The organism is Synechococcus sp. 60AY4M2, assembly GCF_002760375.1.
Taxonomy (GTDB): Bacteria; Cyanobacteriota; Cyanobacteriia; order Thermostichales; family Thermostichaceae; genus Thermostichus.
Genome location: NZ_AUMZ01000001.1, coordinates 906,592 through 950,544, shown reverse-complemented (window position 1 = coordinate 950,544; position 43,953 = coordinate 906,592). Strand labels below are relative to the sequence as shown.

Sequence of the window (43,953 nt, the reverse complement as noted above, 5' to 3'; positions counted from 1 at the left end):
TTTTAAGTTTTGGAGTCTCTGATACATTCACGCTGAACTCTCCTGAACATGGTTCAGGAAAGAAGCGATCCCATCCTGCCTATCTCTGAGCAGGAAGGCGGTATCCCGCAAAGCCCTGAGGAATACCCCCCGAGCGCTTTCCCCCTTCACTTCCCGGCAACCGTTGCGGTGGACTCAAGGATCAGGGGGAAACTTGGTCTACTATATCCCTCTCAATGACTTTTGCCAAACCGCCTAAAGCTCAGTAAATTCAGCAAAGTTCAGGGTTTTGGGGGTTAGAGGCATGCTCTCCAGTTGGCGAAAGGCTCCACCCGGCACGAATGCCACCCCTTTAGACGCCACGAAGTTCTCGATATTTTCTGGCCCGTTCCTCGGCTGGATCGGGGGCTTGAGCTTTGGCAACTGCCTCCTCCAGTTGGGCCATCACCGTCTCTGCCGGTTCAGCGGAGCGGACGACGTAAAACATCAGGTTAATGGCTTCGTTGGCCGTCAGTTTGAGGGTTTCTTTTCCCTTGGGCACCAGCGCGATCTTGCCATCTGTGGTTGTGATGGCTGTGTGGGATCCCTTAGCCAGAATCTCCCCAGCTTTTTCCAGAGTGACAAGCATATCCGTAGCTCACGGCAGCAGGACATCTACTATCCTATCGAATGTCTTGGGGTAAACGTTCCAGAAGGGTCTAAGCCATTTGGCGGATTGGGTGGGTTCATCATGGGTTGCCATGCTCTGCCAGCCAAGCATACAAGTGGGGAAACAACTTTTGATTGGCTGCCGGAAAGGGAAATTGCGACAGCTCCGCCGGCTCGACCCAGCGCACTTCGCTGCATTGCAGGGCTTGAGCTTCTCCGCGCAAATAGCGGCAGATAAAAGCAATAAGGGTGATGGTGAAATGGGTGTAGGCATGTTCGATGGTGGCCAGCGGAGCCACCACCTCAATGTCGATGCCGATTTCTTCTTTCACCTCCCGCACCACACACTCCGCAGGGGTTTCTCCCGGCTCGATTTTGCCGCCGGGGAACTCCCACAGGCCGCTGAGCATGGAGCTTTCCAGCCGCCGATCGATGAGGATCTCTTTCCCTCGCAAAACGATGGCCACCGCGATCTGTTTGTGAGGGCGCGAGGGACGGGGCTCAGACATAGGCAGGTGTTGCTGTTGACCTCGATTGTAGGCAGCGCAATCGGCCTGCCAAGGACATTGGCCACAGCGAGGCTGCCGGGGCCGGCAGATGGTCGCGCCCAAGTCCATCAGGGCCTGGTTAAAGGTGCGCGGCTGCTCGGGATCCAGCAACTGCTGCGAAAGCCGCCACAACAGGGGCAGACAACGGGCCGGCGGCTGGGGCAAAGCCACCAGGCGGGCCAACACCCGCTTGACGTTGCCCTCCAAAATCGGCAGGGGCAGGTCAAAGGCGGCGCTGAGAATGCCGCCAGCGGTGGTGCGCCCGATCCCCGGCAGCGCCAGCACCTGCTCCAGATTCCTGGGAAACTGGCCCCCGTGTTCCTGCATCAGGATTTGAGCAGCTCTGTGCAGATTCAGCGCCCGCCGGTAGTAGCCCAGCCCTTCCCACAGTTTCAGCACTTGTTGCTGCGGAGCCGTCGCCAACTCTGGGATCCCGGGCAGAGCCTCCATCCAGCGCTGAAAGTAGGGGATCACGGTTGCCACCTGGGTCTGTTGCAGCATCACCTCCGCCACCCAAATGGCATAGGGATCCCGCGTGCGTCGCCAGGGCAGATCTCGACCCTGCTGGCAGTACCAACGCTGCAAGGACTGCCGCAGGCGCTGCAAAACTGCGCTGCTCCAACCTAGCGACTGCTCGCCAGCAACCGCAACCTCGGACTCTCTTCCAGTCCGTCGAGAAGGAACCTGGGATCTCAAGCCGCGTAAGCGAAGTGCAACGCCCACCAGATCAGGGCCGAGACCACCCCCGCCACAATGCTGGCCGAGATCAGAACCACAATTGGGCTATCCGCCCCCTTGAACCTCATAATGCCGCGGTTGTAGTCAGCCATTGTTGCCTCCCACCAGCTTCGGCTTTGGGGTGTCGAGGATCTCACTTGGGATACGTGTCGCGATGGGGAAACTCCGTTATCGACCAACCCCCTCATCTCTAGGATAGCCAATTTGGCCCGGATCCGAGCCGCCCCCCAAAGAGGGATCCCCGTCGGGCAAGCCCTACCGCCTCCGCTGGTCGCAAAAGTTAGAGCACAGGAGCCGCCCAGGCAGAGGCTTGGGCAGCCAACTTCCCTGCTATTTAGACAACCTGCCGACGGCGGGACCCTGCAAGAGACAGTCCACCCGGCCCAGCAGGTATAAAAGGTGCCCTCGCAGGGCTCCGCGCCGCCTAGGCGGCTGAGAAGTCGCCTCTCAGGTTTAGCGAGGGAAAACCACCTGGGCCCGCAACTCGCCGGCAGGATTGGCTTGCGTATGGATGTTGAGGTAGTAGGCCCCGGCCAAGAAGCTGGAGACCTGCTCAACAGATAGGGTACGGGCGGTTTGGTTTAAAGTGACCACAGCACTGCCGCTGGCGGAGCTGGGCACCGCTACCGGCGGTACTTCGGCAGCAGGAGATAGGGTCAAGGTAGCCGTAGAGACTACAGCTCCCGGCGCAGGGGTCGCCGAGTTGCTGCTCCCGCAGCCGCTGAGAAACAAGTCAGCAGCTAGGCAGACGCCCCAAAAAGTTTTGAAGACAAAACGAGGCCGCAAGGCCGAATCCAGCAAAAGCGTCAACAATATGGAAAAAGCTCCTCGGTCGGAGAACAAGCCACCTCAAGTACGGAGCAGGCCGAGCTTCGGATTCACCCTCGGAGAACAAGGTCGCGATTGCCTGAGGAGTTGCCCCTGTTTCTCCGCGATCTTCTTCTCGAGGGGCTTCCCAAGAGGTCGAAGCAGCCCGACTGCCGACTCAGGAGGGGTGGAGGGCCGGAGATGGCCAAGCTCCAAAGCTCTCCCTCGCCAAACTTTCCCAAGCCAGGTTCGCCGATCTGTGGGTTTAATTGAACCGGGCTCGCCGGCGCAAGTTCAGTAAAATTGTCGCGATATCGGTCATCAAGACCTTCGTTGGGGCAGTCGTTCTTATGGCGAGGACAGGGGAGGGGAAAGGCAGCAGCTTAGCTCGAGAAAGGTCTCGGGATCCGGTGCGTCGTCAGCGCCGCTTCACTCAGGCTGCCTCCCCTTCTCGCCACTTGCTGCCTGCTCCGGCTGCCGAGGGATCCCTCTTGGCTTCCCGCCCCCAACCGCTGCGCCTCTCTCGCCAAAGAGCCATTGCCCGGATGCGCCAACGAGCTGCCCAGCCTCGCCGCCTGAGGCGGTCTCCGGCCCTGTTGGAGGTGTTGTTGCGAGGCCTGGGCCTCAGCCTGATGTTGGGCCTGACGATGGCTGGCCTATCGCAACTGCTGCAATCGACCACTCCTGCCCGGCCAGAACAGGATGCGATGCAGGAGCTCCCCTCCACCTTGCCCACAGACCTGTTAAGAGGACAGGAAATCCCCGCTTTGCAGGAGCGCTTGGCTGCTCTGGCCGATCAGCCGGGCCTGACAGCAGGAGCCCTGTTCTGGGAGGTGGAAAGCGGCGCCTTTGCCGGGGTGAGGCCGGATCAGGTTTTTCCTGCCGCCAGCGTCATCAAGATCCCGATTCTCCTGGCTTTTTTGCAGGCAGTGGAAACGGGTCAGGTGCGGCTGGACGAGAGGCTGACTTTGAGAGAAGACCTCAGGGGCGGGGGAGCTGGCGTATTGCAGACCCGTCCCCTCGGATCCCGGGTCTCTGCTCTGGAGGCAGCTACCCTCATGAGCACCATCAGCGACAACTTCGCCGCCAACCTCATCATCGATCGCCTCGGCGGTCAGGAAGCCCTCAACCAAAAGTTTCGCCAGTGGGGGCTGCAGCACACGCAAATTTCCTGGTGGCTGCCGGATTTGGAGGGCACCAACACCAGCAGCCCGCGCGACATGGTCTGGCTGCTCAGCCAGGTGGAGCAGGGGCGAATGCTCAGCCGCCGCAGCCGCGACCGCTTTTTGGACATCCTCTGGCGCACGCAGCGGCCCTCCTATTTTCGCCCCAACTTGGGCCAAGAGGTGCGCATTGCCCACAAGACGGGAACTCTCAGGTCGGTGGTGGGAGATGCCGGCATACTCGATTTGCCCAACGGGCGACGCTACGTGGCAGCAGTGTGGGTAAAGCGGGAAACTCCCAACGATCCCAAAGCCGAAGAGCTAATCGCCAAACTCTCCCAGGCTGCCTATGAGTTTTGGTCTGCCGAAGGCGAGCCCACCGCTTCGGCTGCTGCCGATAGCCCGTAGCCCTAGGGGATCGCCCATCCCGGCAGAGCAGCAGCGTCAAAATTAAAAAGTTGGATCTTAAAAAGTTGGATCAGCCAACATCCAAGCCAGAACGGTGAGGTTATGGCCGAGACTCTTCCCCCTTCCCAAGCTCCTCCAGCAGGGGATCCCCTTATCAAACTGGATCAATTTCTCAAGCTGACGGGAGTTGTGCCCACCGGCGGGCAGGCCAAGCAGCTCATCCAGGCGGGGCAGGTGCGGGTCAACGGCGAGGTGGAAACCCGGCGAGGGCGCAAGTTACGCCTGGGGGATGAGGTGGCAGTAGCGGGCCAAGTTTGGCAGGTGGGCTGGGATGGGAAGAGGATCCAGAGCTCTGCCACAGGGGGAGGTCGGGTCTGCCTCTAGTCAGTCAGGGTTTTGCTGAGAAAAACTGTTCGCGTCAGCGGGACGGCGTCCTTACGTTTCAGGGATGCTCAAGAACCACAAGTTGGTAGGCAGCATTGCTGACTGTGGGTTCTATGAGTTTCGGCGACAGCTAGAGTACAAGTGCAAGCTCTAGAGCTGTCAGTTGGTTGTGGTGAACAGGTTCTTCCCTTCCAGCCAACTGTGTTCAAGGCCTACGGCCCGCTGCCGCGAACGACGGGAAGTTACGCCTGTGAAGACTCCTCTGCCCCCCTACATCCCCCCGTATACGGGGGGACTAAGGGGGGGTTGGGCAACCAACGAGGTATGGGTCGTGGAAGTAGAAAGGAAGCAACGACGCTGGACAAAAGTTCGTTTTTGTTTAGCGTTGTGTAAGTCTTGCGGAGCGGCAAGGTCAAGTAGCCGAGCCCTTGCTCCCCAACTGCAACCAACTCCACAACCGCTGACCTAAGCTGGGAACAGTTTTCTTTTCTTTTTCTCGCTGTGCCTGCGTCCCCTCAGCCTCCTGTGCAGCAGGATTTTCCTCCCTTGCCCCCGCCACCTCCCCGCTCTCCGGCTCTAAGGGTGGTGGAGACAGCTTTCTTAGCCAGCACTGCTGCTTTGATCTGGATCTTGAGCTACACGCCGCTGGCCCCGTTTATGCGTCTGTTTTTCCCCATTCCGGTGGCGCTGGCGGTGATGCGCTGGGATCCCCGCACCGGGGCGATGGCGCTGGCGGTCTCTGCTCTGTTGCTGACGGTGCTGATGGGGCCCACGCGCAGCATTCTCTACGTCATTCCCTACGGCCTGCTGGGCTACTGGTGTGCCCGCCTATGGCGGCGGCGCCTTTCCTGGTATGTCTCGGTGGCCAGCGGCGCTGCCCTCAGCGCTTTCGGCCTCGTTTTCCAGTTGCTGCTCTCCTCGCTGTTGGTGGGGGAAAACCTCTGGACTTACGTCACCATCCAACTCACCGGCTTGACCAACTGGCTGCTGGATGTGTCTCTGGCCAGGCTGGGCGTGTACTGGGTGGCAGAACCCTGGATGGTTCAGGTGGTGGTGGCAGGGTTTATCGCCTTTAACTCCCTGGTCTACGTCTTCACGGTGCATTTGGTGGCAGCTCTGGTGATGGAGCATTTCCGCTGTCCGCTGCCGCCGCCGCCGAAGTGGGTGCAATTTTTGCTGGATTAGCAGCCGCCTATACCTCTAAGGTGACTACCGCCATGGGATAAACTTGTAGACCCTACCCCCATAGCTTCTACCCCTGTTCCTGATGAACCCACTGCCCCCTCCTGCCTACCCCTACCAGTTCCGCGCCCTGGGCTTGATCAAGGGATCCCTAAAATCGATCCCGCAGACTTATGCTCAGGCGACGCTGGTTGCCGCCGATGGCGTAGAGTATCCGGCCACCCCTGGCCGCGCGGAGCTGCTGCGCCCTTTCACCTATTGCATCGAGAGCGGCCACACCTACTGGTACTACGTGCAGCCGCAGCCGCGGTCGGGCGGCACTTTGGGCCTGAGCGTTATCCGCATCCTGGCCTTGCCGGAGGAGGAGCAAGATCCAGATCTGGACGAGCCCTTTCTGCCTGCCCCCGAGGATGTAGAGGAGGGCTTTAACATTCGCGGCATCGTCGAGCCCCACGACGGCTTCATCTGGGTGACGGTGCGGCGCAAGCCCCAGGGGAACAAGCAATTCCCCCCCCTGCAGCTGCGTCTGGAAGGGTTCTTGCCGGGGGCCGTCGCCGGCGAGTTTTGGGATCTGTTGGCGGAGCGGGAGGGTCATAAGCTGCTGCTGGTGGATGGCAGCCGCCTCTTGACAGCGGTGGCCTAACTGCCTAAAACTAACCCAACCTGCTACCCCAGATCCCCAACTGATGGTGTCTGCTGCCGGCTTGTCCCAACGGGTTGCTCGTCTCTCTCCTTCCGCAACGCTGTCGATTTCGGCTCTGGCCAAGGCCATGCGGGCAGAGGGTCTGGATGTCTGTATCCTGAGCGCTGGCGAGCCGGACTTCGACACCCCTGAGCACATTCGGGCTGCCGCCATCCGCGCCCTGGAAGAGGGCAAAACCCGCTACGGCCCCACTGCCGGGATCCCCACCCTGCGCCAGGCGGTGGCAGACAAATTGCGCCGAGAAAACGGCTTGGACTACAGCCCCGACCAGATCCTGATTAGCAACGGCGGCAAGCAAACCCTGTTTAACCTGGCCATGGTGCTCCTGGATCCCGGCGACGAGGTGATCCTGCCCGTCCCCTACTGGGTTAGCTATCCCGAGATGGTGGCTCTGGCCGGGGCCAAGGTGGTGCGGGTGGAGACGCAAGAGGGCCAGGGGTTCAAGCTCACCGCCGACCAACTGCGCCAGGCCCTCACCCCCCGCAGCAAGTTGCTCATCCTCAACTCGCCGGCCAACCCCACCGGCGCTGTCTATCACCGGCAGGAGCTGGCAGCTTTGGCAGAGGTGATCCTCTCGGTTCCCCATCTCTATGTGGTCTGCGATGAGATCTACGAAAAGCTGGTTTACGGCCAAGCCCGCCACATCAGCCTGGGATCCCTTTGCCCTGACTTGATGCCGCGACTGATCCTCAGCAGCGGCTTCGCCAAAGCCTATGCCATGACCGGCTGGCGGATTGGCTACTTGGCGGGCCCTAAGCCCATCATCGAGGCGGCCATCAGCCTGCAAAGCCACAGCACCTCCAACGTCTGCACCTTTGCCCAGTACGGCGCCCTGGAGGCTCTCACCAGCCCCCTCTCGGCGGCAGCGGTGGAGAAGATGCGCCAAGAATTCTGGCAGCGACGGGATCTGATGGTGCAAGGGATCCGCACCTTGCCGGGGGTGACTTTCCCGGAGCCGGAGGGCGCATTTTATGTGTTTGTCAACATCGGCCAAACCGGCTTGGGTTCGGTAGAGTTTTGCCAACGGCTGCTCAAAGAACATCACGTGGCCGCCGTGCCGGGGGTGGCCTTCGGGGCAGAGTCCTACATCCGCCTCTCCTATGCCGCCGACCGCGCCACGCTTGAAAAAGGACTGGAACGGCTGCACCGCTTCCTGTCTTCCCTCTGAGGGGGCAGGAGGAGGGCTGAAGACAAGGGCTGGCCGAGACTTCTCTACAAAACGGTGGCGCAGCAAACCAACAGCAGGGGCTGGTGCCTGGCAGAGGCAGGAGAAGACTCTTGGCTCAGGCCTACCGTGAAGTCCTCGAGGCGATGCTGAGGGAGCGCTAAGATGGCTCCCACCCAAAAGTCTCCCAAAAAATTGCCCGCTGGCTTTACCCTCAAATGGTCTGCCGAGAGTGTGGAAAAGCTGGGATCCCTCTTGCCGGGCGAGATCTTGCTGGCAGTCCTGCTGGACCATTGGGAGCAACTGCCCAAAGCATTGCAACAAGAGTGCCTGCTGCAGGCCCACCGCATTCGCGTGGAACGGCTGGTGGTCAGCCAAAACTTCACCATCGCCACCATTGAGCAACTGCTAAGCAACTGTTGAACGAGACCCGTTGATCCCGATCCGCTCGGTGGGAATTCCGCTCCAAAGGATCTCTGTCCTAGAGTGCCAGGCAACGGCAGAACCACGTCCTGTGCTACGGTCAGAGTAGGTTAGTGCTCTTCCCCGGCTTTTCAACCTGTGCTCCCTCCCCCGCTAGCGGACGGCCATCCCAGCCTCTCTCTTTTCTACTCCTCGCTAAAGCTCTCCATCGTCTGCGAAGCAGCAGCAGGGCAGCAAGGGGAGTGCCATCGCTATTTTTTAAGGGTCGCATAGCGTCAGCGCGCTGTGAGACGAGCGGGTTTTGATTGGAGCACTTACTTCTTATGAAAGCAGTGGACTTGGCCAAAGCTATCCAGCAACGGCGCACCTTCGCCATTATTTCCCACCCCGATGCCGGGAAGACCACCCTTACGGAAAAGCTGCTGTTGTACGGGGGGGCGATTCAAGAAGCAGGGGCGGTGAAGGCCCGTCGCGCCCAAAAGCGGGTTACCTCCGACTGGATGGAGCTGGAAAGACAACGGGGCATTTCCATTACCTCGACTGTGTTGCAGTTTGACTACCGCAACATTCGCCTCAACTTGCTCGATACTCCCGGCCACCAAGACTTCAGCGAAGACACCTACCGCACCCTGGCGGCGGCTGATAACGCTGTGATGCTAGAAGACGCCGGCAAAGGGCTAGAACCCCAGACCCGCAAGCTGTTTGAAGTCTGTCAACTGCGGAAGTTGCCGATCTTTACCTTCATCAACAAGATGGATCGCCCCAGCCGGGATCCCCTCGAGCTGATGGACGAAATCGAGACGGAGCTGGGCCTCAAGCCCTATCCTGTAACCTGGCCGATTGGCTCAGGGGAGCGCTTCACAGCTTTGTTTGACCGGCGGACTCAGGAGTTTCACTTCTTTGAGCGAGTCTCGGGGGGGCGGCTGCGGGTCAAAGATACCGTCGTTAAACTCGGGGATCCGCAAATTGAAGAACTGATTGAAAAGGATCTCTATTACCAATTTAAAGAAGAGCTGGAGTTATTGGATGGCCTCATGCCCAGCTTGGATCTCAAACAGGTTCATGCTGGCCAGCAAACCCCCGTCTTTTTCGGCAGCGCCATGACCAACTTTGGGGTGGAGCTGTTTCTCAATGCGTTTATCGAGTACTCCCTGCCGCCAATGCCCCACGAGAGCACGGCAGGGCTGATCCCACCCGAACATCCTGAGTTCACCGGCTTTGTCTTTAAGCTGCAGGCCAATATGGATCCCCGCCACCGGGATCGCATTGCTTTTGTACGCATCTGCTCCGGTAAGTTCGAGAAGGACATGGTGGTCAACCATGCCCGCCTCAATCGCCCCATCCGTCTCTCCTATCCCCAAAAATTGTTCGCCCAAGAGCGCATCTCCATCGATGAAGCCTATCCTGGCGATGTCATCGGCCTCAACAACCCCGGCATCTTCAGGATTGGGGATACCATCTACACCGGCCCGAGGTTGCGCTACGCCGGGATCCCCAGCTTTTCGCCGGAGCTATTTGCCTATCTGAAAAATCCCAACCCCTCCAAGTTTAAACAGTTCCAGAAGGGGGTGGCGGAGCTGCGGGAAGAAGGGGCGGTGCAGATTATGTATTCCCTCGACGAGTCGAAACGGGATCCGATCGTGGCGGCAGTGGGCCAGTTGCAGTTTGAGGTGCTGCAGTACCGCCTGGAACACGAATACAATGTTGAAACCCGACTGGAGATGCTGCCCTACACCCTGGCCCGCTGGGTAGAAAACGGCTGGGAAGTCCTCCAGAATTTCCCCAGCCTGTTTAACACCCTCATTGTCAAAGACATTCAAGATAGGCCGGTTCTCCTCTTTAAAAACGAGTGGACCTTGCAGCAATTTATCAGCAGCAACCCCAAAATTAAGCTGAGCAAAATTGCTCCCATCGCGGATCTTGGCCCCGAATCCAAGGACGGCTCCTAAGGCCACTCAGAGCAACCTTCTCCGGGAACCTGCAAGTTCCGCTACCTGACCAAAGCTTTGCTGCTGTCTGGGATCGGGGTTGACATCTTCTCGCTGCCTGGCAATCTCGTTTTTGTAGATCCCAGCAATTTCTTTTTCTTCTTTTTTGGGTCATGCTTGCCAGGTCTTATTTCCAAGGCAAACCCATGGCAGTCGATAAACCGCTTTGCGACCGCTCGTTGTGGGGGCTGGATCCGCAGGCTATTTTTTTGAATCACGGCTCCTACGGCGCGACCCCGAAAACGGTGCTGCAGGCCCAGCGAGCCTGGCAAGAGCGCCTAGAGGCCCAGCCGGTACAGTTTATGGGGGAAGAGCTGCCGCGGGCTTTGCGGGCGGCGGCGGCAGAGCTGGCCCAGTTTGTTGGGGCTGAGCCTGAAAACCTTGTGTTTGTGGAAAATGCCACCGGCGGCGTCAATGCCGTGCTGCGCTCGCTGTCGTTTCGGCCAGGGGATCAGATCGCCTACACCAGCCACAGCTATGGGGCCGTCCGCCAGGCGTTGCGCTATGTCTGTGAACGCTGGGGGGCGGTGCTGGCGGAAGCCCAGGTTCCCTTTCCGATTGCGGGGCCGGAGCAGGTTTTGGCGGCGTTTGCGGCCATTCTCACCCCCCAGACTCGGCTGGCGGTGCTGGATCACCTCACCTCGCCCACGGCTCTGGTCTACCCCTTGGCGGAGCTGATTGGCCTCTGTCGAGAGCGCGGGATCCCAGTCTTGGTGGACGGGGCCCATGCGCCGGGGGTTCTCCCGTTGGAGTTGGAAAGCTTAGGAGCCGATTGGTACACCGGCAACGCCCACAAGTGGCTGTTTGCCCCCAAAGGCTGTGCCTTCCTGTGGGTGGCCCCCCACCGCCAGGCCCAAACCCATCCCCTGGCCATCTCCCACGGCTACGGGCAAGGGTTCACAGCCGAGTTCGACTGGGTGGGCACCCGCGATCCCAGCGCCTGGCTGGCCATCTCGGCAGCCCTGGCCTTTATCCAGGAGCTGGGGGTGGAGAGGCTGCGCCAGCACAACCACACGCTGCTGCTGCAGGCGCGGCAGGTGCTCTTGGAACAATTGGAAGGGATCCCACCTGCCCCGGAGCGGATGCTGGGCTTTATGGCCACCCTGCCCCTGCCACCCTTCTGGCAACAGTGGATCCCGGAGCTGCCTTTGGCGGAGCGGGCCCGCCGCCTGCACGACTACCTCTGGCAGGTGCACCGCATCGAGGTTCCCATCCTTCCCTTTGCCGGGCAGCTTTGGGTGCGCATCTCGGCCCAGGTCTACAACCACCTGGCTGAGTACGAACAGTTGGCGCTAGCCTTGCAGCGGCTGCCGGAGTGATGTGCGCCCTCACCCCCAACCCCTCTCCCTCCGGGAGAGGGGAGATGGAACGGTCTCGCCACCCCCGTCTTGGGTTTGGGTTGCCGGGAAAGTTCGGCTAGAGTCAGATCAGTAGCTGCGTTCACTTCTTGCTCGGATCCTCATGCTCTCTCTGGCTGCCACGCAAGCCCATCTAGGCCCGATCGATCTGGATCGCCTGCTCACGCCTGAGATCCAGCGGCCAGCCCGCTACCTGGGGAAAGAGTTCGGCGCCGCCCACCGCCCCTGGGAGTCGGGGCGGGTGCGGTGGGTGCTGAGCTACCCGGAGCTGTACGAGGTGGGGGCCTCCAACCTGGGCCACCTCATCCTCTACAACATCCTCAACGCCCAGCCAGACCAGTTGTGCGACCGCACCTACCTGCCGGGACCGGATCTGGCGGCCCGGATGCGGCAGTTGCAGATCCCGCTGTTTGCCGTAGAATCGCGCCGCCCCTTGCGCGCTTTCCACATCATCGGCTTCAGCCTGGCCTACGAGCTGGGGGGCACCAACATCTTAGAGATGCTGGATCTGGCCGGGATCCCCCTCAAATGGTGGGAGCGCCAGCCCTTTACCCCGCAAGAGTGTCCCCTGATCTTTGCCGGCGGGCCCACCGCCACCTCCAACCCAGAGCCCTTTGCCGACTTTTTCGATTTCTTTGTCTTCGGGGATGGGGAAGAGGTGCTGCCGGAGATCGGCCAGGTGCTGGCTCAATCTCTAGCCAAGCCCCGCCGCGAGGTGCTCTTGGAGCTGGCCCAGGTGCCGGGGGTGTATGTGCCCCAGTTTTACGAGGGGATCCCGCCCCGCCCCATCGTGCCCGGCGTGCCGGAGCGCATCCGCCGCCGCGTGGCCCTGCCCCAACCGCAGTACTCCATTGGCCTAGTACCGCTGGTGGCAACCGTCCACGACCGCCTGGTCATGGAAGTGCGGCGCGGCTGTACCCGCGGCTGTCGCTTTTGCCAACCCGGCATGCTCACCCGCCCGGCTCGCGATGTGGATCCGCAAGCGGTGGTGGAGGCGGTGGTGCAGGGCCTGCGCAAAACCGGCTACAGCGAATTTTCCCTTTCTTCCCTCAGTTGCTCCGACTACCTCTCCCTGCCGGCGGTGGGGGCCGAGCTGCACAACCGCCTGCTGGGGGAGCACGTCGCCCTCTCGCTGCCCAGCCAGCGGGTGGATCGCTTCGATGAGCAAATTGCCGCCATCATGAAGGGATCCCGCCGCTCGGGGCTGACCTTTGCCCCAGAAGCCGGCACGCAACGGCTGCGGGACATCATCAACAAGGGTCTTAGCGATGTTGACCTCATTCGCGGCATTCGCACCGCCGTCCAGGAGGGCTGGGACAAGATCAAGCTCTATTTCATGATCGGCCTGCCGGGAGAGACTGACGCCGATGTCATTGGGATTGCCCGCACGGTTGAGATGCTGCAGCGAGAATGTGCGGCCTTGGGTCACAAGAAGGTGGAGTTTACCCTCACGGTCTCCAACTTTGTCCCCAAGCCCCACACCCCCTTCCAGTGGCACCGGGTGGACTACGCCGACGTGCAGCGCAAGCAGGCCTTGCTGCAAAGGGAACTGCGGCGGCTGCGGGGAGTCAAGGCCCACTTTACCGATATTCGCTTTAGCATCCTGGAGGACTTGATTGGCAAGGGGGATCGCTCCCTGGGCCGCATGATCGAGCAGGCCTGGCGGGCCGGCGCCGGCCTGGACGCCTGGTGGGAAAACATCGACGCCGCCTATGCCGCCTGGGTCAAGGCCTACTGCGGCGAAGCGGTGGATCCCAGCGCCGATCCGGTTGCCCTCTGCGCCCATCTCCCCATGCGCGAATTGGGCCTGGAGGATCCCTTGCCCTGGGATCACATCGATACCGGCATCGACAAAAAATGGCTGCAGAAAGACTACCGCCGCGCCCTGGAAGCCATCACGGTGGAAGACTGCTCCTTTGAGAAGTGCTCCGCCTGCGGCATCTGCGGCCCCGGCTTTGGCCACAACATCGTCATCCCGCCCCCGCCCGTCCCACCCCTGCAAAGCCGGCCCACCCCCACCCCAGATCCCCTGGAGCCGCAGCCGCCCGCCCAGCGCTTCCGCATCACCTACGGCAAAACTGGGGATCTGCGCTGGCTGGGCCACCTGGATCTGATGCGGCTGTGGGAACGGGCCTGTCGGCGAGCGGGGCTGCCTCTGGCCTTTAGCGGCGGTTACCACCCCATGCCCCGCCTGGCTAACGCCAACGCCCTGCCCATCGGCCAGGAAGGCTATGGGGAGATCCTCGATCTGGAACTCCTGGCCCGCCCCGGGGCTCCCTTTACCCCGGAGGAGCTGCGCGCCCTGCTGGCCGAGCAACTGCCCCCCGAAATTCCCATCCAGGCCATTCAAGAGATCGGCCTGCGGGATCCCTCGGCTACCGAAGCGGTTTACGCCGCCGAATATCAACTCAGCGTGAGCTGCGAGTTGCCCGAAGCCGACTGGCCGACCTGGGTTACCCAGATCCTGGATGCGCGGGAAATTTGGATTGAAAAATCCACCAAATCCGGCAAACCCTGTCGCTTCAACGCTCGCCCCCTGCTCTACTACCTGGAGTTTCAGGGCCTGGCCCCCGACGGCAGCGCCCGCCTCCTCTACCGCGGCAGTTGCCGCAACGACGGCGCTTACCTGCGGCCCAATCAACTCGTGCAAATGGCCGAGTCCTTGGGCTTGCCCCGCTGGACGCTACAGATGGCCAGGCGGCTGCGTCTGCTGTGGCAAGACGGCACCTCCGATCCCGACTGAGGAGCGGCCTCAGGATCGACCGGACAAAAAGGAGACCAAGGCTGGGCTCTGCCCCTGTCTGGAGGGGGGGATCCGACAGGCGCTATGTTGTCTATTGCTGGCTTCTGCCGCTGCGGAGCTTGCCGGGATCAACTTGGCCAAAGGCAGGGCAGGCAGCAGGCAACAGTTTGATCGGATTCTGAAATGGAGACCCAGAAGGATAGCTTGGCGGCCCTGTACTTTAGTTAGTACGGTGCGGAAAAGCCCGCAAGCAACTTCGGTTGCTCGCCAATGGTGCTCAGGGAGTTAGTATACTTGTTGATGAGGCGTACCGTTTCCAGGCGAGCACCTAATCACGGTGAAAAACCCGACCGGTGGCAAGCGCCGAGGAGATGTCAACGTCTCAACCAACCTGATCAGAAAAGGTAAGCAGAACCTTGGAACTTTGCCCCAAGGAACTGTCCAGAGGCGGCTTGACAACGCCTTTACGAGTTCGTCTGTGGACTGCGTAAGAATCCCCCGCTTTCAGGCGGAGGGAGTGTCAACCCTAACTCAGTACCCAGGGCAGGTAACGGGCGCAACAGGGCCCAGTCGATAGGCGGTACAGAGAGGTGTGCCCCTGTGGCCTGGCTCTAGCACTATATTTTTTCTCCTGAGAAGGTGTTTCTTTCCGCGTGCAAACCCTGTCTTTCTGTGGATCTAGGCTGGCACGATTGGGGTTCTGCCACGAACCATCGTCTAATCTCTTCTGGGATATCTGAGGCGGAGGGGTGTCATCTTGCCTCCTGAGCCTATCCATCAATCCCCATGCAAATCCCACCCAATCCTAAGGATCCGATGAGCTTGGACTCACCTCATCAATGGTGGAGTGGAAGCCCAGCAAATCGGTCATCCTCCGTCAAAGCAGAGCTTAGGGTAATGGACAGCCTCATGATGAATCGATTCTGGCTAAAAAAACTTGAGCGGATCCCGCCAAAAGGACAGCGCCTCGCCGCAAGGAGGGTTCAATCCACAACCGCAGGCCCTGGGGGCGGGGAGGAACGTTAATGCCCAGGCAGATTGTAATTGATGAGCAACACCGCGTCGCTGCTGTTTTTGCCGAAGACCAAGTCCAAGAGCTGATCGTTGCCAGTGGCACCTACCAGGTGGGAGACGTCTACGTCGGGATCGTCGAGAACGTCCTGCCCAGCATCGACGCTGCCTTTGTCAACATTGGCTCCGGCGAACGCAACGGGTTTATTCACGTCAGCGACCTAGGCCCGCTACGCCTCAAGCGCAACCATGCCTCCATCTCGGAGCTGGTTCTGCCACAGCAAAAGGTGCTGGTGCAGGTTATGAAGGAGCCCACCGGCAACAAAGGGCCACGCCTCACCGGCGATCTGGCCTTTCCAGGGCGGTACTTGGTGCTGCGACCCTACGGCAAAGGGGTTCATCTGTCCCGCCGCATCGAGGATCGGGAAGAACGCAATCGCCTCAAGTCGCTGGCTATTTTGATCAAACCCCCCCAGATGGGCCTGTTGGTGCGCACCGAGGCCGAGGGGGTGTCTGAAGAGGCGATGATCGAAGACCTGGAGCAATTGAAAAAGCTCTGGGAGGATATTCAACAGCAGTATCAGGCGGCACGGGGTCCGGGGCTGCTCAGCCGAGATGACGATTTTATCCAGCGAGTGCTGCGGGATGTCTACTCGGAGGACGTCAACCGCATCGTTACCGACTCGCCGGCAGGGGCGAAGCGGGTGCGTAGCTATTTGCAAGGTTGGAACAAGGGCCAGATGCCGCCCGGTATTGTGGTCGATGCCCACCGCGAACCCACCCCCATCCTGGAGTATTTCCGGGTCAATGCAGTCATCCGGCAGGCGCTGCGACCCCGGGTGGATCTCCCCTCCGGCGGCTACATCGTCATTGAGCCCACCGAAGCCCTGACGGTGATCGATGTCAACTCTGGCTCTTTCACCCAATCGGCCACCTCTCGCGAGACAGTGCTGTGGACCAACTGTGAGGCGGCTACCGAGATTGCCCGTCAACTGAGGCTGCGCAACATTGCCGGCGTGATCGTGGTGGATTTCATCGACATGGATTCCCGCCGCGACCAGTTGCTGGTTTTGGAGCACTTCAACAAGGCCCTCTCCAGCGACAAAGCTCGCCCCCAGGTGGTTCAGTTGTCGGAATTGGGGCTGGTGGAGCTCACCCGCAAGCGGCAGGGGCAAAGCCTTTACGAGATCTTCGGCCACTCTTGTCCTACTTGTGAGGGGCTAGGGATCCTGGCCCGCCTGCCAGGAGCTGAGCCAGGACGGCTGTTGACGGTCGAAAGTGGCCTGCCGGTAACGTTGCCCACTGAGGGGGAGGACGGTTCCAGCCCAAGCCTGCTCCAGGAGGGCGACTCGCAGCGGGCGGGCCTGCGGCTGGGGAGCAATGGGGTGTCGCGAACCGAAGGCCGTGTCTCCCTGAGCCGCTCCCGTACTGCCCCAGAACAGCGACCGGATCTGGAGGAATCGCGAATTGAGGTGGGGCGCAAACGCTCCCGCGACGAGTGGGTGGATCCCCGCGTAGGCCAGCGCCCGGTTTCCCGGAGCGGAGAGGCAGAAGGGGGCAGTCTGGAGGTGCCTGGGGAAGATCTCTTGCAGCCGGCAGGGGGCGGGGCGGAGCAGAAGCGCAAAGAATCCCGGCGTCCCAGCCGGGGAGAAGATGGGGAAGAGCAGGGCTCCCACAGAGACCAGCCTACCGCGGGGCGATCCGCTCGCGCCGGTGGGGTGGAGTCCTCAGAAAGCCGTCCAGCCCGGCAAGCCATTACTGTGGAGATGACCCCCTTGCAACAGCGGGTCTACTCAGAGTTAGGGCTGTCGCCGCTGTTGCTTCTGGATCAGCCACCGCCCTCGGGCCGCGACACGGTGGTTATGGTGGCCCTGCCGGGCACTGTAAAGATGGCCAGCCCGGAAGAGGCGGAGGCCGGTGCAACTTCTGCCAACGGCACGGCGGAGACGGTTGCCCCTGAAGCCGCAGCTTTGCCGGAGCAGGAGCCGGTAAATACTCTTCCCCCGCCAGCACCCTCCGAGCCGCAAACTCCTCCGCCTGTATCATCGACGGCGGAGCCGCCGGCAACGGTGACGCCCCAGGAGGTAGTCATCGACCCGTCTCAGCAATCTCCGGCGGCCTCCAGACGACGGCGCTCCCGCAGCAGCTAGCCGGCCCGCTGAGCCCGGGAGCAAACCTCGCCGTTGGTCGGTTGGCTCGGTCAAGAGGATGGTTGGCTCCGGAGTTGGGGGTGTGGACAAGGTGGTGCAGCCCAGCCTGAAGTGGGAGGGATCCCTGTGGCAACAGGGGATGCGGCGGGTGGCAGGCGTGGATGAGGTGGGGCGGGGGGCCCTGGCGGGGCCGGTGGTGGCGGCGGCGGTGATTTTGCCGGCCCATCTGGATCCGGAGGCGCTGTCAGGGGTGAGAGACTGCAAACAACTGCGCCCGCCGCAGCGCGCCCACTGGGCGGAGCGGATTGCCCAAGTAGCCCTGGCCGTAGGCATTGGCAGCGCCTCTGCCGCCGAGATCGACCAGCTCAACATTCGCCAGGCCACGCTGCTGGCCATGCAACGAGCTCTGGCGCAGGTGGGGGAAGTGGAGCACATCCTGCTGGATGGGTTGCCGTTGGCAGAGCTGGGATCCCGGCAGACGGCCCTGGTCAAAGGGGATCAGCTTAGCCTCTCCATCGCCGCCGCTTCCATCGTGGCCAAAGTCTGGCGGGATACCCTGATGCAGAGCTGGGATCACCAGTACCCCGGCTACGGCTGGCGCACCAACGTCGGCTATGGCACGCAGGAGCACCGACTGGCGCTGCAGCGCTTGGGGCCAAGCCCCCAGCACCGCCGTAGCTTTGCCCCCCTGCGAGACTTGCAGGCAGGCGAAATTGGAGGGTAGGATAGAGTCCACGTACTGCCCACGTAGCTCAGCGGACTAGAGCACTGGGTTCCGGTCCCAGGGGTCGGAGGTTCGAATCCTTTCGTGGGCGTTTCTTCCAGAAGCAGACAGCGAAGGAGCACTTCTCTCAGCAGGATCTGGATCTAAGCCTTAGCTAGGGGCTCGCAGTGGGTTCTGGTAGCACATAAACGGACTCCACCTGGCCTCCTGCTGCTGGCACGGCCTGGATGGTGCCTTTTTCGATGTGATAGATGACTTTTTCTGCTTGCAACTGATTTTCCCCTTGGCGGATGGTGACCTGGCCCTCCAGCTCGATCCGCTGCTCCCGGCTGTAGTACACCGCTCTCTGGGCGCGGGCCGTGAGGCGCTCGGCGGGAAAGCTGAGGGTGACATTGCCGGTGGCTACAAACACCCCCGTGTTGGCATTGGCCTCCTGGACATCGGCGCTGATGCTGAGGGCACGCGGGTTTTGCCCCCAAGCCAGGCTGGGGATCGCCAGCAGCAGCGCCACCCCCACCGCCCAGGCTACCCCCCTTAGCTGGCACCTGTTTTTCTGCTCAAGGTCGATCCCGACCGCCATGCGCATCACCCCAATCAAACCACCCCACCTGCCAGTCTAGCCCGGGATCCCTGGCCCCGCTGGCGGGGCAGCGCGTTAGTCCTTACCATTTCCTCCCTTGGGCAGGCCTTGGGCCAGTTGCTTTTCCAGCTCGCTGACCCGCTGCAGTAACTGGCGGTTGGTTTCCAGCAGCTCGCGGGCTTGGCTGCTGAGATAGGGATCCGATTCCCACCAGTTGATCCCAATCTCCTTGGCCTTGTCCACCGAAGCGATCAGCAGCCGAATGCGCACATTGAGCAGCTCCACATTGCCCACCGAAACGGTGATATCCCCGGCGATGACAATCCCCTTGTCCAAAACCCGCTCCAAGACATCGGCCAGAGAGGAGCCATGCGTTGCCGTGGCCAGGGGTTGAGAGGTAATAGGCACAGAGAATTTCCCTCCAAAGTGTGCGAAAGCATACAAATATCAGCCGGGCAGTTGATCCAGCAAATAGTTGAGCACCTGGGCTCCTTCCTCGTAGCGCTTGCCGGCCCTGGGCAACAGCACGTCGGCGCACAGAGCGCGAAAATCGGCATTGTCCTTGCTCACCGCCAGCTCGTGCTCCTTGACAATGCGTCCGATCATCAGACAACTGCGCAGGCTGGGGTGGCGGGTCAGATCCAATTTGCGGCGAAAAGCGCGGACGATGTGGACGATCTTGAGCGCATCAGGGGCAGAGAGACCGATGCGCGCGGTGAGGATCTCCTTTTCGGTCTCGATATCCGGCTCGCCGATATCGATGGTGATCATCCGATCCAGCAGCGCATCCTGGGCCTTGTGAACTCCGGTGTATTCCTCTGGGTTGGAGGTGAAGATGGCCCGGAACTGGGGATGCACCCGCAGATACTCCGAGCGGTTGCTGTCCGGCGGCAACACCAGCAGCCTCTCTTCCAAAGCGCTCAGGAGGGCGTTGTTGGCCTCCGGGCGGGAGCGGTTGAACTCGTCGTAGATGAGGGTGAACCCCTCGCGGCAGGCCAAGGTGAGGCGGGCATCCACCCAGCGCTGCTGCACATCCTCCTCCGTCTTCACCACCGAGTGGATAAAGTTGTCCACCACCCGCCGATGGGTAAAGCCGGTGCGCCCCCCGATCAGGTCGGAAGAATCGAAGCGATCGTCGCCGTAGATCAGCATGATGGGACGGCCCAGCAGGCTAGCCAGATGCATCGCCAGGGTAGTCTTGCCCGTGCCCGAAGGGCCCCGCAGATGCACCGCAAAACCCGATTGCAGATAGCGCAAAGCGCGGCGGGTAATCCGCTCGATGTAAGGAGTGTTTACGAACTGGCGGGGACGCGCCTGCAGAACCGTGGCCATAGCAATACCCAACTCTCAATTGCCTTGACGCTCTTGCCTCGACTATAGCGGCAACGGTCTTCTTGCGCTCACAGGTGTTAGGCCGGGATCAGATGGCAACCGTCGCTGACACCATACGCCGCAAGGTGGCCAGGATCTCGGAGGGATCCACCCCCAGATCCACCGCACCGCGGGCCAGCAGATCCCGCACCCGCTCCCGATCCCCGATCACCTGCAGCAAAGTTAGATCGGGAGCCTGCGCTTGCAGGTTGGTTACATAGTTGTTGACGTAGGCCATGATGCGATCCGAACTTGCCTCCTGCGGGGGCGCGGGCCGAACTGGAGCAGGTTCAGGTGGTGGCGGAGTCACCACAGGCTGAGGGGGAGGAGGAGCCGCCTCTTCTGAGACCGCAACCACAGGCTTTGGCAGGGAAACCTCAGCCGAAACCGTTTTCGAGGCATTGGCCGAGCTCTCAGACTTTTCACCTTCCAAGCCCTCAGAAGGGATGATGGGTTGGGCCTCTGGGATCCCATTCCCCCAGACCTGCTCGTGCAACGCCCTGCGGAAAGCCGCCAAAGCTTGCCGCAGAGCCTGGGCCTCTGCCCGCTGATCCTGAGCGACCTGAGCCAGCTCCTGCCGCGCGAGCTGCTGCAAAGCCTGTACCCGCTGCCGCAACTCAGCATAAAAAGACTGGCGAGCTTGTCGAGTTTGGCCGGCCATGGTCTGCCGGGCCTGTGCACAGGTGCTCAGCAATCTCCCCACCGTCGCTGTCAAGTTGGCTTGAAAAGTCTGCAGCTCCTGCTGCTGGGCCTGCGATTGGGCGGCTCGCTCTTGAGCCATGCGGGAGAGAAGCTCCGCCACCGCTTTGACCCGCTGGGCCACAGCCTCCATGCGAGAATGCTCGTCCAAGGCCCGCTGCGCCGCCCGGCTCTGGTTGAAGCTCTTCAGTTGCCTACGGGTTTGCTCCCTCTGTTGCCGGATTGCCTCTTGTCGTTCCCGGCGGCGTTGCTCCAGCTCGGCTATCAGAGCTCGGTGCTGCTCCAGACGCTGCTGCCGGGATTGACTGAACAAACTTTGATTCTGGGCCACCCGTTGGTTGTGGGCCATGGCCCACTGTTCCCGCAAACTCATGGCGCTCCCTCTCTCCTGTTGGTTTTTACTTTGACACTCCCACCGCCTAAAGGCGGGGGATTCTTACGCAGTCCACAAAAGAACCCGTAATGGCGTTGTCAAAGCGCCTCTAGACAGTTCCTTCACGCAAAGCCCCAAGGTTCTGCTGACTTTCTTAAGCAGGTTGGCGGCAGCATTTGCCTCAGCGTTGACCAACCACCCCTTTGCCGTTTGGTACAGGCCCCGCTTGACACGCTTTCCAGAGGGTCTCCACCCGTCGGGTTTTTCACCATAACTAGGTAGCCCATCTCCATCTAGGAAGCTTGCCTGCGAGCTGTACGCCTCCTCTACCTCAATAAATTCAATGCCATAATGCTGACTACCCTTTTGTGTGGGTCAGGGGCACTACGGCCTTTTTCCCTTCTCCCAGATAGCTGGCTTCGGCACTTGCGTGGCAATGCAAACCGGCAGGCCGCACAAGTCCTCCACCTGGGAGCGGGAATAGCCGGGCTGTTGGTCGGTCAAAGTTGGCCAGAACTGAGCAAAGCGAGGCAGAGACTCTACCCTGGTCCCTGCCTCACTAGCCACCTGCTTCGACAGGACTGCCAAGCCATAGCGGCTGCGGGAGGCAGCTGCCGCCTCTTTACAAGTGGCTGAAGACGGCCAGACTTAGACGGCAGGGGCAGCAGCAGTAGCCGTCAGGCCCACCGCCTCGGCGTATTTCAGGTAGGTTTCCACCGAAGCCACGACAACGCGAGCTTCAATGGCCAACAGCTCGATCCCCACCAGAGAAACCCGCACCCAGGCATCGACCACGATCCCTTTGTCCAAAATGCGGTCGATCACTTCGGCCAGGCTGGAAGAAGAGTTCACTTTCTCAACTGCCATGACGATCTCTCCTGCACTGATGATGGTTGGATGGTTGAAGACGAATCGGCGGCAAAATTGCAGGTTGGAAGGGATCCTAACCTTGGATCGGCCCCCTGGGGTAACACCCGCCCCTTGTATCACCCCAGCCCCATTGTGCTGGCTTTTTTCGGGGAGAACACCCGTAGATTCGCTTAAAAAACGTGACGGGCTGACAAGAGTCGCCGTCTCCTCCGAGCGCCACCCCCCCTTCATAGTACCCGCTGGTAGAGAAAATGGGTCAAAGGGTGAGAGCGTCCCGGGGAGAGGCCCTCAAGTCAGGGTGCGGGCCGGCAGGGATCCCCTATACTGAGAGCAGTGCGCTTGCCGACATGCCGTCCTTCCGCTGGCCAAGAGGGCTGCTGTGACCGAGTTCAACACCGGGATCCCAAGCGTGCGTCGCCTGCAGCGGGTGATCCGGGATCGGGAAATCGTTGAGGTTAAGCTCAATACCGGCGATGTCTTCGTCGGCCAGTTGCGCTGGCAGGATCCCGACTGCCTTTGTTTGGCCGACGCTGAGGGACAAGAATCGCTGCTGTGGCGCTCCGCCATCGCCTTCGTCAAAGTCAGACCTCCCTCCTAAACCCAAACCCCTGCAGCCCTTGGCCGTCGCTGGCTTCCCGGCGGCAAGGGTTTCTTTGGCGCACCTATCGACAGCTCTGGCCAAAGCCCCCGGCGAAAAGGCTATGATTCAGCAAGAAGTGTGAAAAAATTTACCCTCCTCCCCTCTAGCCATGTCAACCGGCCCCATCGAGCTTGCCCTGCAACCTGTCGCCCAGCGGCATAACCACTACAGCCGCGAGGATTTTTTTCGCTTCGACCGCTCCCAGGGATCCCTAGTAGACTGGACGGGCGCGCGCAACGTCTTGGTAAGCGAGGATTTTATCCTAGGTTTGCAACAGGGCCTGGAAGAAGAAGTGGGGGATGCCTCGGCCTCCTTGATGTACACCATTGGCCGCGAGTGGGGCCGCAACGATGCAATCCACTTCTCCCACTGGTTTGAGGAAGAGTATCGGCGCAAACCCAAGCAGAGCCACCTGATGTTCCTCTTGGAAACCTGGTGGTGGCCCTTGACCTCGCAAGGCTGGGGGCGCTGGGAGGTGGAGACCGAGAGCCGGCGGCAGGGGTTTATTTTTATCAACCTCTTTGACTCCGCCGTGGCCCGCACCCTGGGGGATGTGGGCAAGCCGGTTTGCCATCTCTACGCTGGCTTATTTGCCGGGTTTTTCAGCGCCATGGTGGAACGGCAGCTCAACTGCATCGAGATCCAGTGCTACTCCATGGGAGAAAGCTACTGTAAGTTTTTGCTCGGCAGCAAAGATCGCATCGATGCGGCTGCCTTTTGGCTCAACGAAGGGGCCAGCGCCAGCGAAATTGCCCAAAAGTTGCGCTCCGGTCAAGGAGTGACCAAGCCATGACAGCAGAGGTTTTTCTGGAAGAATCGGTGCAGAGCTTTTTTGCTCGCCTGAATTGGGATAACCGCCCTCTGCAAGACCCCTCGCTGCCCATGCCTTTTGTACGGGTGCGAGAGCATTTTGCCTCCATCCCCTGGACGGGGGATCCCCTGGCTTTGGCGGCCCGTTCCTTGGGATCCCTCTCGGCAGCGCTGCCGCCCCAGCCTGAAGAGGAACCGATTACTTTGGCCGATTTATTCAGCCTGTTTTGAACGCCGACACCCGCTGAGCACCCACCAACACTTTGGAGAAGTGAGATGGTGAGCCCACTGGAGCAGATGCTAATTGAGGCCGAGGCCCGCTACCTCACGCCGGAGCAACTGGAGCAGCTCAAAGCCTATGTGCTCGGCTGGCCAAAGCGGCTGCACGTGTACCGGGTCGTACGGGAAGGGGAGAGCCAGATGGTGAGCCGCACCCTAGACACCCTTCAAAAGGAGATGCCCAATCTTTCTCCGCAAACGGTAAACCTGTGCCGGCGGCACCTGCTCCTGTTGCTGCGTCAGAGCGCCCTGGCCATGTTGCTGCAGGACGAAAACCTCTTGAAGGAGCGGCTGATCGAGTGGATGGAAGAGGAGGTGCGCCTGTACGAGCTGCAGAGCGTTTATGAGGTAGTCCATCGGACTTTTCAGCAAGAGCTTAGGGATCACCTAACTCCCGGCGAACTGGAGTTCATCCGCCCCTGGATCACCCAGGTGCAGGCAGCTTTGCTCTCTTTAAACGGCCTCAAATCCGCCTAGAACCTTCCCCACCGCCTTTTGGTAACTTACCGATACTGATAACCCAGGGATCCCCTATGGCCAGCACCCCCCCCATCCCCAGCAGCCTCGCCGACTTTGACCCCTACACGCCTGTTTTGGCCAACTATTACGCGCCCAGCGCCTATCTGCAAGGCGATCTGGAGTCCGGTTTGCTGGAAAGTCGCCACGGCGACCGGCTCTTGGCCCTTCCAGAAGCATTGCTACGAGGCATCTACACCGGCTTGGAATACGAGACAGGGCAGGCCGCCCGCCTGGTATTGCGCAACTGTGGCCGTATGTGGGGCAAAGAGTTTTTCCGCCGCTTTGCCCAGGAGCTCTCCGACTACTACCAGAAGCCTTTGTCCGAGCTGGAGATGGGGCTCTTTTTACAAAATCTCAAACAAGCCTGGAAGACCCACGGCTGGGGGCTGATCGACATCGACTGGACCTACAAAAATCAGGGGGTGCTGGTGGTGTCGATCCGCAACTCTCCCTTTGCCGCTGCCACACCCCCCCACTTCAAGCGCCCGATGGGCTTTTTGGAGGCAGGGCTGTTGGCCACCTGGTTTAGCCAGCTGACCGGCCAGGATCTGGGCTGTGTGCAAACCACCAGCGAGGCTTTGGGAGCGAAGAGCAACTTGTTTATCTTGACCGCTGCCGCCCGCCTCAAGGAAGGAGAGGCCTGGGTGGACTCCGGCCTCAGCCACGACCAGATCCTGGAGAAGTTGTTACAGCCCGCCCCGTAACCAGATCCAGCAGCGGGATGGGATCCCGTCGGGACGAGTCTGTATAATTCTCTGGAAGCAGGACGAGCTCAAGCGCTTGAGGGTGTAGCCATTGGGGTGGCGGGTCAGAGCAATCCGAGGGGCCATCACCGTTCCGGCAAACACTGCCGAGGCCATTGGCGCTGCGGTGAACGAGCTACTGGACGCCCTGGAACATCGCAACGCCATCAATCCGGCGGAGTTGGTGAGCGTCATTTTCTCCGTTACCCCCGATCTCAACGCGGCCTTTCCTGCCCAATTTGCCCGCCGCCGCCCCGGCTGGGAGTTGGTGCCTCTGTTGGACGTGCAACAAATGGACGTCAACGGCGCTCTGCCCCGTTGTATCCGCGTTTTGATCCAACTGAACACCCCGCTGGCCCAGGCTGAGATGCACCACGTCTATCTGCGAGGTGCCCGCGAGCTACGGCCTGATCTCAGCCCAGTTTAGGAGGATAGCTTCTCGCGCAGCCGAGCCTCCCACTGTTGCAGTTGCTCCTGGAGAGCGGCCATCTCCGCTTCGCGACGGCTCAGCTCTTGACTTTGCCGGGTCAAAGATTGACGCCAGCTTTCGATCTCCGCCAGGTCGGCCAGGCTGCGGGCCTGCGAGAGGCTGTGCAACATCTCCACCAACTTCATCGCCGCCTCTTCCACCCGCTGCACCTGCCGATTTTCCGCAAGCTCAACCAGCAGCAATACCCCCACGTTGTAGGAGGCTGCCTCCTTAGAGGTAACCCGTTCTGGCTGGCGAAGCGGCGCCCAAACCCCACCCTCGGCTTGCTGGGCCAAGAGCTGCAGCTCCGCCTGGCCAAAAAGACTTTTCTTGTCTACCCGCGCCAGATACAGCATGAAGCCTACTGGAATGTACAGGCCATCCTAGCACCGATCCCCTTCCTTTGAGGGATCCTGCCCTAAAACCGGGATGGTTGTCCCTGGGAGGATCGATGTTAAGATCGGCTGCGAAATGGGTAAGGCCTGACGCCTTCCTGTTTTCAGCAGTTTAGGGATCCCTGGCATGTTTCTCACCCAAAGCCCCTATTTTTTGATGGCAGCGCTGGTGGCAATTGCCAGTGGGGCTATCTTTGCGGTTCGGTTCATCAAGCGAGAGGCTTCCGCAGAGTCGGATGTGATTTTCGCCACGATGGGCCTGATCTATTCCATCAGTTTGCTTCTGGAGGGTCAGCGGCTCATCCCGTTGCTGTTTTTTGCCCAGGTGCTGCTGGCGGTGATAGCTGGCTGGTTTGCCTTCGAAACCTTCCGATTGCGGATCCTCTTGAACGAAAAGGTACGGCAGGGGGGTGGAGTGCGTCCGGTCGTGGGGCCCCGGGGCTTTAGCCGCACCTATCCACCCGATGGCTATGCCCAGACGCGCAGCGTTTCCACGCGGCCTAGCGGATCCCGCATTCGCGACACCTCCTCCGCCAGCCGCTCCATTCCTGAACGCAGCGAGGAGCCAGCTCGTCGCCCGCGGCCCCAACTGACCAGCGATACCCGTGTGCGCCCCCGCCCTCGCCCGGCAGCGGAGGAGTATTACGAGGAGCAAGAGACCCGCTTCCGTCGGGACACCGAGGACGATGAGCCGGATCCCTCTCGCCGCTCGGCTGCCGAGGACTATCCCGAGGATGTGCAGGAAGAACGAGGCACAGTCACCCGCCGTCGTCCCCCCCGTCTGCCTCAAGACCAGGGTGAGAGCTACGTTGAGGAAAAACCTCGTCGTCCTTCCCGCCGTGTTGTCGAGGTGGAATCGGTGGAAGTGCAAGAGGCGGAGCCAGACGAGTACGAAGATGATTTGTTCTGACCTCACCCTCAAGCCGTCCTGGCCTGAGGGCTGCTCCTGCTGAGGCAACTCCCAACCGCCTTGCTCCCGGAGATATCCTAGGCCGGTTGGAGAGGGCCGTAGCTATCCTTGATCCCCAGGAAGAGTCGGTGCTCAGCCTGTGTTGCGCATACCGGCGGCGATGCCGTTGATGGTGAGCAGAGCTCCCCGCAGCAGCTCGGCGCGGTTGTACTGGGTGTTGTGGAAATGGGATTTTTGCTTGCCACGCAGGCGCTTGAGGAGCGAGACCTGGATAAACCCGAGGGGCACGATTGAACGGTTGCGCAGTTGCACCGAGCGCTTCAGATAGGGGTCGTTCTCCAACAGCTCCTTGTGTCCTGTAATTTTCAAAACCATCTCCCGGGTGCGGTACATCTCCTGGGCAATGAGCTCGAATAGCTCCATCGCCCGCTCCAGGCGCTCGGGGGAGCTCATCTCTCGCACGTAGTGGCGGGCAATTTGCAGATCCGCCTTGGCCAGGGTCATCTCCACTTTGGAGATCACCATGCGGAAGAAGGGCCACTCGCGGTAGAGATGCTGCAGGTGGTTGAGGTTGTGTTCGCCTTTAGCCGCGTATTCCTCTAGAGCGGTGCCCACTCCATACCATGCGGGCAAGAGAAAACGGCTCTGTGTCCAACTGAATACCCAGGGAATGGCCCGCAGGGATCCGATATCTTTCGAGTTGCCGCTGCGGCGAGCTGGGCGGGAGCTAATCTGCAGTTGGCTGATCTCTTCGATGGGGGTGACCTCGTGGAAAAACTCGACAAAGCCTTCCTGCTCGTAGACCAGCTTGCGGTACACCTGGCGAGAGCGCTCTGCCAGCGATTCCATCAGGCGCGACCACTCGTGCAGGTCGTTGGGGTAGGTGCGCAGCAGGCTCGCCTGGATGACGGCGCTGGTAACAGTTTCCAGGTTAAAAATGGCCAGATCCTGGAGAGAGTACTTAGAGGCCAACACCTCTCCCTGCTCAGTAATCTTGATGCGGCCCCCCACGCTGCGCCCCGGCTGGGCCAAGATCGCCTCGTAGGCCGGCCCTCCCCCGCGCCCCACCGAGCCACCCCGGCCATGGAAGATCTGCAACTTCACCCCATAGGACTCGGCCACCGCCTGCAGCCGCTGCTGGGCTTTGTAGATCTCCCAGTTGCTGCTTAGAAAGCCAGCGTCCTTGTTGCTATCCGAGTAGCCCAGCATCACCTCCTGTAGGTTTTCCTGCTGGGCCAGGTACTGGCGATAGAAGGGGATCTCCAACAACTGCCGCAGCACCTCTGGCGCCCCCTTTAGGTCTTCAACGGTCTCGAACAACGGCACCACCGCCAGGGATCCGCGCCCGCTGATGGGATCGTAAAGGCCCACCTCCTTAGCCAGCAGCAGCACCTCTAACAGATCGCTCAACTGGCGGCTCATGCTGATCACGTAGGTTTGGCACATGGCCATGCCAAATTCCTGCTGCAGCCGGCGCAGGGTGCGAAAGGTGGCAATCAGCTCCGCCGCTTTATCGGAAAAGGGAGCTTCTAGAGGGATGAGGGGCCGGCGGGTTTGCAGCTCCCGCAGGAGAAAAGCTGTTTTTTCCTCCTCCGTCATCTCGCTGTAGGGCCGCGGCAAGATCCGCAAGTACTCGAAGATCTCGGTGAGAGCGGCCTCGTGGTAGCTGCTGTCTTGGCGGATATCCAGGTGGGCCAGATGGAAGCCAAAGACCTGCACCTGGCAAATGAGGTGATCCAACTGGCGGCAGGAGAGGCCACTGTTTTTCAAGCTGCTCTGAATAAGCTGCAAGTCGGCCAGAAATTCTTCTGCATTGGCGTAGGCGTTGTCCAGAGGGGGCGGGACAGGCAGGCAAGCGGAGTCGGCCAAATTGCGGTTGCGCTCCCGCGTCAACTCCAGCCGCCGCTGGATGTAGCTGAGCTTGAGCCGGTAGGGCTCTTGGCGATATTGCAGCGAAAAGGACTCGTAAACCTCGGGCATGCGGCGGCGATCCTGCTCAAGGACATCCAGCAACTGGCTGTCCACATCCCCCCAGTGCAAAGAGACGCTCAGGGTTTTGGTGAGGGCCTTCACGGACTCGATGTACTTGCCCAAAATCAGGTTGCGCTGGTAGCGGGCCGTTTGCCAGGTAACGTCGGCAGTGACGGAAGGGTTGCCGTCCCGATCCCCGCCCACCCACGAGCCGAAGTTGCAAAAGCCTGCCGGCGGTGGCTCGACGCTGGGAAAGGACTTTTTCAAGCTGCGGCTGAGGTACTCATGCAGCAGAGGGATAGCCTGAAACAAAACCTCTTCAAAATAGTGCAAGGTGTAATCGACTTCGTTCAGAACGGTCGGTTTGGACTGATGCAACTCGTCGGTGCGCCACCAGAGCAGAACCTCCTCCGCCAGTTGTTCTCTCAACATCTGGGCCTGCAGAGGGTGAGACTGCTCTGCCCAGTCCAGTTGGCTGAGCAAGTGGGAGAAGGCCCGTTGCTTTTCGCGGATGGTGTGGCGGACGATCTCGGTGGGGTGGGCGGTGAACACCAGGCGGATGTGCAGCCGCTCCAGCAGCCGGCGCAGCAGTCCCGGCGGCACCCCCTGAAGCCGCAGGTAAGGGAACAGACGTTCAAATTTTTCGTTTTCCCGCACGGTGCGCTGCTGGCTGTCCACCATGCGCATATCTGAGTCTTCTGCCCGTTCGTAGTGCTGTTCAACAATGTTGATCAACTGAAAGAACAAAGCGAAGGCGCGGGCCGTTTGAATGGCTGCATCAAGGCTGAGATGCTCGACAATTTGTAGTACTTCCGGGATGGGGTACTCCAAGGCCTGCCCTTCAGGGGAACACATGGAGCGCAGCCGCTGCAACAGATCTACCAAAGGCTGCCCGCACTCCTGCAGGATTACGGCTTCCCAAAGTTCTTCCACCATTTGCAGGCGGCGATTCAACAGGTTGTTCCTGCGGTCGAGCGCTTCATCCACGGCGAGGGCACGGGCCAAGGGATCCCGTTCCGCCAGTGGAGGGGCCTCCTTCAGGCCGTTGGCAGAACCCACTGCCCGCTCTGCAGTCGTCAGGTGGGAGGAAGAGGACATGAAGGCAGCTCCTAGAACAACCATCCCAATATTAGAGCCTGTTCGCTGGAAGCGCAGATTACTCTTGGAGGAGAGCTGTCTCGGCAGCATGGCCAACTCTCCCCCTGTTTGCCCAGGGATCCCTAGAGGCGGCTACGAATAACAAATGAGTAGTTGCTGCCGGGCTCTAGTAAGTAATCCGATTTCTCCAAAAAACGGCTCAAGGGATCGCAAATCAAGGCCCGCCCTACAGAGGGTTCCACCTTCAGCTCCCCGGATCGAAAGCGCCAGCAAAAGCGCCAAACCCAACCGTTGGCGTTGACTTCCCCTTCAATGGCGCCCTCCTGCCAGGAGCGGCGGGTAATTTGTACATGGGCGGTGGTCTGCGGCAGTCGGCTCATCCAGAACCTCCCGACGGGATCCCCTGTAAGGTAGCGCGCAAACCCCTCTCCGAGAAGTCGAAGATGGGCGATGAGGGGCTAGATAGATGCTAGGTGGAAAGGGATCCCGTTAATTGGATGGTTCTCTTGCCGAGGATAAAAGCAAGCCCCCCGTGGGGGGGCTGTTTCTTCAGCTCCTGAGGCCGGTATTGATATAGAAACTATTGAGCGGCAGTTGCCAGAGCCTTGGAAGATTTTTTCTCCGGCTTCTCAGCCGCAACCTGCGCTAGCAAAGCCCGTAAGCTGGGAAAGAGAAAGTGATTTTCTTCGACATATTGCGCGCCGAATAGTCCCTTCTCCGCCCAGAAAAATCGGTCTATCGTGTGCTCGTTTCGCCGAACCAGAATCAGCGCAGGCGGCTGAATAGAGTTTTCCTGTATGTATCTCCGGGCGGCGGTTACAGACTTTTCTTCGCCGCTATCTAATTTAAATTGAGGAATATAATCTAAAATTTTGCGCCCCTCCAAACGACGGCGGCTCTTACGCTTTCTTCTCCTGACCAATGTCAGCCTCCTGTAGAAGGATTACAAGACAACCTTAAAAAATATATCAGCAATACCTAAGAAAATCAATAACTTCTACCGGCTTTTGTTATCATCCTTTACAGAAATAACAAAGGACAACGAACGTCCTCCTCCACGAGCGGAAAAGGAAGGCAACTTACCTCTGTCTCCCCTCCAAGAACTTTGCCGGGAAACTGCTTATTCAGTTGAAAAATAAACCCTTTCTCCCCGGAAGGGAGCAAAGAGAAATAGGGTATCGATTAGCTCTGATGCCTGCGAAGAAAGTCAACTGCCAGCGCAGGAGACTCCCTTCCGATCTGGCCTCTGAGCTAGCATCGACAATAAGGAACGCTCAACAGAACACATACCTAAACCCAGGTACAGGCAACTCCCCTTAGTGGGGATTAGGGTTGGCCAATTGCAACTGCGCAAACCTAGAGCAGCTTCACCAAAAGGAATACTCGCGGGGCGAGCATCCTTTGGAGAGCGTACTACGACTGTACAACCAATTTTCCGTTTCTACAATATGTCCAGGATAGGTTTCCCGTACTGCGTTAAACCCTTAGACGGCAGACAGACCTCTTGCTACTCTGGCTTCAGGGATGACCTGAGCCATAAGGGTTCCGGTCGGTCTCAGGTAGAAGCTGCAGGAGCCCCGCTTCGTACTCCCTTCCATCCCCCCGCCTCCCTGCCCCTGGTATGCGGGGGGTTGGGGGGGAAGGGAGGCGGTCGGAGCCGGGTAGTTTACTCTAGGTCGAGGGAGTTTTGGGCATGAGGAAATTCGCGTTGCTGGTGAGTCTGGGATTGATTCTGGGATCCCCGCCGCTTTGGGCGCAGGAGGCAACCCCGCTCCCCAGTCCTGCTGCAACTCCTTCTGCGGCTACAGGGGGGGCTCCCAGCCCGCAAGCTTCCCCAACTCTAACCCCAGAGCAAGTTACCGATGCTCAGGTGGAGCAGTTGGTGCAGATTCTGTTGGAATTGGATCCTTTGATCCGGGAAGCCAGCGCTCAGTTGCGAGAGACCCAGAACGAAGAAGAGTACGAGCAGATCATGCAGCGCACGGAAACCCAAGCCAGCCGCATTGTCGAGAAGCAGGGGCTGACGGTGGCCGAATATCGCGAGCTGATGACCTTGGCCAACGAAGATCCCGTTTTGAACCAGCGAGTGCGGGCCCGCTTGCAAAAAGTGATCGAAGAAAGGGAATCCTCTGCTTCTCCCCAGCCAGCCACCCCGACGCCTAGGCCCTAGGCTGAGCTGACTGCTGTTGGCCGGAGACAGAAAGAAGCCGGGGCAACCGCAAGGTAAAACAAGTGTGGTCGGCCTCGCTGTTAAGGTAGATTTTCCCTTGCAACAAGTTTACCCGTTGTTGCACAAGGGCCAAGCCCAACCCTGTCCCTCCCCGCCGCCGGGGATCCGAGCTGGGCAAGCGGTAAAACTTCTCAAATACCCGCTTTTGTTCTGCAGGGGGGATGATGATGCCGGTGTTGCCAATTTGGATTTCCAGGTGAGGAGGAGCGCTGGTGACCTGTAGGTTAATCCGGTGCTGGGCAGGAGTAAATTTCCCGGAAAGCGCCGTAAAGCCCCTATCTTTGGGCAGGGGATATAGATATAAGGCGCTTTCTGGTAACCCCGTTAGCGGGTCGGGGGCCAAACTCTACACTTGGGGTACTGAGCAACTTTTTGGCAATCTTCCCGCTCCCGTCTCTCCAGGATGAGATCCTAGAATTGGAGTCTTCTAGGATCTTTTCTGGGACTTGAGGATGAAAACTCCGCCTGAAAGGCCCGCCCCCAAAGTCCAGGCGGGATCTCTGCGAGCTGCGCTGAGCATTGCGCTGTTTCTGTTCTTACTGGCGCTGGTTTCCTACTTGAGCCTCAACTTCGTGCTGGCCTTGGTGGACAAGCTCAGCTAGCCACTCCCTGAGGCGATTCCTCGGCGCGGATCTGCCGATAGCCCTTTGTCTTCGGCAGCAGAAAAGATACAATGGATTTACAGGGCTTAACACCTTTTCTCAGTTTCTACGCTCCCCATCATGAGCCCCCTCTCATGGCTGAGACCATTTTCTTGGTTCGCAGGTTCGCCGGGATCCGCTGGGCCTTATCTTGAGTCTCAACCTGCGCTGACTTGGCCCCGCCGGGATCTGGGCTGGAGGCGCTGGCTGCGGTACCTGTATCTGCGCCTGTTGCGAATGCAATCCTCCCCCAAAGAAATTGCCCGCGGCCTGGCGGCGGGAGTTTTTGCGGGTTGTTTTCCCATCTTCGGCTTTCAAACCCTGGTGGCCCTGCTGTTGGCCGTTCCTTTGCGGGGCAACAAGCTGGTGGCGGCGGCAGGAACTTGGGTGAGCAACCCCCTCACCTATGTGCCGATCTATGCCTTTAACTACCGGGTGGGGGAATGGCTGCTGGGATCCCGAACAGCCTTTGCCACTTCGGAACTGGTGGTAGCTCAGAACTGGATGCAGTGGGGCCTGGAGGTGTCGGCCACACTCTTGGTGGGCTGTGCGTTTGTCGGGTTTTGGGGCGCCCTCGTTAGCTACTTTCTGGGGCTGTGGCTGGTGGAGTGGATCCGCCGGCGGCGGAGAAGGGGCCGGGTCTCCTGTGAAGGGATGTAGGGCGGCTCAAAAGGCCCAACCCAAAGCTGAGCTAGGCCGGGATCCCTGCCGCCTCAGACTTCGGAGATGGATCCAACTTCAGAGAACAGAAGGGTTTGACGATGGAAGATATGCGATCGCTATTAACCGATCTCAGCCGCCGCTCTCAGCGATGGGGGGAACAGTTGGGATCCGCCTTGCAGACGGGCATGAGCCAGCTTACCCAAGCTCCTCAGCCGATTGTGTTGCTCTCGTCGCGGGAGCTGGAGAAGATGCGACGGGCCTGCCGCCTGGCTGCGGATCTGCTCAAGCACCTGGAGCCGATGGTGCAGCCGGGGGTCACCACCCAAGAGCTTAACGACGAGGCGGAGCGCTGGACGCGGGCCCACGGGGCCAGGAGCGCCCCTCTGGGCTACCACGGCTTTCCCAGGTCCATCTGCACCAGCGTCAACCACGTTGTCTGCCACGGCATTCCCAGCCCCAAGCAGGTCCTGCGGGAAGGGGACATTATCAATATCGATGTCACCCCCGTTTTGGATGGCTACCACGGCGACACTTCCAAAACGTTCTTTGTCGGGCAGCCTTCCGAGCGGGCGCGGCGTCTGGTGGAGGTGGCGGAAGAGTGCCTGCGGCGGGGCATTGCCGCCGTGAGGCCAGGCGGCAGAGTTGGGGATATTGGGGCTGCTATTCAAGAGTACGCCGAGTCCCAGGGCTACAGCGTGGTGCGGGACTTTGTCGGCCACGGGGTAGGACGGCAGTTCCACACGGCGCCCCAGATCCCCCACTACGGCGAACGGGGGAAGGGGGAAAAACTCCGCCCCGGCATGGTGTTTACCATCGAGCCGATGATCAACGAAGGCACGTGGGAGGTGAAGGTGCTTGCAGACGGATGGACTGCTGTGACGGCAGACGGCAAGCTCTCCGCCCAGTTTGAACATACGGTTGCCGTTACCGAAACCGGCGTGGAGATCCTGACCCTACCCTCCTCCGGCCCTTGAGCAGGTATGAATAGCGCTAGCGTTGCCGATCCCCGCCTGCGTCTTTCCTCTGAGAATCTGCTGCTGCTGCTGGCGGCAGCGGCGGGGCTGGGCACAGGTTTGTTGGTGATCGGGTTTCGCTATCTCATCGGCTGGTGTCGCTATCTTTTGCAGGATACTCTCGTCGACAGCATTGTCAGGGCTGTGCAACAACACGGCCTGTTGCTGCTGGGATCCTGGGCAACCATTTTGGCGCCGCTGCTGGGGGGTCTGTTGATCGGCACCCTGGGGGTGGTTCTGCCTTTCCCCAACCTCAGCCTCTCCAGTTTGGTGAGTGCCAACCGGCCTCTCGCCCCTTGCCCAGAATGGATCCCACTTAAGCTGGTGGCTGCCGCCGTCTCGTTGGGGGCGGGAGCTGCGCTTGGGCCGGAGGCCCCCAGCGTGGAAAGCGGGGCCCTACTGGGATGCCTGCTGGGGCAAAACCTGCGCCTTGCGCGGGAGCGGGTGCAACTGTTGATGGCCGCCGGGGCGGCGGCGGGGCTGGCGGCGGGGTTTAACGCGCCGATTGCCGGGGTGTTTTTGGCGCTGGAGCTGGCTTTGGCCCGCACGTTCACCACTTCTGCCGTCAGTGTGGTGGTGTTGGCAGCGGTGGTGTCGGCCCTGATTGCCCAGGTGGGGCTGGGGGCGCAGCCGGCCTTTTTGCTGCCGACCATTACGCAGCCGGCTTTTGTCTTGCCCGCCTACGAGCTGCACAGTCTGCTGGAGGTGCCCCTCTATTTGGGTTTGGGCCTTTTGGCCAGCTTGGTCTCCATCGCCTTCGGCTATGCACTGGAATGGGTCAAGCACCTGTTCGGCAGTGGCCCCCTGGCGGCCTGGCCAGCCTGGAGCAAGCCGATTCTGGGCGGTGGGATCCTGGGCTGTGTCGGCCTGGGGATCCCGTTGGCCCTGGGGGTGGGCTACGAGACCATTGAGTCGATCTTGCAGGGGGTGCCCTTTTCCCTCGGCCAGCTTAGCTTGCTGTTGCTGGGCAAGGTATTCCTCAGCGCGGTGAGCGTGGGCAGCGGCTTTGTCGGGGGAACCTTTGCCCCGGCTTTGTTCTTGGGAGCGGTGCTGGGGGCAGGCTACGGCCAGGTGGTGGGAAAGGCTTTGCCTGCTATTGCCCTCTCTCCCCCTGCCGCCTACGCCATGGTGGGTATGGGGGCGGTATTGGCGGCCAGCGTGCGGGCTCCCCTGACGGCCATTCTGCTGCTGTTTGAGATGACGCGGGACTACCACATCGCCTTGCCGGTGATGGCGGCGGTGGGCCTGAGTATCTGGCTGACGGAGCAGTTGCACCCGCCGGCCATCTACCCCTCCGCCCGTCGCAGGCAGGAGCCGAAGGGCCTGACGGTGCAAGAGGTGATGGTGCCCCCTTCTCTGCTGCTACCCCAGGATACGCCCCTGCGGGAGGCGCTGGAGCGCTTGCTGCAGCAAAAGTGCCACAGCGCTTTGGTGGTGGACGGGCAAGAGCGGCTGCGGGGCATTCTCACCCTGGAAGACCTGGAGCGGGCCCTGGCCCACAAGCAGGCCGGGGAACTGGCCGAGCTGACGGTGGAGCAGGTCAGCCAGTCGCCTGTGCTCACCACTTTCCCCGACGAAGCCGTGGCGGTGGCCGCCGAGCCGCTGTACGAATACGATTTGCGCCAGTTGCCGGTGGTCTCGCGGGAGGATCCGGAGCATGTGGTTGGCCTCTTGGATCGGGAGCGGGTGTTGCTCTCCCAAGAGATCGAATCTGTGCGGCAAGTCCTCGAGCCGGAAGTTCCTGCCCCAGGTGGGGTCGAAAACGGGATCCCTGCCCAGCCCACTCCCTCTTCCCCTGCGCCGGCAGACTAGGGATCAGCGCTGCCGCAGCAGGGCGGAGGGGCATTCGTGTCGCAGAGGGCAGCGGCCACATTCGGGCATGCGCGCCTTACAGATGCGTTTGCCCAGCCGGATCAAGTTGACGTGCAGGGAATAGGCCTTGCCCGCCGGGATCCGCGGCGACAGTTGGGCAAAGGTGTCGTCGGGGTGTCTGGCCCGCACCAAGCCAAGACGGTTGGCCACCCGATGCACATGGGTATCCACCGGGCAGAGATCCCGGCCCAGGCCAAACAACAGCACGCAGGCGGCTGTCTTCAGTCCTACCCCCTTCAGGGAAAGGAGATAGGCCAGAGCGTCCGCGTCGTCCAGATCCCGCAAAAAGTCCAGGCTCAGGGATCCCTGTCGCTTGACAATGGCAGCCAGAATCTCCTGAATGCGGGCTGCTTTGAGTTGGGCCAGGCCCCCGGGACGGATCACCTGGGCCAGCTTGGTTGGATCAGCAGCTAAGACAGCTTCCCAGGAGGGGAAAGCGGCTTTGAGGGCGCGAAAGGCGCGGCTGCTATTGTGGTCGGTGGTGTTCTGGGAGAGGATCGTGCCCACCAATTCGTCCAAGAGGTCGGGATAGAGGGGCAGACCATCAGGGCTGCGAGGACGTTGGGGGATGCCAAAGCACTGTTCCAGGCGCGCCAACAGTGATTCCAGCACGACGGCGTTGGGGCTCGCCTCACCAGGACGAGGTTCCAGCCAGGCTGAAGTCTCCATGGCTGCGGCAGGCTCAGGCAGGCGGCGGGCAAGAGGATCCCGATCCAATCTCGGCTGTACCACGGCTGGCCCCTTGGGGGAGTTAACGGGCGGAATCTCGGCAGATCTCCTGGAGCAGGCGGGCAACTGCCTTGCTGGCAGCAGGAGGAGCTGTCGCCTTCAAGTTGGCGGCCATTTGGGCAACCACCTGGGGCTGAGCCAACCAGGCCAGGGCCGTCTGCCGCAGCAAGTCCAGATTCGCTTCCGATTCTCGCATGACCACTCCCCCGCCGCGACCCACAAAAGCCAGGGCGTTGTGGTACTGATGATCCTCGGCGGCAAAGGGGTAGGGGATCAAAATGGCCGGGGTGGCGGTGGCCCACAACTCCGCCAAGCTGAGAGCGCCAGCCCGGCTGATGGCAAAAGTTGCCCGCTGCAGCAAGGCGGCCACATCGGCGCGGAAAGGAAAAGCGCGGTAGCGGGGGTGGGAAGGGATCCCGACCTCACTGCCGCCGGTCAAATGCACAATCCACGCCCCTGCCTCCAACCAGGCGGGGGCACAGGCGGCAACCAGGCGGTTCAGGCCCCGCGCCCCCTGGCTCCCCCCCATCACCACAATCAAAGGATCCCCCTCTGGAATCGGCAGATCCGCGGGCAAGGGCTGGGGCTGATAGAACTCCGCCCGCACTGGCGTGCCCACCACCCGGGTAACTGCCCCTGGCAAATGCTCTGCCGTTTCCGCCATGCCCAGGGCCACCAGCCGGCAAAATCTTCCCAGCCAGCGGGTCACCTTGCCCGGAAGGCAGTTGGACTCGTGCAGCAACACCGGCACCCCCAGCGAGCGAGCTGCCAAGATGGTCGGGGCGGCGATGTAGCCGCCGGTGGTCAACACCACGTCAAACTGGCCTGAAGCCAGGATCTGCCGCACCTGCAGCGTTGCCCGCGCCAACTGAACCAGGGATCCCAGCTTCTGCCAGGGGGATCCCTGCCAGCCGGACATGGCCACTCGGTGCAGCGGGTAGCGGTCCGGCACCAGCTTCGCCTCCAGCCGCTGCGGCACCCCCAGCCACTCAATCTGCCAGGTGGGCAACTGCTCGACAACGGCCAGCGCCGGAAAGATATGCCCCCCCGTCCCGCTGGCCGCCACCAGCAGCCGTGGTGGTGAGGTGGGATCCCTCCTGTCTCCATTCACCCTAGGACTAGGACGGGGAATTGCTGTAGCCAACGTAGCGCAAAAGCGTGCCCCGCTGCCCCAAGATAAATCCTCGGTCGGGGCCAAAGAACTCGATGCTGTAGAAATTGGCGGGAATGTTGCTCAATTTCTTGGCCTCCTCCCAGGTTTTGCCGCCATCGGGGCTGTGGATCAGAGTGCCGCCGCCGCCCACCACCCAGAGGTCGTGGTCGTTCTGGTAGGCCGCATTTAGATAGCCAAAGCTGAGGGCACGCCCGGGTCGCAACGGCTTGGACCACTCGCCGGAGGTGAAGTCACTCGTGAAGGCGATCTCCGCGCCTTGGTTCAATTTCCAGGCGCTGCCGTTGGGGCCAAAGCCCATGTTCTGAATGCGGCGAGAGCTTTCCCGCGGATACGGCTTCCAGGATCGGCTTTCTGGAGTGTAGAGAAAGTAGAAGCTGCCCCGCGACGACACGGCCAGATACTCTCCTCCTGGGCCGCGGGCAATGTTTTTAATCGCCCCAATCGGCTCTTCCACCTGGGCATGCCAGGTCTGTCCTCCATCTTCCGTGCGGTAGATGGCCCCCACATTGGTTACCATCTCAGCCGCTCCAGGACCCAGGGCTTGGATTAGGATCGGCTCCCCCGGCAGTTGCTTGCTGAGACGAATGGATGTCCAGTCGGATCCCTCGTTGAGCGTGTGGAGGAGGATCCTCGGCTGCCCCACCACCCAGCCTTCTGCTCCGGCAAAGCTAATCGAGCTCAGATAGGCTTCCGGCTCCAGTGCCGTCAGCTTGCGCACCTGCCAGTGGAGGCCGCCATCCTGAGACTCCAACAGCGTCGCTTTATCGCCCACCAGCCAGCCATGAGAAGGGTTGGTGCCGGTGAAAGCAATGTCCAGCAGAATGTTCTGGGTGGGCACCTCGACTTGTTGCCAGGGCACCACCTTCATGTCCGGCATCCGCGCCGCCATCAGCAAGAGAGAGAAGGCAGCTAGCAGCACCAGTCTCCAGAGCTTAAGCATTTTGGCCATCACTCGACGAAATAGAAACTCATCAAAAACAAAAATCCCAGCGCCAACCCCAAGAAGATGAGCAGGTTTTTCTGGGCAGGGGTCATCACATTGACCCCCAGGCCATAGCGCAAGTTCTCTTGAAAACCGGAAGGCTTGCCCTTGGCGCCCACCGCTTGAAACAGGCGCTTGCCGGCGCGGCACACCGGACATCTCCAGTCGGCGGGCAGCTCCTCAAAGGGCACACCTGCCGGGATCCGATTGAGCTGATCCCCCTTGGCCGGCTCGTAAACATAGCCACAAGAGCGACATTCATAGCGCTGCATGCGCAGGGGATCGCCAACCTGTGCATCGGTTTCATCTTCCGGCAACTCGATCAGCTTCGGTACCCTAGAGGGCTTGGGCTGGTTGACGGGATCCGGTTGCGAGCCATTCATGGTCTGGGAGGCATTTGCATCATCAAATCTTATTATGAGAGGAATTGTTACAAAAATCTACTCGGCCTTCTGCTCCTTTCCTTTCTCAGACCTTTCCTCAAAGCATCGATTGCCAACTCAGGGGGCAGGGAGATTTTGCGGAGTTAAAAACAGCCACGAGATGGGATCCCCTGGGACTCGGTCTTGAACAGGGGCATACCTGGCCTCTCTTGACACCTCTCTGGCAGCGTCAAGGAACGTCGTCTCACTCGCCAGCAGGGCAAGGGCTCTGGCAGACAAACCGGCCAGGGTTCACGCCTCGGATCCCATGCTATGTTTTGACTATCCTATTCGCGTGTTGTGCCAGTGGGTGTCCGCTATGACCACGCCCCCTCGCCGACCTACCCTTAACCACGTGTTGATCGTCAAGGATCGCCACGGGCCAAAGGCCTACTGGCTGACAGCCGAGCTCTATTCCTTGGGGCGGGATCCGAGCAACAGCATCCGCATCGACTCCCAATACGTCTCCCGCCACCACGCCATTTTAGTGAAGACCGAATCTCCCTCCTCTCCCGATGGGTTTACTTACCAAATCATCGATGGAGACATCCATGGCACGCCCAGCACCAACGGCCTTTACATCCGGGGGGAGCGGGTGGAGTTTCGCGATCTTGAGGACGGAGACGAGATCCAGTTTGGCAACGACGCTACTGCCACCTACTCCCTGCAAGCTCAGGATTTGGACAGGATTCTCTCCTCCTTTGAAAATACCCAGATCGTTGGCCTGTGAGAGCCGACTCATCAGTCAGGGGGAAGGTTTTGGCGAGGTAGGATGGTTGCCGGCGGGGGATGCTCAACTCCTTGCAGCGCGGCAGCTCCCTGATTTAGAGGCCTGCAGCTTGCCGTCGCCAGTGGTGGGGAGGAGCGCTGCCCGCCACTGTGGAACGGGTAGGCTGCTACTGGGCAGCAAGCGCTGACCGCAGTCTGCAAGCCGGCTCCAACTCCAGAGCCGGCGACCAAGAAAGGCCTACAGCTCGCTGGCGCGAGCCGAGGGAGTAACCGGCAGCCACGCTCCAGAAGGGAGCGGCGTCGCGCTAGTAGTTGGGCGTCCTACCAGTTGCGGCAAATTGATTACCTACGAAGTGCTGTGGGCAGGGGTAGCGATGGTGTGGGTGCCACCTGCCTACAGGTCTCAGACCTGCCACCAGTACTTGTAGATTGGCCAACGGGAAGGGAAGCGATTCCGTTGTAGTCTGGGTTTGCCTTTACCTCTGGGTGGTGATGCGGATTTTGTTTCCCCGCTGGCGCTTTCGCGGCGGAGAGTGGCTGGGGCCATGGCCTCGCTCCGACAACTAGAGAGAGATGGAGGGATCCATTGCCGTCAGAATCGGGCTGGGAGAGCTTCCCGGAGAAGCCTGGGTTTTGAACAGGTCTGTACAGGCTGAGGGGAGCTGAGAGTTATTGCTGATCCAGAGTTTCGCCCCATGCAAGTGCTGGCGCCAAGATCAACCTCTACCTGAAAATCCTCGGATCCCGTCCGGATGGGTATCCGGAGATGTAGAGTTTGACCCACCGGGATTCTGCTGGATCCCTGCAGCCTCAGCTAGGGTGTCAACTGGATTGATCGGATACGGGATCCCCATCTGGATCCTTCCGTCTGCTTGCCATAGTAGGATCAGCACCTACGTACCCTACCTTGCACGGGCCGCCGGCTTAAGCGGCCAGGGTTCTTCTGACTTGGAACGCTCTCCATGCCGCCCATTACCAAGATCCTGATTGCCAACCGAGGCGAGATCGCCCTGCGCATCATCCGCACCTGTCAGGAAATGGGGATCCGCACCGTGGCTGTCTACTCCACTGCGGATCAGAACTCTCTACATGTCCAACTGGCGGACGAAGCAGTCTGTGTGGGGGAAGCCCCAGTGGCCAAAAGTTATCTCAACATCCCCAACATCATCTCGGCAGCCCTCACCCGCGGGGCCACTGCCATTCATCCGGGCTATGGGTTCTTGGCGGAAAATGCCAAATTTGCCGAGATGTGTGCCGACCACAACTTGATCTTCATCGGCCCCTCGCCAGAGGCGATGCGCAAAATGGCCGACAAAGCCACGGCCCGCGAGACCATGCAGGCGGTGGGCGTGCCGACCGTGCCCGGCAGCCGCGGGCTGATCACCTCTGACGAGGAAGCGGTGAGGCTGGCGGAGAAAATCGGCTATCCCGTGATCATCAAAGCCACCGCCGGCGGCGGGGGGCGGGGCATGCGGGTGGCCAGAGATGCCCAAGAATTGCTGAAGATGATGCGCACCGCCCAGGGGGAAGCCCAGGCGGCCTTTGGCGATGGGGGCATCTATCTGGAGAAATACATCGAGCGCCCCCGCCATGTGGAGTTTCAGATTTTGGCCGACAGCCACGGCAATGTGGTGCACCTCTACGAGCGGGATTGCTCGATTCAGCGGCGCCACCAAAAGCTGCTGGAAGAGGCCCCCAGCCCGGCTCTGACCACGAGCTTGCGCGCCCGCATGGGGGCAGCGGCGGTGAAGGCAGCCAAAGCGGTGAACTACGTGGGGGCGGGCACGGTGGAGTTTCTGCTGGATAAAAACGGCCAGTTCTACTTCATCGAGATGAACACCCGCATCCAGGTGGAGCACCCGGTTACCGAGATGGTGACGGGGCTGGATTTGATTGCCGAGCAAATTCGCATCGCTCAAGGTCAACCCCTGACCTTTCGCCAGAAGGATGTGGAACTGCGGGGCCATGCCATCGAATGCCGCATCAACGCCGAGGATCCCAAGCAGCAGTTTCGCCCTTGCGCTGGCACCATCAGCGCCTATTTGCCTCCTGGAGGGCCGGGGGTGCGCATGGACTCCCACATCTACACCGACTACACCATTCCCCCCTATTACGATTCGCTGTTGGGCAAGCTGATCGTCTGGGGGCCCAACCGGGCAGCCGCCATCCGCCGCATGCAGCGGGCGCTGGGGGAATGCGCCATCACCGGGGTGCCCACCACGATCCCTTTCCACCAGCAGATCCTGCGCCACGAGGCTTTTTTGCGGGGCGAGGTGTACACGGATTTCATCGCCCAACACCTGCTGACTGGCCAGTAGCAATCCCTTCGGAGATTGCCAGAGAGCGTCTTTGAACGGCGCTGGCCAAAAGTTGAGGCTAAAGTTAAAGGTGAGTGGAGGGTTGCTGGTCGTGCCGATGAGGGATCCCCGGCCCGGCTTGGTTCAACAGGCCCATCTCCAGCGTCAGGCGAGCTGCCCCGTGCCCAGCCTGAGCCAGTTGGTGGGGCAATTTTTGCAGGAGCGGCAGCGGGATCTGGCCCCGGCCAGCCGCCGCACCTACCGCATTGCCCTGGAACAGTTTGCCAAAACTTGCCCGGTGCCGCTGCCTCAGGTGCAGCCGTCCCACGTTCAGTCTTTTTTAAACAGCTTGAAGGGGCGTCCATTTCGCAACCGCTCCGGCCAGTGGGTTCATCCGCCCGCCTCTCCCGCCACCTACAACCTCAAGCGGCTGGCGCTGCAGCAGTTTTTTGAGTGGGCCAGCCAACGGGGCTACTTTCCAGATCCCTTGCCCACCCAGGCGATTCGGCCTGCCCGCCTGCCCGCCCGTCTGCCTCGCGACCTGGATCGGCTGTTGTTGCAGCGGGTTCTGCAGCGGGCCCAGAGCCATTCTCTGCGCTATGCGGCCTTGATCCGCCTGCTGCTGGAGTGCGGGCTGCGGGCACAGGAGCTGTTGGACTTGACGGTGCAGGATTTTCAGATCAGCCCTGAGGGATCCCTGTTGGAGGTGCGCTGTGGCAAGGGCAGCAAACCCCGCGCTGTGGCGGTCGGGGATCCCCTCTCCGAGCTGCTGCAACAATATCTGAGCCGAGAACGGGGCCCGTGCGCGCCGACGGATCCCTTGTTTGTCTCCCAATCCCGCTGCCCGGCCTACCGGGGCCGTCCCCTCACCTACGATGGCCTACGTCATATTGTGCTCAAGCTTACCGAGCCCGAGCCGGGCCACCAAACCCCCCACCAGTTTCGCCACAGCTTTGCCACCTTGCTGCTGGATCGCGGCGTTGCCCCCGAACACATCCAACACCTGCTGGGCCATACGACTGCCGCCATGACGATGCGCTACACCCAGCGGGCCAACTTGAGAGCAGCTATTGCCCATTCCCGCGCGATCTTGGATCAGGGCTTGATCTAGGGATCCCCTGTTGCGCCGTGGCCTCTATTACTAGTAGGGAGAGGTTCAGATTGCTAACAGAAAGGGAAGCCGGACATCCAAAGGGCAGCCCCGAAAAAGAAATCAATCAGGTACACCTGGCTAAGGTGCTTGGAATGACCTGAAAACAATCGAATGGGTTATTTCAAGTTACACGCTGGAGAGGAAGGTAGAGCACATGTTCTCTCTCCTTTCCCATAGGCACCTGCGAGCCAAGGCTGGC

44 protein-coding genes, 1 tRNA gene and 1 pseudogene are annotated in these 43,953 nt (G+C 60.6%); 28 read left to right on the top strand and 18 right to left on the bottom strand.

Going from position 1 to position 43,953, the window contains the following annotated elements:
- Nucleotides 1-331: 331 nt before the first annotated feature.
- The 4 genes from SYN60AY4M2_RS04145 to SYN60AY4M2_RS04135 form a co-directional block, all read right to left on the bottom strand.
- A complete protein-coding gene (locus tag SYN60AY4M2_RS04145; protein WP_099812344.1) occupies nucleotides 332-607 on the bottom strand; it encodes a hypothetical protein in 276 nt (91 codons plus the stop codon).
- A 100-nt stretch (nucleotides 608-707) separates the two neighbouring features.
- On the bottom strand, nucleotides 708-1,781 hold the full coding sequence (gene mutY, locus SYN60AY4M2_RS04140; RefSeq protein ID WP_099812343.1) for an A/G-specific adenine glycosylase: 1,074 nt from the start codon (nucleotides 1,779-1,781) through the stop codon (nucleotides 708-710).
- 86 nt (nucleotides 1,782-1,867) lie between these two features.
- Entirely contained in the window at nucleotides 1,868-2,005 is a 138-nt protein-coding gene (locus SYN60AY4M2_RS14025) for a hypothetical protein (protein ID WP_041438154.1), read from the bottom strand.
- Between the two features lie 361 nt (nucleotides 2,006-2,366).
- On the bottom strand, nucleotides 2,367-2,699 hold the full coding sequence (locus SYN60AY4M2_RS04135) for a CHRD domain-containing protein (RefSeq protein ID WP_011429700.1): 333 nt from the start codon (nucleotides 2,697-2,699) through the stop codon (nucleotides 2,367-2,369).
- 371 nt (nucleotides 2,700-3,070) lie between these two features.
- On the opposite strand from SYN60AY4M2_RS04135, the gene SYN60AY4M2_RS04130 reads away from it, so the two are divergent.
- From SYN60AY4M2_RS04130 to SYN60AY4M2_RS04075, 12 genes are all read left to right on the top strand, one after another.
- A complete protein-coding gene (locus SYN60AY4M2_RS04130; RefSeq protein ID WP_099812342.1) occupies nucleotides 3,071-4,291 on the top strand; it encodes a serine hydrolase in 1,221 nt (406 codons plus the stop codon).
- 102 nt (nucleotides 4,292-4,393) lie between these two features.
- Entirely contained in the window at nucleotides 4,394-4,675 is a 282-nt protein-coding gene (locus SYN60AY4M2_RS04125) for an RNA-binding S4 domain-containing protein (RefSeq protein WP_011429702.1), read from the top strand.
- 546 nt (nucleotides 4,676-5,221) lie between these two features.
- Nucleotides 5,222-5,860 (top strand): DUF2232 domain-containing protein, encoded by a 639-nt coding sequence (locus tag SYN60AY4M2_RS04120; RefSeq protein WP_240527718.1) that lies wholly within the window; start codon nucleotides 5,222-5,224, stop codon nucleotides 5,858-5,860.
- A gap of 82 nt (nucleotides 5,861-5,942) precedes the next feature.
- Nucleotides 5,943-6,500 (top strand): hypothetical protein, encoded by a 558-nt coding sequence (locus tag SYN60AY4M2_RS04115; RefSeq protein WP_011429704.1) that lies wholly within the window; start codon nucleotides 5,943-5,945, stop codon nucleotides 6,498-6,500.
- Nucleotides 6,501-6,543: 43 nt separating this feature from the next.
- Nucleotides 6,544-7,728, top strand: a complete 1,185-nt coding sequence (locus tag SYN60AY4M2_RS04110; RefSeq protein WP_011429705.1) for a pyridoxal phosphate-dependent aminotransferase — start codon at nucleotides 6,544-6,546, stop codon at nucleotides 7,726-7,728.
- Nucleotides 7,729-7,890: 162 nt separating this feature from the next.
- Nucleotides 7,891-8,148, top strand: a complete 258-nt coding sequence (locus SYN60AY4M2_RS04105; RefSeq protein ID WP_011429706.1) for a hypothetical protein — start codon at nucleotides 7,891-7,893, stop codon at nucleotides 8,146-8,148.
- A gap of 323 nt (nucleotides 8,149-8,471) precedes the next feature.
- Nucleotides 8,472-10,097, top strand: coding sequence for a peptide chain release factor 3 (locus SYN60AY4M2_RS04100; protein ID WP_099812341.1), 1,626 nt, complete (start codon nucleotides 8,472-8,474; stop codon nucleotides 10,095-10,097).
- Between the two features lie 185 nt (nucleotides 10,098-10,282).
- The gene (locus SYN60AY4M2_RS04095; protein ID WP_041438899.1) at nucleotides 10,283-11,455 is read left to right on the top strand and encodes an aminotransferase class V-fold PLP-dependent enzyme; all 1,173 of its coding nucleotides are present in this window, start codon (nucleotides 10,283-10,285) and stop codon (nucleotides 11,453-11,455) included.
- Nucleotides 11,456-11,597: 142 nt separating this feature from the next.
- Nucleotides 11,598-14,237 carry a TIGR03960 family B12-binding radical SAM protein gene (locus SYN60AY4M2_RS04090; RefSeq protein WP_099812340.1) on the top strand — a complete coding sequence of 880 codons (2,640 nt, stop codon included), beginning with the start codon at nucleotides 11,598-11,600 and terminating at the stop codon, nucleotides 14,235-14,237.
- A 1,025-nt stretch (nucleotides 14,238-15,262) separates the two neighbouring features.
- On the top strand, nucleotides 15,263-17,398 hold the full coding sequence (locus SYN60AY4M2_RS04085) for an Rne/Rng family ribonuclease (RefSeq protein ID WP_099812339.1): 2,136 nt from the start codon (nucleotides 15,263-15,265) through the stop codon (nucleotides 17,396-17,398).
- 139 nt (nucleotides 17,399-17,537) lie between these two features.
- The gene (locus tag SYN60AY4M2_RS04080; RefSeq protein ID WP_206336863.1) at nucleotides 17,538-18,122 is read left to right on the top strand and encodes a ribonuclease HII; all 585 of its coding nucleotides are present in this window, start codon (nucleotides 17,538-17,540) and stop codon (nucleotides 18,120-18,122) included.
- Between the two features lie 17 nt (nucleotides 18,123-18,139).
- Nucleotides 18,140-18,213: transfer RNA gene (locus tag SYN60AY4M2_RS04075), tRNA-Arg, on the top strand.
- A 63-nt stretch (nucleotides 18,214-18,276) separates the two neighbouring features.
- Here SYN60AY4M2_RS04075 and SYN60AY4M2_RS04070 read toward each other — a convergent pair.
- The 5 genes from SYN60AY4M2_RS04070 to gvpA form a co-directional block, all read right to left on the bottom strand.
- The gene (locus SYN60AY4M2_RS04070) at nucleotides 18,277-18,708 is read right to left on the bottom strand and encodes an LptA/OstA family protein (protein WP_228375437.1); all 432 of its coding nucleotides are present in this window, start codon (nucleotides 18,706-18,708) and stop codon (nucleotides 18,277-18,279) included.
- Between the two features lie 69 nt (nucleotides 18,709-18,777).
- On the bottom strand, nucleotides 18,778-19,110 hold the full coding sequence (locus tag SYN60AY4M2_RS04065) for a gas vesicle protein (RefSeq protein WP_011429713.1): 333 nt from the start codon (nucleotides 19,108-19,110) through the stop codon (nucleotides 18,778-18,780).
- 39 nt (nucleotides 19,111-19,149) lie between these two features.
- Nucleotides 19,150-20,034 (bottom strand): gas vesicle protein GvpN, encoded by an 885-nt coding sequence (gvpN, locus tag SYN60AY4M2_RS04060; RefSeq protein ID WP_011429714.1) that lies wholly within the window; start codon nucleotides 20,032-20,034, stop codon nucleotides 19,150-19,152.
- Between the two features lie 88 nt (nucleotides 20,035-20,122).
- On the bottom strand, nucleotides 20,123-21,145 hold the full coding sequence (gene gvpC, locus SYN60AY4M2_RS04055) for a gas vesicle protein GvpC (RefSeq protein ID WP_099812338.1): 1,023 nt from the start codon (nucleotides 21,143-21,145) through the stop codon (nucleotides 20,123-20,125).
- 648 nt (nucleotides 21,146-21,793) lie between these two features.
- Nucleotides 21,794-22,012, bottom strand: coding sequence for a gas vesicle structural protein GvpA (gvpA, locus tag SYN60AY4M2_RS04045; RefSeq protein WP_011429717.1), 219 nt, complete (start codon nucleotides 22,010-22,012; stop codon nucleotides 21,794-21,796).
- Nucleotides 22,013-22,394: 382 nt separating this feature from the next.
- Here gvpA and SYN60AY4M2_RS04040 point away from each other — a divergent pair, with 382 nt between their 5' ends.
- From SYN60AY4M2_RS04040 to aroH, 6 genes are all read left to right on the top strand, one after another.
- Nucleotides 22,395-22,613, top strand: coding sequence for a hypothetical protein (locus tag SYN60AY4M2_RS04040; protein ID WP_011429718.1), 219 nt, complete (start codon nucleotides 22,395-22,397; stop codon nucleotides 22,611-22,613).
- A 151-nt stretch (nucleotides 22,614-22,764) separates the two neighbouring features.
- Nucleotides 22,765-23,448, top strand: coding sequence for a V4R domain-containing protein (locus SYN60AY4M2_RS04035; protein WP_011429719.1), 684 nt, complete (start codon nucleotides 22,765-22,767; stop codon nucleotides 23,446-23,448).
- A complete protein-coding gene (locus tag SYN60AY4M2_RS04030; protein ID WP_011429720.1) occupies nucleotides 23,445-23,696 on the top strand; it encodes a hypothetical protein in 252 nt (83 codons plus the stop codon). The genes SYN60AY4M2_RS04035 and SYN60AY4M2_RS04030 overlap by 4 nt, the downstream gene beginning before the upstream one ends.
- 45 nt (nucleotides 23,697-23,741) lie before the next feature.
- Nucleotides 23,742-24,221, top strand: coding sequence for a hypothetical protein (locus tag SYN60AY4M2_RS04025; RefSeq protein ID WP_011429721.1), 480 nt, complete (start codon nucleotides 23,742-23,744; stop codon nucleotides 24,219-24,221).
- A 56-nt stretch (nucleotides 24,222-24,277) separates the two neighbouring features.
- Nucleotides 24,278-24,967 (top strand): V4R domain-containing protein, encoded by a 690-nt coding sequence (locus SYN60AY4M2_RS04020; protein ID WP_011429722.1) that lies wholly within the window; start codon nucleotides 24,278-24,280, stop codon nucleotides 24,965-24,967.
- Between the two features lie 91 nt (nucleotides 24,968-25,058).
- Entirely contained in the window at nucleotides 25,059-25,433 is a 375-nt protein-coding gene (aroH, locus tag SYN60AY4M2_RS04015) for a chorismate mutase (protein WP_011429723.1), read from the top strand.
- Here the strand turns inward: aroH and SYN60AY4M2_RS04010 are convergent.
- On the bottom strand, nucleotides 25,430-25,831 hold the full coding sequence (locus SYN60AY4M2_RS04010) for a hypothetical protein (RefSeq protein WP_011429724.1): 402 nt from the start codon (nucleotides 25,829-25,831) through the stop codon (nucleotides 25,430-25,432). The genes aroH and SYN60AY4M2_RS04010 overlap by 4 nt on opposite strands.
- Before the next feature lie 166 nt (nucleotides 25,832-25,997).
- Here SYN60AY4M2_RS04010 and SYN60AY4M2_RS04005 point away from each other — a divergent pair, with 166 nt between their 5' ends.
- Entirely contained in the window at nucleotides 25,998-26,780 is a 783-nt protein-coding gene (locus SYN60AY4M2_RS04005) for a Ycf66 family protein (protein WP_099812336.1), read from the top strand.
- A gap of 132 nt (nucleotides 26,781-26,912) precedes the next feature.
- On the opposite strand, the gene ppc is transcribed toward SYN60AY4M2_RS04005, so the two are convergent.
- From ppc to SYN60AY4M2_RS03990, 3 genes are all read right to left on the bottom strand, one after another.
- Nucleotides 26,913-29,849: a phosphoenolpyruvate carboxylase gene (gene ppc / locus SYN60AY4M2_RS04000; RefSeq protein ID WP_099812335.1), complete on the bottom strand. Its 2,937-nt coding sequence runs from the start codon at nucleotides 29,847-29,849 to the stop codon at nucleotides 26,913-26,915.
- Nucleotides 29,850-29,971: 122 nt separating this feature from the next.
- The gene (locus tag SYN60AY4M2_RS03995; RefSeq protein ID WP_011429727.1) at nucleotides 29,972-30,229 is read right to left on the bottom strand and encodes a DUF3146 family protein; all 258 of its coding nucleotides are present in this window, start codon (nucleotides 30,227-30,229) and stop codon (nucleotides 29,972-29,974) included.
- Nucleotides 30,230-30,429: 200 nt separating this feature from the next.
- A complete protein-coding gene (locus SYN60AY4M2_RS03990) occupies nucleotides 30,430-30,771 on the bottom strand; it encodes a DUF3155 domain-containing protein (protein ID WP_041438161.1) in 342 nt (113 codons plus the stop codon).
- Between the two features lie 771 nt (nucleotides 30,772-31,542).
- Between SYN60AY4M2_RS03990 and SYN60AY4M2_RS03985 the strand changes: the two genes are divergently transcribed.
- Entirely contained in the window at nucleotides 31,543-32,019 is a 477-nt protein-coding gene (locus SYN60AY4M2_RS03985; RefSeq protein ID WP_011429728.1) for a DUF4168 domain-containing protein, read from the top strand.
- Here SYN60AY4M2_RS03985 and SYN60AY4M2_RS03980 read toward each other — a convergent pair.
- Nucleotides 32,009-32,422 (bottom strand): ATP-binding protein, encoded by a 414-nt coding sequence (locus tag SYN60AY4M2_RS03980; RefSeq protein ID WP_099812334.1) that lies wholly within the window; start codon nucleotides 32,420-32,422, stop codon nucleotides 32,009-32,011. The two genes, SYN60AY4M2_RS03985 and SYN60AY4M2_RS03980, sit on opposite strands and share 11 nt — an antisense overlap.
- Before the next feature lie 109 nt (nucleotides 32,423-32,531).
- Here SYN60AY4M2_RS03980 and SYN60AY4M2_RS14020 point away from each other — a divergent pair, with 109 nt between their 5' ends.
- The 4 genes from SYN60AY4M2_RS14020 (at nucleotide 32,532) to SYN60AY4M2_RS03965 (ending at nucleotide 36,208) form a co-directional block, all read left to right on the top strand.
- A complete protein-coding gene (locus SYN60AY4M2_RS14020) occupies nucleotides 32,532-32,681 on the top strand; it encodes a hypothetical protein (RefSeq protein ID WP_011429730.1) in 150 nt (49 codons plus the stop codon).
- A 207-nt stretch (nucleotides 32,682-32,888) separates the two neighbouring features.
- Nucleotides 32,889-33,380: a DUF2062 domain-containing protein gene (locus tag SYN60AY4M2_RS03975; protein WP_346426062.1), complete on the top strand. Its 492-nt coding sequence runs from the start codon at nucleotides 32,889-32,891 to the stop codon at nucleotides 33,378-33,380.
- Between the two features lie 188 nt (nucleotides 33,381-33,568).
- Nucleotides 33,569-34,357, top strand: a complete 789-nt coding sequence (gene map / locus SYN60AY4M2_RS03970) for a type I methionyl aminopeptidase (protein ID WP_011429732.1) — start codon at nucleotides 33,569-33,571, stop codon at nucleotides 34,355-34,357.
- A 6-nt stretch (nucleotides 34,358-34,363) separates the two neighbouring features.
- On the top strand, nucleotides 34,364-36,208 hold the full coding sequence (locus SYN60AY4M2_RS03965; RefSeq protein ID WP_099812333.1) for a chloride channel protein: 1,845 nt from the start codon (nucleotides 34,364-34,366) through the stop codon (nucleotides 36,206-36,208).
- A 3-nt stretch (nucleotides 36,209-36,211) separates the two neighbouring features.
- Here SYN60AY4M2_RS03965 and nth read toward each other — a convergent pair whose 3' ends face one another.
- Genes nth through SYN60AY4M2_RS03945 form a run of 4 tightly spaced genes read right to left on the bottom strand, consistent with a single transcriptional unit; the run spans nucleotide 36,212 to nucleotide 39,536 of the window.
- Nucleotides 36,212-37,000, bottom strand: coding sequence for an endonuclease III (gene nth / locus SYN60AY4M2_RS03960; RefSeq protein ID WP_228375438.1), 789 nt, complete (start codon nucleotides 36,998-37,000; stop codon nucleotides 36,212-36,214).
- 19 nt (nucleotides 37,001-37,019) lie between these two features.
- Nucleotides 37,020-38,141: an undecaprenyldiphospho-muramoylpentapeptide beta-N-acetylglucosaminyltransferase gene (murG, locus tag SYN60AY4M2_RS03955; RefSeq protein WP_346426187.1), complete on the bottom strand. Its 1,122-nt coding sequence runs from the start codon at nucleotides 38,139-38,141 to the stop codon at nucleotides 37,020-37,022.
- On the bottom strand, nucleotides 38,116-39,090 hold the full coding sequence (locus SYN60AY4M2_RS03950; RefSeq protein WP_011429736.1) for a photosynthesis system II assembly factor Ycf48: 975 nt from the start codon (nucleotides 39,088-39,090) through the stop codon (nucleotides 38,116-38,118). Before SYN60AY4M2_RS03950 ends, murG begins: the two co-directional genes overlap by 26 nt.
- 29 nt (nucleotides 39,091-39,119) lie before the next feature.
- Nucleotides 39,120-39,536: a rubredoxin gene (locus SYN60AY4M2_RS03945; protein ID WP_346426045.1), complete on the bottom strand. Its 417-nt coding sequence runs from the start codon at nucleotides 39,534-39,536 to the stop codon at nucleotides 39,120-39,122.
- Nucleotides 39,537-39,894: 358 nt separating this feature from the next.
- On the opposite strand from SYN60AY4M2_RS03945, the gene SYN60AY4M2_RS03940 reads away from it, so the two are divergent.
- From SYN60AY4M2_RS03940 to SYN60AY4M2_RS03930, 4 genes and pseudogenes are all read left to right on the top strand, one after another.
- Nucleotides 39,895-40,305, top strand: a complete 411-nt coding sequence (locus SYN60AY4M2_RS03940) for an FHA domain-containing protein (protein ID WP_011429738.1) — start codon at nucleotides 39,895-39,897, stop codon at nucleotides 40,303-40,305.
- Between the two features lie 267 nt (nucleotides 40,306-40,572).
- A pseudogene (locus tag SYN60AY4M2_RS14365) lies at nucleotides 40,573-40,732 on the top strand (RNA-guided endonuclease TnpB family protein); the annotation flags it as partial.
- Nucleotides 40,733-41,266: 534 nt separating this feature from the next.
- Nucleotides 41,267-42,622, top strand: a complete 1,356-nt coding sequence (accC, locus tag SYN60AY4M2_RS03935; RefSeq protein ID WP_011429740.1) for an acetyl-CoA carboxylase biotin carboxylase subunit — start codon at nucleotides 41,267-41,269, stop codon at nucleotides 42,620-42,622.
- A gap of 31 nt (nucleotides 42,623-42,653) precedes the next feature.
- Complete coding sequence (locus tag SYN60AY4M2_RS03930) at nucleotides 42,654-43,712, top strand: site-specific integrase (RefSeq protein WP_240527717.1); 1,059 nt, start codon at nucleotides 42,654-42,656, stop codon at nucleotides 43,710-43,712.
- Nucleotides 43,713-43,953 lie beyond the last annotated feature (241 nt).

What these genes read in the sequence shown, in the direction of transcription:
- SYN60AY4M2_RS03965 (WP_099812333.1), top strand. Translation starts at nt 34,364, where the DNA reads ATGAATAGCGCTAGCGTTGCCGATCCCCGCCTGCGTCTTTCCTCTGAG.
- SYN60AY4M2_RS03945 (WP_346426045.1), bottom strand. Translation starts at nt 39,536, where the DNA reads ATGAATGGCTCGCAACCGGATCCCGTCAACCAGCCCAAGCCCTCTAGG.
- SYN60AY4M2_RS04110 (WP_011429705.1), top strand. Translation starts at nt 6,544, where the DNA reads ATGGTGTCTGCTGCCGGCTTGTCCCAACGGGTTGCTCGTCTCTCTCCT.
- SYN60AY4M2_RS04030 (WP_011429720.1), top strand. Translation starts at nt 23,445, where the DNA reads ATGACAGCAGAGGTTTTTCTGGAAGAATCGGTGCAGAGCTTTTTTGCT.
- SYN60AY4M2_RS04070 (WP_228375437.1), bottom strand. Translation starts at nt 18,708, where the DNA reads ATGCGCATGGCGGTCGGGATCGACCTTGAGCAGAAAAACAGGTGCCAG.
- ppc (WP_099812335.1), bottom strand. Translation starts at nt 29,849, where the DNA reads ATGTCCTCTTCCTCCCACCTGACGACTGCAGAGCGGGCAGTGGGTTCT.
- SYN60AY4M2_RS14025 (WP_041438154.1), bottom strand. Translation starts at nt 2,005, where the DNA reads ATGGCTGACTACAACCGCGGCATTATGAGGTTCAAGGGGGCGGATAGC.
- SYN60AY4M2_RS04090 (WP_099812340.1), top strand. Translation starts at nt 11,598, where the DNA reads ATGCTCTCTCTGGCTGCCACGCAAGCCCATCTAGGCCCGATCGATCTG.
- SYN60AY4M2_RS14020 (WP_011429730.1), top strand. Translation starts at nt 32,532, where the DNA reads ATGAAAACTCCGCCTGAAAGGCCCGCCCCCAAAGTCCAGGCGGGATCT.
- SYN60AY4M2_RS04105 (WP_011429706.1), top strand. Translation starts at nt 7,891, where the DNA reads ATGGCTCCCACCCAAAAGTCTCCCAAAAAATTGCCCGCTGGCTTTACC.
- gvpA (WP_011429717.1), bottom strand. Translation starts at nt 22,012, where the DNA reads ATGGCAGTTGAGAAAGTGAACTCTTCTTCCAGCCTGGCCGAAGTGATC.
- SYN60AY4M2_RS04035 (WP_011429719.1), top strand. Translation starts at nt 22,765, where the DNA reads ATGTCAACCGGCCCCATCGAGCTTGCCCTGCAACCTGTCGCCCAGCGG.
- SYN60AY4M2_RS03940 (WP_011429738.1), top strand. Translation starts at nt 39,895, where the DNA reads ATGACCACGCCCCCTCGCCGACCTACCCTTAACCACGTGTTGATCGTC.
- SYN60AY4M2_RS04100 (WP_099812341.1), top strand. Translation starts at nt 8,472, where the DNA reads ATGAAAGCAGTGGACTTGGCCAAAGCTATCCAGCAACGGCGCACCTTC.
- SYN60AY4M2_RS04020 (WP_011429722.1), top strand. Translation starts at nt 24,278, where the DNA reads ATGGCCAGCACCCCCCCCATCCCCAGCAGCCTCGCCGACTTTGACCCC.
- SYN60AY4M2_RS04095 (WP_041438899.1), top strand. Translation starts at nt 10,283, where the DNA reads ATGGCAGTCGATAAACCGCTTTGCGACCGCTCGTTGTGGGGGCTGGAT.
- SYN60AY4M2_RS04115 (WP_011429704.1), top strand. Translation starts at nt 5,943, where the DNA reads ATGAACCCACTGCCCCCTCCTGCCTACCCCTACCAGTTCCGCGCCCTG.
- gvpN (WP_011429714.1), bottom strand. Translation starts at nt 20,034, where the DNA reads ATGGCCACGGTTCTGCAGGCGCGTCCCCGCCAGTTCGTAAACACTCCT.
- SYN60AY4M2_RS04025 (WP_011429721.1), top strand. Translation starts at nt 23,742, where the DNA reads ATGGTGAGCCCACTGGAGCAGATGCTAATTGAGGCCGAGGCCCGCTAC.
- map (WP_011429732.1), top strand. Translation starts at nt 33,569, where the DNA reads ATGAGCCAGCTTACCCAAGCTCCTCAGCCGATTGTGTTGCTCTCGTCG.
- gvpC (WP_099812338.1), bottom strand. Translation starts at nt 21,145, where the DNA reads ATGAGTTTGCGGGAACAGTGGGCCATGGCCCACAACCAACGGGTGGCC.
- SYN60AY4M2_RS04005 (WP_099812336.1), top strand. Translation starts at nt 25,998, where the DNA reads ATGTTTCTCACCCAAAGCCCCTATTTTTTGATGGCAGCGCTGGTGGCA.
- SYN60AY4M2_RS04085 (WP_099812339.1), top strand. Translation starts at nt 15,263, where the DNA reads ATGCCCAGGCAGATTGTAATTGATGAGCAACACCGCGTCGCTGCTGTT.
- SYN60AY4M2_RS04080 (WP_206336863.1), top strand. Translation starts at nt 17,538, where the DNA reads ATGCGGCGGGTGGCAGGCGTGGATGAGGTGGGGCGGGGGGCCCTGGCG.
- SYN60AY4M2_RS03985 (WP_011429728.1), top strand. Translation starts at nt 31,543, where the DNA reads ATGAGGAAATTCGCGTTGCTGGTGAGTCTGGGATTGATTCTGGGATCC.
- SYN60AY4M2_RS04125 (WP_011429702.1), top strand. Translation starts at nt 4,394, where the DNA reads ATGGCCGAGACTCTTCCCCCTTCCCAAGCTCCTCCAGCAGGGGATCCC.
- SYN60AY4M2_RS04010 (WP_011429724.1), bottom strand. Translation starts at nt 25,831, where the DNA reads ATGCTGTATCTGGCGCGGGTAGACAAGAAAAGTCTTTTTGGCCAGGCG.
- SYN60AY4M2_RS04130 (WP_099812342.1), top strand. Translation starts at nt 3,071, where the DNA reads ATGGCGAGGACAGGGGAGGGGAAAGGCAGCAGCTTAGCTCGAGAAAGG.
- SYN60AY4M2_RS03995 (WP_011429727.1), bottom strand. Translation starts at nt 30,229, where the DNA reads ATGAGCCGACTGCCGCAGACCACCGCCCATGTACAAATTACCCGCCGC.
- SYN60AY4M2_RS04145 (WP_099812344.1), bottom strand. Translation starts at nt 607, where the DNA reads ATGCTTGTCACTCTGGAAAAAGCTGGGGAGATTCTGGCTAAGGGATCC.
- accC (WP_011429740.1), top strand. Translation starts at nt 41,267, where the DNA reads ATGCCGCCCATTACCAAGATCCTGATTGCCAACCGAGGCGAGATCGCC.